This is a genomic window from Aurantibrevibacter litoralis, assembly GCF_034651555.1.
In the GTDB taxonomy this organism is placed as follows: domain Bacteria; phylum Bacteroidota; class Bacteroidia; order Flavobacteriales; family Flavobacteriaceae; genus Aurantibrevibacter; species Aurantibrevibacter litoralis.
In genome coordinates, this window is sequence record NZ_JAYEEQ010000023.1 from 1 (window position 1) to 49,435 (window position 49,435).

Below are 49,435 nucleotides of genomic sequence, written 5' to 3' on the forward strand. Positions count from 1 at the left end.
ACATCAGCATACATTTGCTTGAGCCTAACGTTTTCTACTTCAAGTTCCTTTAAACGTTTTAACTGTTGCTGTTCCATTCCTCCATACTTCTTGCGCCAATAATAGATGGTGCTCTTGTCGATTCCCAATTCCCTTGATACTTCTGGAACCCCACGTCCCTGTTCGATTTCCTTTAGAGCCTTCACGATCTGGCTCTCACTAAACTTGCTGCTTTTCATTGTGACAATTTGAATTTAAAGTTAATAAATTCGAATTTTAAACTGTCCTATTTTTGGGGAAGGCTACAGTAAGCCTGCGCTGTCCTTTCCTTTTTTCAAGGATTTGCTTTTTACCAAAATCCCGTTTTTGCCCCTCTATACCAACGTGGGAAAGACCCTTACCAAGGGTATTTGCTATAGCCTAGTAGAAAGCCAGTCCCCCATGGAAAAAAAAGGGGTTTTTCTGGTTTATGATGTACCCACCTATTATAATTTGGAGAACAGCACAAAAGGGGCTGGCCTTGGCAAATACCAGGTAACACAATACCCTGGATATCTATGTGAACTGAATGGCTATACCGACCTAAACCATTTTATGAGGGATACTTTCGGCAAAAGGACAAACGGAAAATTCAACCGGTACAGAAGCCGACTGGCAACCTGTTTTGACATAAGGCACCGTATGTTTTACGGGGAAATGGCCGCAACCGAATATGATTTTATCTTTGGCCACTTTAAGCGGCTGTTGGACAAACGTTTTGCGGACAAAAAGATAGCCAATAACCATCTGAATCCTACGGAATGGGGCTTTTATGGCGAAGTGGTCCTTCCGATGCTTCGAAAGAAGGAGGCCGCCCTGTTCGTAATCTACAATGGGGAGACTCCCATAGCCGTAACCCTGCTCTATATAATGGATACCGTGGTGATCGATGCCATCCCTGTTTTTGATATCGATTTTAAAAAGTTCAATTTGGGCACCGTTGCCCTTATGGAATTGGTGGCGTGGTGCATTGACAACGATTTTAAAGCCTTGGACCTCTCCAAAGGCTTTTACGAATACAAGACCCGATGGGCAAAAAAACGGTACGATTTTGAATACCATATAATTTTCAGCAAGGGACATTTTATAGCTGAGGTACTTGCCGTACTAATGAAAGCGTATTTTAAGTTAAAACACTATCTGAGGACAAAAAAACTGAATGAAAGATTTCATAGGGTCGCCTTTTTCCTGAAAAGACCCGGTACGGATGCTGGTTGCATACCAATTCAATTTGAATTTGACAGTGGCAACGTGGAACATTCGGATGGGAATGTTGAAAAAATCGCAATCCATGGGGAAAACCAATCGCATTGGCATCCCATGGTATATGAATTTGCCTACCTATGCTCGGAAAAGTTCAACGACATCGACCTGTACAGGATAAGAGGCTCCGCTACGGAATTCTGGCTGAGAGGCAAACGGAGCCAAAAAAAAGTGATCCTAAAAAGCAGTTAAACAATTGGAAACATCCCATTCCCCAAATAAAATGAAGTACGGAACGGTTAAGGACAAAGTACATAAATCCATTTGGCAGCGGCTGAAACATTTGCTTTTGCCCACTTCTACATCCATGGTATTTGATTTGTTCCAAGAAGATAAGATTGCACATTTCTATACCGGTACCGTACAAAATACCCTAACCCATAACTATTTGGCCACGTCCAATGCCTTTGACCCGAAATTTGATGAGGGCCACGTTTTCTTGGTGAAGGACATACCGTCGTTTTTGCAATTAACCATAGACACCACCGCACATGGCAGGCAACATCGTTGCATTGAACAGTACAAGGGGTATTTGGTGGATATAAGCAATAGCAAAGACCTAAACGACTATTTGGATTCCCATCTGAGCAGTAGAAACCGGAAAAACCTGAGAGCCAAACAGCGAAAACTGGAGGAATCGGGGACTATTTCCTATACCTTTCATTTTGGTGAAATTGACAAATCAGAGTACGACCGCCTTTTCGATGCTTTTTATCGGCTTTTGGAAAAAAGGTTCCACGAAAAGAAAATGTACAACAAAAACCTGGTACAATGGCACTATTATCATGCATTGGCCTATCCTTTGATTTTGGCCAAAAAAGCGTCGCTCTTTGTGATCTATGATGGCGACAACCCCATAACCCTTACACTTAACTTTCACAAAGGAGACATTGTATTCAGTGCCATACAGACCTATGACATTGCTTATTCCGGCTATAATATGGGCGATATTAGCATGGTAAAGCATTTGGAATGGTGTAAAAGCCTTAATGTGGCTCTGTTTGATCTTTCCATGGGCGTTACGGATTACAAACTAAAATGGTGCAACCGTACGTACTCGTTCCATTATCAGCTATTTTATAGCAAAAGTTCCTTGCTGGCACACATTGTCTTGTACTATACGTTACTAAAATTGCGTTTAAAACAGTACCTAAGGGACAAACATATCATCGGAAAACGGTTTCAGTACGACACCTTTTTTTATAAAAAACAAGTAAAGAAGCTTAAAAATTACGATTGGAAGGCGTCCAATTGTACCGAAGTCCAAAATTAAAGAGTAGTATGTGGTACGATAAAAGGATTCCTATATCAAAACCCTTGAATTTTCTGAATCTGCTTTTGGAAGAAAGAAAGGTGGCCTTCCCTTATGTCAAGATTACCCATACCCTCTGCGATAGGGTCGTTTATGACAAACCCCGGATAGAACCACCGCCTTTGAACAGTACTATTTTAACCGTTTTAGATGTACCCAGCTATTTAAATCTGGAAACAGCAGCCTTATCGGGTTTGAAAATGCATAAAATACCCACCTACAAAGGAAGTCTGATCACATTGAAAAACTATAGGAATCTGGACGATTATCTTAAAAAGAATTTTAGTTACAGCCGAAGATCGAAATTGAGGATGTACCGAAAAAGACTGGAACAAACCTTCCCCATCACCTATAAAGCGTTTTACGGGGACATCGCCAAAACCGAATATGATGGGATTTTTGAGGCTTTGCACAACATGTTGGATCAACGTTTCGCACAAAAACAAACCACCAACGACGATCTGCAACGCTGGAATGTGTACTTGGAAAAGGCGTATGCCCTAATCCTTAAAAAAGAAGCTTGTCTCTTTGTTATCTACGATGGCGAAAAACCTATAAGTATTTGCCTTAATCTTATTTTCGACAAAACGATTTTTGGCTATATCCGTGCCTACGACATCGATTATAGCAAATTCGCTCTGGGTTTCACGGATTTACTGGTGCAATTAGAATGGTACTTTGCCAATGGTTTCGAGATTTTCGACCTCCTCAAAGGGGAATACGATTATAAGACCAAGCTCACCGATGGCTACTACTATTTTGAAAAATACCTCGTGTACGGGACTGGTAGTCCCATAACCGTGCTAAGGGGAACATGTAAATTGATAGGGGTAAAAACCTTTTATAGCCTTTACCGTCTTCTTAAAAAATGGAAGGTAAACACATACTACCATAAACTACGATCGGTATTCCACAAAAAACAGGTTTCCCAAATTGAAAAGTGCTTTGAGATTAGCGATATCGATCTTGTGGATTATGGCGATGTGAAGGCAAAAGAACCTGAGCTTACAGAACTAGATCTGTATTCGGACAACCTTGCGTTTTTAAGAAAACCGATTTATGATTTTCTGTACGCCAACCGGGAACACAGAAATGAAGTACACGTATGGGGCTGCCCCAAAAAAAAAGACCTATTTTATATTGTAGGAAAAACTAAAGTCCAACAATTGGTGTTTAACCTTCCCAAGGAAAATAGGATCTTGGAAAAAACAAACATGTACAATTAACAAACCCACAATATGGCATATTTACGGGACAATAAAAGCACCATAACTCGGTTTTTCCTGGAAAACTTTTTGAACAAAAGAGACCTTTACCCGTTTTATACCAAGGTAACCAATACGCTTTCAAAAAAGGTCATCTACGATCGTGAAATACCTAAAAATATGGAATTTCGGCATAAGACCTATGTCCTAAAAGACGTGCCCAATTATCTTTATGCCGAAATTCCGGAGATCTATGATGGCTTAAAAATAAATCGAATAGCTACTTATGAGGGATTTGCCATTGATTTAAAACAATACCAAAACCTTGAGGACTACCTAAAATTCCAATTGGGTAAAACCAGCAGATCCAAAATAAGACGTTACCAGAACCGGTTGGAAACTTGTTTTGACATCTCCTATACTTTTTATTATGGCGAAATAGCCCAAGCAACTTACGATGATCTGCTTGACCGGCTCAAGACCATGTTGGAACGGCGGTTTGAAGAAAAAAAGGAAGCCAATTACGAACTTCAACACTGGGAAAGTTTCCATTGTACCATGCGACCGCTCATCTTGGAAAAAAAGGCGTTTTTATTTGTAATTTACGATGGGGACAAAGCCATTGACATTACCTTAAACGTAGTCTATGACGATATGGTCTTCTCCAATATTAGTTCCTATGACGTGGATTACGCCGCTTTCAGTCTGGGAACCATAGATATGGTGAAACATATAGAATGGTGTTTTGACCAAAATTTCGGGATCATAGATCTTTTAAAAGGTTACCATTATTACAAAAAAAGGTGGATCAATTGCATTTACACCTACGAAAGGCATATCATCTACGATTCCAATTCGTTCGTTACAAGCTGCCGAGCCAAAATAAAGACCCTAAAAGTCTCCCTTTTTTACCATTTTTTCAGGTGGGTCAAGAAATGGAGACTAGATGAACCTATCCAAAAGTTTAAAACTTATCGGTACACAATTAAAACAAAGACAAGGCCATTGGCGTTGGAACCCGAGGTAATGATGGAACCCTATCCCCCAACGGTTCCGGAAGATCGTCTGGAGCTCATATCCATTAAAAGCGATACCTATCGTTTTTTGAGGAAATCCGTATATGGTTTGGCGTACGGTTCCTCCGAAAAGGCAGATACCATAAAGGTGTTTCGGTTTTTGGACCGGACAGATGCCTATTTGGTGGCAGGAAAACATAAGAAAGTAGTGCTAAAGGTCAGTAACGTTCAAAACAACAAATGAATAAAGTAAGCTTGGATTTTTTTGAGCAACTGTTTGAAAAGGAAGATGGCCTTCCTTCGATCATCCCCGAGATACGGTTTAAAGATGACGGAAGCCCTGTATATCATTCTGCCACAAGGGATACCGGGACCTTATTGCCCAAAAAACTGCATTCCATAAAATTTGTGCCCGATTACCTCCATCTTAAACTTCCCATGGATGGTTTTACCCTTGAAACGTTTGGGCAGGTCAAAGGATATTCGGTAAACGTAACAGGTTTTACGGATGTGGGGGCCTATTTGAAAAGTCAGTTTAAATCGAACGCCAAGACCATTAAAAGGTACGTTACCCGTCTGGAAGCCTGTTTTCCCATATCGTACCGTTTGTTCTACGGTGAAATATCGCAAACGGAATACGATCATATCCTGGATACCTTGGAGCAGATGCTGCGCAACAGGTTTATGCAGCGCAGGGACAGCGATGAAAGTCGGAAAAAATGGGATAGGGTAAGAAAGGAAACCTTCGATTTTATCCATGCAAAAAAAGCCTCCCTTTTTGTGATCTATGATGGGATCAAACCCATAGAAATATCTATAAATTACCATTTTAAGAACATACTGTTCAGTTCCATTTCCTCTTATGACATCTATTATTCTAAGTTTGGTTTAGGTCATGTAGAAATCTATAAACAACTTGAATGGTGCATGAACAATGGTTATAAAATATTTGAAATGGGAAGGGGCGATCTGGACTACAAACGAAGATGGAGCAATACTATATACACTTTTGAGCAGTTTGTCCTAACGCCAAAAAATAATCCCGGTGCCTACCTTCAATCTATTTTCTTAAGTAACTTTCTACGCTTGAAAGGGTATCTGAAATCGAAGAAGGTACACCTTTATGTAAAGAGATTAATAGAGGTAATTACAAGGAATGTTACAGCACATAGGGCGGAAGTGACCTATAAAATTGAGGAATTGCCGTCGCAATCAATAAAGTCCTGCCAACCCAAAATAGACCTTGACGATAGTGCCTATGAATTTCTGCGGAAACCCGTTTATGATATCTTATATCAGAAGACCATCCCTATTTCGAAGATTTCGCTCTATGAGGTTCAAAAGGAGAGACACTATATATTGGAAAGCCAGAAGGAACAATACGTCATTTTACTTAAACCCAACATTTAGATTTGAACCTATGAGCAAATCGCAGTTTGATTTTTATTTTGATCTTTTTGAGCGTGGCTCCATACCTCCCTTTTATAATAAGATTTTGTTTACAGAAGGTAAAGACGCACCAATAGACGACTTACAGCAGAAAAAAAAGAAACTAATGAGGGATAATGGCCTAGTTCCCGTTAGCAACGTTCCCTCATATCTAGACCCAATACTCAAGTCCGGCCTAAAATCCATAAAATTTTTCCAAGGAAAAGGATACGCCATCCTATTGAAAGACCATTCAACAATGGATATGCTATTTGCCCAGCATTACCGATCTAAATTTCGAATTGGGGTTAAGCGATCGATATCCCGTTTGGAAGCATGTTTTTCTATTTCGTACAAAATGTATCACGGGCATATTGAAAAAAGAGACTATGATTTTTTGATGTCCAGTTTGAGAAAAATGTTAGAGCGAAGATTCCAACAATTGGGTGAGAAAAATGATCGTTTACAAGAATGGACAAGATTTGAGGGATTGCTTTACCCATTGATAAACTCAAATAAAGCTTCAATTTTTGTCATCTTTGACGATAAGAAACCTATTGATATTGCATTCAACTACCATTTGCCCCCACTTTTTTTCAGTGCCGTATCGTCCTATGATATCGACTATTCCAAATTTGGACTGGGTAACATAGACCTATACAAGCAGGTAGATTGGTGCCTAAAAAATGGTTATGGGATTTTTGATATGGGTTTTGGAGATCTGGAATACAAATTGAAATGGGCCAACCATACGTATGATTTTGAACGTCACCTTGTATTCGGAAATGACGCTTTAAATAAGGTTAAAGTTTACTATATAAAAATGCTTTACCATTGTAAGGCCTATTTAAAATCAAAAAACATTGATGCACTTTACAAAGCTATTAAGATCGTTCTTAAAGGGGGAAAAAAAAAGCGCAAAACCCTAGCGAATACCGAAACCACATTTTCTGATTATAAAATAGTTCCGTTTGCAAAAACGGAAAAACATCAGGACTTGGTTCAACTTGATCCCAACGATGCTGGTTACACCTTTCTACGTAAACCCATTTATGATTTCCTGTATTCCCATACCGAACACATTTCAAATGTTGCGGTATTTGAACTGGAACCTTATAAAACCTATTGGATGAAAGGGAAGGAAAACAGCCAAACCATTACGTTCACCACTTAACCAAAAAGACCTATACGCCGAAATATGAAATTTGTGCAGAAAGAAGAAATGGAATTGTTCTCGAAAATTTTTGAGGAAAACCTGGTTCCCCAAATCTATTCGGGCATTTCTTATGCCAACGAATTTGTGGACAATCCTTTATTCCCCGCACATATAGTGGACGAACATGGTATTTACTCCTTGCGATTGGTCCCCGGTTACTTCACCTTGGCCCTTAACGATAAATTCCGGGCAAAAAAAATCACGCAATTCAATTGGAGCTACACCATTATTTTGGATTCGGTTTTACATGTGGATGCCTACGTAAAAAGCAGGTTTGGCCCTAAAGCCACAAATATCAGGAAGTCCGTAAACCGATTGGAAACCTGCTTCGATATCAAATATACCATGTATTGCGGTGAGATCGAACCTGAAACCTATCTCGCCCTAATGGATTCCATGAAAGACATGTTGGAACGAAGGTTCCTGCAAAGGGAAGAAAACCACAAAGAACTTATACGATGGAGCCACCTGTGCGAAACAACCCACTCCCGGATTTTGGAAAAAAAAGCCTCACTTTTTGTGATCTACAATAAGGATGCCCCTGTAGTCATCTCCTTGAACCATCATTTCGATAAAATCCTTTTTGGTGCCATTTCGGCCTATGACATCGACTATGCAAAATTCGGAATGGGACATATACTCATTTACAAACAACTGGAATGGTGCTTGGTGAACGGATTTAAAATCTTTGAAATGGGGGTGGGCGGCATGGATTATAAACGCCGATGGAGCAACGCTGTGGCCCATTTTGAGCACCATATCGTTTATCCCTGCGATTCCGCTTTCCTGAAATGCTATGCCTATTTGGAGTTTTTGAAAATAAGGGTGAAGGAATATCTTAAATCGAAGAACGTCAATACCCATTACAGCAAGTTCAAATCCCTTGTTTTAGGCCCCAAAAAAGGACAAAACAGATGTGATCCCCCAAAAATAACCTACCATGTTGAACCATTGTCGAAAATGCCCCTTATGACCGATGCCCATAAAGTAAACCTCTACGTCCAACCCTTTGCCTTTCTGCGCAAACCGGTATACGATTTTCTCTTCACGCATGCCGAACATGTAAATGATGTGGAGGTATTTGAGCTGGTTAAAGACAGTGTTTACCTTATCAAAGGCAAATCCACGTCCCAGAAAATACATTTGGGAAAACAACCATAAACATTTCCTAACCAACAGGTTTATTGGAAACCCGGGGTTTATTTTTATGATGGATTCAAAAATCGTTATCCCGATCGGGAGGGAGAAAAGTACATCGAGAATGGGTTTTTGAATCCAAAATACGTCAGTTCGAGTTAGTTTTCATTTTCCAAAGCGCAGCGGAGAAAAATAAAAAACAGTATCGAGAACGGCTCAGGGACACTGCCGAACAAACCCGGTCTTAATACATCCCGCAAAAGCGGGACACTCTACCTTACAACGAGGATTTTATCGAAAACCAGCATTTTGAATCCAAAAAAACAATAGCATAACGAACCATAAGGAGGGGGAAGGCACCTGAATACTCCCTACACAACGGTACAGGTCGAAAACCATGTTTGTTTTGCCAAATGGTATGGGCTTACAAAATTGAATGCAAAACCTTGTAAGCGTTTCACCTGTCCAAAAGTTATCGAGACTATGTGTCAAGGAACATTTTATTTCCTAATAATTCGAAAGCTCTGTAGATGCCGCAACTTGTTTGGCCGCTTGTTCATGCCCATAACACGTCCAATGATGATCATCGGCAAATGACCAGCTTTTGGTACTGTTTTTTTTCAAAAGTAAGTTCTTAATACCATGATCGGATACCAGTTCTACCAATTCAGAGCTGGTTTCCGGCCTAAAGACAAGTATAAGGTTATCCGTCCTATAATTTTCCTTAACATACTTCAGAAGCTCGTGGTACAATTCAAACGAATTTGATGTTTGTGAGGTGGTGGTTTGTTCGGATTTCTTTACAAATATATTCCTGAAGTTCAGTTTAATTGGAAATCTGTTGTACAGGTAATATGCAAATTTCCAATTGTATAGAATTAACTTCAGTTTAGGAGATTTCATTTTTCCGGGAATTAATTTGCCATCCGCTACGTTCCATTGGGTAATATCCGATTTCGCTTTTATATCAGAGATACTTTCCTCAAAATCATTATCGCTTACATACAAAATTTGAAATTTAGGATTAAGATATTGGTTCTGTTCGCTAATTTCCATAGCCCCTATAAAAGAAACGCCCGACCGTGCGGTTTCAAAAAAGTTCATATTTGGCAATTGATCCTTTAATAAACTGCCTTGATGGCAACTATCCGGGTTCATTAGGTTTTCTATAAAAGAATCTCCTATCACCGTAACCAAAGGATCCCATTTGCCGGGTAATGGCCCTGGCCATCCTTTTTTATTAATTTGCCATTGATGTTTGCCTCCCTTCCAATAACCTGTTTGGGAAGGAATGTATTTTTGTATGCCATCTTCACCAATTTGACGTCTAGGGATATCTGATGTGACAAAGAAGAGTCGTGATACAATTTCGGCTACCACTAGTCCTATAAAAAAATATAACATTCCTTTTAAAATAAACTTCTTCATTAGAACTGAAAATAAATAAAAGATTGTTTAACATTGACATCATAAAAAACAAATAGAGCACCAATGATTACAAGGTAAAGTGTAGCTCGTACTGCTCTATTTTTAAAATTAAACGGATTTCTCTCATCTTTTCGAATGATATATTCGTAGATGACAAAGACTAAAATAAGAATAAAATATTGGGTCATATCTTTACCATAGGGATGTACATAATTTTCAAAATGCCTTTCCGTGAAAATTCTGTTTATGAACGAAAATGAATCCCCAAGCGAATCGGAACGAAAAAAAATACGTGAAAATGTTACTAGAGCAAATGTTGTTAACACTTGTATTATTTCGATCACGGAAGGAAATATAGAATTTTGACCAATTACACTGTTTTTATACATTGTATTTCTTCCCATTAAAAAAACAGGAATATAAGCTAAAGCATGAATGCCTCCCCAAAATATAAAGGTCCAATTGGCTCCATGCCAAAAACCGCTTACTAAAAATATGATACAGATATTTCTAACCGAAAGAATTTTAGAAACTCTTGAACCTCCCAAAGGCACATATAAATAGTGCCTAAACCATGTAGATAAGGACACATGCCAGCGCTGCCAATATTCCGCGACGTTTCTTGAAAAATTTGGAAATTTAAAATTAGACATTAATTCTATACCAAAAAGCTTGGCCGTACCTATAGCAATATCCGAATAACCACTAAAATCACCATATACTTGAAAACTAAAAAAAATGACACCCATAATTAAGGTGGACGAAGAATATATTTCCTGATTGACAAAAATATCATCCACAATTGGGGCTAAACTATCCGCAATTACCACCTTTTTAAACAAACCCCAAAGTATTAATTTTAACCCTTCCGTATTTTGATTGTAATCGAACCTTTTGTCTTTTGTTAGTTGAGACAATAGATTAGAGGCTCTTTCTATAGGGCCGGCAACGAGTTGGGGGAAAAAAGAAACAAATGTTGCAAAAGACAGAAAATCTCTGGTAGGTTTAATACGATCGTAATAGATGTCTAAAGAATAAGACATAGTTTGAAATGTATAAAAAGAAATCCCAACAGGTAAAATAATATGAAGTGTCCATGAACTAGTGGCTGTATAACCAAAAAGTTGAAAGAAATCTAATAAAGATTCAGTAAAAAAATTAAAATATTTAAAAAAACCAAGTAAACTTAGGTTGAATAATACGCTGACCCATAGCCATATTATCTGAATATTTTTTTTATTGCGACTATTATGTATTTTGATGCCCACAAAATAATCTACCACAGTACTGGCCAGAATTAGGCTCAAAAATCGCCAGTCCCATAGCGCATAAAAGAAATAGCTGGCAAGGAGAAGTAAAATATTCTGCGCCTGTAACCTACCTTTCAATAAAATCCAATACATAAACCAGATTGTGGGTAAAAACAGTGCAAATTGAAATGAATTAAATAACATAAAACTTGGTCTAAGATGAGACTTAAAAAAAACGGAGGCTAGAACCTCCGCCTTTTGAATTTCTATTTTGTAAATCTACTTTTTTATCTCCAATCTCAATAAAATCCTAAAACCCAATAATCTCAAACTCGGACCTTCGGTTTACGGCATGCTTTTGTTCCGTGCAACGGGTATGATCGTCACATTCATTAAGGAGTTGGGTTTCGCCGAACGCTTCTTTACTTATGCGATTTTCGGGTAGGCCTTTGGCCAATAAATAATCCACTGTTCTATTAACCCTACGCTCTGACAACCACATATTATAGGTTTCCGGACCTCTGGAATCGGTATGCGAGGTAACTTTAATATGCAGTGCCGGATTATTTTCCATAAGTACGGTTAATTTATCCAATAGTTCCTTATACGGTTTGTTGAGATACGAGGAATTGAAATCGAAATACACATTGCCTAAATTTCGGATCTCGTTCTGGAGCTGTTCCTTTCGTCTTTCGGCATCGGCTTTTTCCTTTTCCAAAGCCGCCAGGCGTGCCTTTTCCTTTTCGTGTGCCAAACGCTCTGCTAAAAGTCGGGCTTCTTCCTCGGCCTTGTGCGCTGCATCAATAGAATCTTGAACCCTTTGATTTTCTTCAAGCAAAGCTAACTTTTCCAGTCCCTTTTTAGAAATTTCTTTCTCCACGCCGAAACGGTATACCACGCCTGCGGTATGTTGCAATTGTTTGGTAGATTTTTGATCTTCGCCCAAGCCCCATTTCCCCATTGTATGAAAATTGAGTCCCCAGCGATCATTGAACCATGTATTGAATCCAAAACCGGCATTCGCTGTTGTTCTTCCAATAGATCCTATAGATGTGTACCCGGCACCTATCTGAATAAAAGGATCGAACCAACCAGTTTCTCCGATAATTTTATTGAGATCATAGCTAAGCATCCCGTCAATGGCAACGTAATCCCTTTCGGTCTCATTTATGCGCCCATCGATCTTTTTCCCTACCCGGTATTCTGTATAAGACCCGATAACGGTGGCGCGGAGCCCATTTTTAAAGGCTCTTCCTACACTTACCGACGAGGGGTACGGCACCATGTTCCAGGTATCATCTATATTCAAGAAATCGCGTCCAAAAGGAGTGGCAGAATCGTCTACGATATTAATACCTAGCCCAAAGAACCAATAACTGGTAACGATGCTGTCTTTGGCTGTTAAGGTCAATTCTTGTGCTTGATTGTAGTTTGGGAAAAATCCCACTAAAATAATAAGCAGTAAAAGGGTGTACTTTTTCATCATGAATACAGATTTGGGGCTGATCAGAATCAAAATTAGTACGAAAGCACTAAGGCAAAAACAAAATTCCTTGAAGTGTAGGAATATTCGATAGCTGGTATTGGGAAATAGGCATACCGATAATAGCGGTACTTTATCGATATGTATGTGGACTGATCTTCTCAATAGCGCAAGGTTTAAACCATGGGCTATAATATAAATGAGGTTCGCTAAAACTCATGGTCTTGCCGTATTTCGGAACATACTCAGGGGTGTTCCCTAAAAACAATGCTTTTTTCGGTAATGGGATGTGTGTACACCCTAAAAAATCCACCAGAAGCCGCAGTTGTATTGTTGCTTTTCTCCCGATACGGCTGTTCGCCAAAAACAAGGTGATTCTCGGTTTCAGCAAGGGGTATCATTTCTGTGGTTTCTCCGGCGGCACTCATCAATCCAAAATAAACCAATACCATATTTCGTTCAAAATCTACCTCGGGTACCGCTAAGCCAGGTTTTCGGGTTTGATTAATTTTCGAAAAGAATTTTTTAAGGGCGCCTGCGTTCCTAAAAATAAGTATTTTTTCTGGATAATCTCCGATGTAGAAATCGCTTAAAAGAAGGTGCAATCCTTCGGGATTTTGTATATCTTGGCTGGTTTGCTTTTGACTTTTACAGGAAATTACGCCTAGCAACAAGGATAAAAAAAGGATTTTAAAGTTGGGGTGTCGCATTGTTAAATCGTTGGTTATACGCCTTGGTATACACGGCCTCATACAAAGGCAAGACTTTTGAAATATCAAATTTCTGAGCTGTTTTGGCGGCATTTTTCTTGAATTTTTCCAATATGGCATCATCACTAAGAATGCGCAGGGCATTTTCGGCCATGTCGTCGATATCACCTACATTGCTTAGGTATCCGGAAACACCGTGCATATTCACTTCCGGAATACCTCCTGTATTGCTCGATATTACAGGAACTTCATTCACCATAGCTTCCAAAGCTGCCAAACCAAAACTTTCTGATTTTGAGGGTAACAAAAACAAATCGGAAAAACACAAAATACGATCTATTTCATTGCTATTTCCTAAAAAGATTACTTTTTTGGCAATACCCAATTGTTCGCATAAATTTTCGGCATCCTGCTTTTCAGGCCCTTCTCCTACCATAATTAATTTTGCCGGTATGCGCTGTTGTATCTTATTGAAAACGTGAATAATATCCGGAATGCGTTTTACTTTTCTAAAGTTGCTGATATGGGTTACAATGCGTTCGTGATCTTCGGCCATTAGAGAGCGCTGACAATCGGTGAAATGCGTGCTGTACTTGGTAGTGTCTATAAAGTTGGGTATTACTTCTATAGGTTTCGTAATATCAAATATTTCCATCGTACTTTTTCGAAGATCTTCGGAAACCGCGGTGACTACATCCGATTTATTGATGCTAAACGTTACTGCCGGTTTGTATACCGGATGCTTTCCTACCAAGGTAATATCTGTACCGTGCAAGGTGGTAATCATGGGGATAAGAATTCCTTCTTCCTCTAATATCTTTTTTGCCATATAGCCGGCATACGCATGCGGTATAGCGTAATGTACATGCAGCACTTCAATACCGTAGAGCTTTATCGTATCTACCAGTTTGCTGGACAACGCCAACTCATAGGGTTGGTAATGAAATAAAGGATATTCCGGCACATGCACCTCATGGAAATGGATATTCGCACTTAGAAGCCCCAGTCTCACGGGCTGTTTATAGGTTATAAAATGAATTTCGTGACCTCTATTGGCTAATGCAATGCCCAATTCGGTGGCCACCACGCCGCTACCTCCAAAGGTAGGGTAACACACTATTGCTATTTTCATTTGTTCCTTTTTCTCACTGTTTAGGTATGCCATCTTAGGTAAATACCCCTCACTGTTTTTACAAAACTACGGTTTAATTTAAAATGGCATCGTAAATTGCCTTTTGAATGCGCACCCGTAATCCGGATTTCGCCAACAGCGTGTTCGTGGCTGAAGGGTAGGTTCTGTTAGACAAAAACACATAGACCAATTCTTCATCCGGATCGGCCCAGGTGTAGGTTCCAGTGAAACCACTGTGTCCGAAGCTTTTCCGTGAAACACAGCTACAGGCTGCACCATTACCGTGCAAATCGGGTTTATCAAAACCAACGCCCCTACGCACCTGTTGGTCACAAAAATAGCACGTATTGAATTTTTTAATCGTCCGGGCATCCAAAAAACGTTCACCTCCATAAAACCCATCTTGCAGGTACATTTGCATTATTTTGGCTACGTCGTTGGCATTGCTAAAAAGTCCGGCATGTCCTCCTACCCCACCCAACATGGCGGCACCCATATCGTGTACATAGCCCTGAACTTTTTGATACCGATAGTAATTATCTTCTTCCGAAGGTACAATTTGATTTAGCGGAAATTTTTCTAAGGGGTTAAAAGCGGTACGAAACGCCCCTAAGGGCTTATAGAATTGTTTATGGACTACCTCATCCAAGCCTTCTTTGTAATAATCTTCTATGTACTTCTTAAAAACAAAATAGGCAATATCACTATAACGGTACCGGTTCGATTTTAGTTCTTGTCGCCCAATTCTATTGTAAATAGAGTCTTTGTAGGTGTCGGCGAGGTACAGCTTGTCTGTTACTTTTATCGAAAATCCATTGAGGGGCGCATTGCGATAAAACTCGCCAGAGGGTTTTCGACTTTTGTCTAACGTATCCAAATAAAAGGCGATCCAGGCCGGTAATCGCCCATAATGCGACATCGCTTTTAGTACCGTCACATTTTTTAGTTCTGAATCGGCATACGTCGGCACCATTTCCTGAAATGTCGTGTTTAGAGAGATTTTCCCTTCCTCTTCCATTTTCATAATTACCGGTAATGTGGCCAAAATTTTGGTAAGTGATGCCAAATCGTATATGCTTTCTGTAGTAATCTTGTCATCGGAGGTATAGGTCGGTTTTCCGAAGCCTTTTTCATACACTACTTTACCCCTACGCGCTACTAGCACTTGTGCTCCTGGATACATTAAGGAATCGATCCCATTTTGAACCAGCTTGTCTATAGTAGCCAACTTCGCTGTACTAAGTCCCACCCGCTCCGGAAAACTGTACCCTAAGCGCATTAAAGACGAGACCTCTATCCCGGTGCCTGCCGGGAAAACAGGATGTGCTGTTACGGGTAATTTTCCTTTGGCCGGCAGTGAACCAAAAATAAATTCGGCCGCCTTCTGCTGTGCTATGGCGCTGTTCTGATAGGCTACAACTAGGGCATCGACAGTATCAAAGGAGGTTACTTCTAATAGGGCATACGGTTTTACAAACAACGTTAGGATAAGATTAGAACTGCGCTCCTGAGCTATTTCCTGCAACCAAGTCAGTTCCTTATTACTAAACTTATACGGCTTCCATGGACTTTCATTGCTACGGTGGAGACCCACAACAATAAGATTATAATCGGCCAATTTACTTTTTAATGAAGCGAGGTCCCCGGCATTGATTTGCGTTACGGTAGTGTACTTGTTCATGGTCTCTAAAAAAGTATCGCTATCGGCATCACCGAACTTTACGTAGGCTATTTTTTTATTGTCCAATTTTTTAATCGGCAACAGGGAAAAGTCATTTTTTAATACGGTTACGGCATTTTCTATGGCTTCTTCATAGGCAAGATCGTCTTCTAAGGTATTTAAATCCTGATGTAGATTTTTTAGTTCTATAGGTTGATACTGATGCAGCCCGGCTTTGTATTTAGACATCAAAATTTTCTTTACGGAGTGTGCCAATCGCTCCTCTGTAATACGACCCTTGGTGTAGGCCTCTAAAAATTTTGCTTTTGCTTTTGCAAAATCTACCGGCATTAATAAAATATCATTACCGGCCAAAAAAGCAGCGACGGCAACCTGGCCTTCGTCTGCATAATTGGCAACCCCTTTCATGTTTAAGGCATCGGTACAAATTAGCCCTTGAAAATTTAATCTTTCTTTGAGTTCATAGGATATAATTTGTTCCGATAAGGATGAGGGCAAACCTTCCTTTAGTTCTAAGCCGGGCACATTCAAATGTGCTACCATTACACCACTAAGTCCTTCATTAATCAATCGCTTAAACGGATACAATTCTACGCTGTCTAGTCGCGCGGCATTAAAAGGAATCACCGGCAATGCCAAATGAGAATCTACCGCTGTATCTCCGTGACCGGGAAAATGTTTGCCCATGGCGAGTACTCCGGCACTTTCCATCCCTTTCATAAAAGCAATGCCTTTTTCTGATACATTATCCCTCTGTTCTCCAAAAGATCGATTTCCGATAATGGGATTGGCCGGATTGGTATTGATATCGATATCGGGCGCAAAATTGATATGTACACCCATCCGTTTGGCATGAAGCCCTATCCTCCGCCCTATTTTTTCTACTATGGTAGTATCTGTTATAGCACCCAAGGTCATGTTCCACGGAAAGGCATAGGTAGAGTCTAGCCGCATAGCCAATCCCCATTCTGCATCCATACCAATGAGCAAGGGAATCTTGGAAACAGATTGAAGTTCGTTGGTAAGTTTCCCTTGACGTACAGGGCCTCCTTTTGAAAAAATAACCCCACCTAAATGATGGTTCTGAACCAGCGTTTTAATTTTATCCGTTTGGGCCTTCTCCTGTTCCGAAGCAACCATCACCATAAAAAGCTGTCCTATTTTTTCATCTAAAGACAAAGAGGCGTAGGTATCGTCTACCCATATTTGTTGGGCTAACGTATCCTTTGTGATAAGCGGATTTTGTTGCCCTTTTACTAAAAGAAAAGAAAAGAGGAAAATAAAAATAAATAAGTTTACACGCATAATTTAAGGTAATCTGTAGTAAAAGCCTTAGCAGTGCATCATTGATGCATTTCATCGATTAAGGTACTAAAAATAGGGGATTAATGGTGCGCTATTTAACCCATTTGTAACATAATGTTATGTTATAAAATGAGATTGAATGTTTGATGCTGCTGCCTTTCCATATCGTATTTCAGAAGTTTCTTACAATCCTTTTACATGAAACGACTGTGCCAACTTTCTTCGGCAGGTACTTCCCAATGATTTAGGTATTCGTATTTATCCACCACTAAATTATTAAACACAATAGTGTGCTTGGAGACCGCCTTTTCCTTGGCCATTTTTTTAAACTCGTTTAAGGGTTTATAAGCCACGTACTCGCCTTGCTTAAAGGAAACGTTCATTTTGTCTAATAATTGCACCTCAAATTTCTTTTCCAGGTGTTGTATAAAGTGTACCGACGCATCAATAGAACAACCTGAAGCAGCAGTTTGAGACTGGTCTAAAGCCAAGGTAATAAAACGATTATATTTTATGTCGTATCCGGCCTTAAGAGCGCTCCCATGGGCTGTCCATTCCTGAATAAATTCGTCTAAACTTTGCCGAATATCAGCTAGCTCATTGGCGGTAAAACTACGGTTTGCCTGATAAACCCACACTCTGGATTCATCGGGTAGTGTTTCAAAATCTACTAACATAGCTACATTTTATAAATCTGCCGCAGTGGCAATTAATTCAGCGATATCCATAATCTTTATTGTCGCTTCTTTTTCTTTGTTTTTAACGCCGTCGGTCATCATGGTATTGCAAAAAGGACAGGCGGCAGCGATAATTTCGGGATTGGTTTCTAAAGCCTGTTCTGTACGTTCAATATTCACATCTTTTGTACCTTTCTCGGGCTCTTTAAACATTTGAGCACCTCCAGCACCGCAGCACAACCCCTTCTTTTTACAATTTTTCATTTCTACCAGCTCGGCATCCAGTTTTCGAATCAATTCCCGAGGTGCTTCATAAACGTTATTCGCCCGTCCCAAATAACAGGGATCGTGAAACGTAATGCGTTTTCCTTTGAACTGACCGCCTTCCAAAGCTATTTTACCTTCTTGAAGCAGTTGTTGCAAAAACTGGGTATGATGTACTACCTCGTAAGTACCACCAAGTTCGGGATATTCATTTTTGAGGGTATTAAAACAATGCGGACAGGCCGTAACCACTTTTTTTACCTCATAGGCATTCATGACTTCGATGTTGGTGATCGCTTGCATTTGAAACAAAAATTCGTTTCCCGCCCTTTTAGCCGGATCCCCGGAGCAGCTTTCCTCTGTACCCAATACCGCAAAACGCACTTTGGCCTTATGTAAAATCTTTACAAAGGCCTTGGTTATTTTTTTTGCTCTATCATCAAAACTACCGGCGCAACCTACCCAAAACAATACCTCCGGTTGTTCACCTTTAGCCAAAAATTGCGCCATAGTAGGCACTTTTAGTTCTTCTGACATAGTTTTCGTTATTCGTTGATCGTTGTTCGTTGATCGTTGATGGTTTTACTTCGTAATTCGTACTTCTACATTCGTTGATGGTTTTCAGAATTTTACGTCCTGAAATGTTTTACCAAAAGACCTCCCCTAGCCCCTCCCAAGGAGGGGGATAAAAAGATTTGAAAACGCAACTTGTTGTTCATTCTATATTGATGGTTGTTCGTAAAATTGTTTCATTGATACATTGATACATTTTCAAATTTTCAAATCGTTGTCGGTTGTTCGTAAAATTGTTTCATTGATACATTGGTACATTTTCAAATTGCTACATTTTCAAATTTTCAAATCGTTGATGGTTGTCCGTTGTTGGTTGACAGTTGATGGTTGTTCGTTGTCCGCATTAATTCCCTCTTCGTATTTCGTATTTCTAACTTCATACTTTGTACTTTGTACTTTGTACTTCTATCTTCGTATTTCTTCTCTTTCGTATTTAAGATTCTTGTACCCAATTAAGGCGGTCCATTTGATTAAAAGGCCACGGGGCACCGTTATTTTCAATATTAGACATCATTGTATTAAGATCTGAAGGAGCGGCAGACTGTTCCATCACTAAATAGCGTCTCATATCTATAATAATAGACAAAGGATCGATGCTTACCGGGCATGCTTCCACGCAGGCATTACATGACGTACAAGCCCATAGTTCCTCGGCTGTAATATAATCCCCTAAAAGCTGTTTGCCGTCTGCCACAAAGGTACCTTTGTTCTTTTCGATGTTTTTACCTACCTCTTCCAAGCGATCCCGAGTATCCATCATAATCTTACGGGGCGATAATTTCTTTCCGGTACTATTGGCCGGACATTCACTTGTACAACGTCCACACTCGGTACAGGTATATGCATTCAATAACTGCACCCAATTGAGATCTGCCACATCCGAAGCTCCAAATTTTTCAGGGATGGGGGCATCCTGAGCCGGGGCAGCAAAAGGATCTGCCGAAGGATCTAGCATTAGCTTTACTTCTCTGGTCACCGATTCCAAATTGGTTAACTGCCCCTTAGGATAGAGCTTGCCGTAATAGGTATTGGGAAAAGCCAATAAAATATGTAAATGCTTGGAATAATAGAGATAATTCAGAAAAAATAAGATGCCCACAATATGAAGCCACCAGGCAGTCCGCTCTATAAAAATTAGTGTAGCAATGGAACTTTGGTCGAACAAGGGTAGCAAGTACTGACTTACGGGAAATGCACCTGCCTTTGTGTAATGGGCTACATCTAGAATTTGCAATTGCTGATCGGCTGCATTCATCGTTAAAAAAAGGGTCATAAGAACCAACTCGATATACAAGATAAGATTGGCGTCGTTCTTAGGCCAACCTTGCATTTCGGGCTTTATAAAGCGTTTTAGCCGAATGATATTTCTTCGTATCCAAAACAAAATAACGGCTACGATAACACCAAGCGCTAACAGCTCAAAAGAACCTATGAGCACATCGTAAAGAACACCTAAAGAAGCAAAAAGACGATGCGTACCCAATAGGCCATCTAACACAATTTCTAACACCTCCAAGTTAATGATAATAAAGCCCAAATAGACTACAATATGCAATATTCCGGCCACCGGACGCACCACCATTTTGGTTTGCCCTAAGGCAATTTTTACCATATTTTTCCATCGCCGAGGTTTATGATCGTCTACCGTAATGGATTTGCCTAGGTTGATATTGCGGTAGAGCCGCTTCACATTCTTCACGAAAAATCCTATTCCAAAAGCTAGAACGAGGGCAAATAGAACATTGGGCAGATAATTCATCGTTAATCCTTTATGTTTTCAGCAGGGTCGTTTTCGGGTAGGGTATATTCTTTTTGCTTTTTGCCAAACACCGAAACATTTACATACCGCTTTGGATTTAATCGGAAATCCTGAAGCAATAAATCCAATTCCTTGGATGCACTGGATAGGTTGTTGTACAACGCTTCATCCTTCATTAACTTCCCCATGCTACCTTCGCCTTTTTCTAATTTCCCTAAAAGCAGTTCCATATGTTGCATGGTGGCTTGCAAACTTTCCATGGTTTGCGGTAAACCCGCTTGCGCAATGGAATCGGAAAGTTTCGAAAAATTTGTGGTTATGGTATTCATATTCACAATGGAATTTTCCAACTGATCTTTATTGTTTTCTAGCAATTGGTGTAGTGCTACTGTAGCACCTTGAAGGCTATTAATGAGCTGGTTTAACCCCGAAATACTTTCCTTCAAATCTTTTTTAGTGCCATTATCCAGCACCTCATTAAAATTAATCAGCAGCGAATCGGCATTAGAAATAGCACCTTCGACCTTTAATTGTAACGGATTGAGTTTTTGCTGCACAATTTCTGTAAGTCCGGGTCTAATGTCGGAAACCAACGTATCCCCGGATTTGGCAATTTCGGCACCGTCTAAAGCCACTTTTATCTGAATACCCTTTCCTCCGATAATTCCGGTATCGTACAACTCGGCCTTGCTGTTCTTAGAAAATGTAAACCCGTTATCTACCGAAAAAGTAACCAGCAAACTGCCTGTTTTGTCTTTAAACTTTATATCGATAACCTTGCCTACATTAAATCCGTTAATGGTAACGGACGTGCCGGTTTGCAAGCCACCTATATTTTGGTATACCGCATAAAATATCTTATTGTTTTCGAAAAGCGGCGTGGATTTCAGGTAGCTAAACCCCAAAATGAATAACAGAATACCGCCAATGACAATAATACCTGTTTTAATTTCCCTGGTTATCTTCAAAAGGATCGTTTTAGTATGTAAACAAAATTAGAAATATTTTTTAGAAGACAGGCCATTATTCCGATACGTATTTCAAGGCCTCTTGCAAAGGTATGCGCACCCCATCTTTATAGGCCACAATATACGAGGTGGTATAGCCTTTGGCATCCGCATTGGTCTTTAATAGTTTGGCTTCGGTGTAGGACGAGGTGTTACCGTACATATATCTAAATAAATCGTTAATCGGTTCCTTGGACAATTTATTCAGTCCCTTAAAGTCTTCTGAGCGTAACGGCAAATCTTTGGAACTCGCCATAAGTTGTACTTTGAATACGACATTTTCTTTTACTGCCGGCACATTTTTTTCAACAACTGCCGGCATCGGATCTTTCTTTTCGCTACTTGCGATCACGGCAACCTCCTTTTTGTCCTCTACAACCGGTGTTTTTAGTTCCTCTTTTTTTGTAACCTCCGGCGTTGTACCCTGAGTAACTGTTTCCGTTTTGTCTTTTTTAGGAAATTCCCCTTCTGGCACCGACTTTTTGGGCACCTCCTGCGTAATAGCTGGTGTCACTGCCCTGGAAGTTCCAGTACCTGCGCCCGTTGAAGCAGCAACTTCCTTTTCGGCAACAGGAACATCTTGTTTCGGTGTTGTAGTTGTGGCTGTATTTCCTACAAGATCTGCTTTGTATTTTAGCACCGCCTTGGCTATAGCCTCTCCCATTTCGGCTTGTCCTTTTTTAGAATTTAAATACGCTCCTTCCTCCTTGTTGGTTAAAAAGCCTGTTTCTACCAACACACTAGGCATAAACGTTTGATGTAGCACTATAAAGCCCGCTTGCTTCACTTTTCGGTCGTTGCGTTTTAATTCCGCTGCAAAATTATCTTGCATCATTTTGGCCAATAATATACTTTGATCCAAAAATTCTTCCTGCATTATGGTGAGACCAATAACGGATTCGGGCGAATTAATGTCATAGGCCGCATAGCGCGTATCATAATTATCTTCTAAATAAATTACGGAGTTCTCTTTTTTAGCTATCTCAAAATTTTGTTTGTTGGCATGCAATCCTAATACAAAGGTTCCTGCGCCGTGGGCATCAGAATTATGAGAATCACAATGTACGGATATAAATAAATCGGCATTGGCCTTATTAGCAATTTCACCCCGCTTGTACAAGTCAACGAAGGTATCGTCCTTTCGGGTATAAACCACTTGAATATCGGGGTTCTTGCTTAAAATTTCACCTACTTTTAGTACAATATTGAGGGCAATATTTTTTTCTAAATAGCCATTGCCCAAATTCCCGGGATCATGTCCTCCGTGCCCCGCGTCTAAAACGACCACGAACTTATCATCGTTCCCAACATCTTTTTTTACAGCACTAAAAGAAGGCAGTAAAAATAAGAGCAATGTCAGCATAGGAAGCATTAGGTATTTCACCTTTATATTAATCCCAACTTCTTCAATGATTTTCATTTATTGTACGTATTTATTTTTAAACCATTATCCTTTGATAGCACTCTGAAAAGGAACGAAATTCAACCAAAATCTACAAAGCCTGTATTGACTTTATGTTGTAGTGCATTTCAATTCTATAAAAAATCATAAGCCATTGATATGGCTTAGTTTATATTCTTGAGTACGATCTATTTTTTTTAAACACCTGCCACGGGCTCTCCCAAGGTTAAATTTATCGTAATTCGCTACAGGCAGAATAAAAAATATATGTAAGTTTGGGCTTCTTTAGAGGACCCAAATTGTTACAAAAATAGGATTTATAGCCTTGCAATCAAACAAACATCATTTACTTTTTATTGGGCTGCTTTGGCTGGGTTGCATTTCTGTGTTCGGACAGGAAATTCCGATAACGCCATTGCCCATTAAAGCTATACAAGATACTATCATTCCCCCGGCATTTACACTCACGGTACCCCAAGATAAGGCTGTAACCGACTCTATACAAGCAGATTCTATTAAAAAAAATAAACCCATACTGCTCGACAAAATTAATTACAAGGCAAAGGATTACGCACGACTTAGCCAAAAAGATCAAAAAATATATTTGTACAACGAAGCCGAAATTTACTACCAAGATACGGAGTTAAAAGCAGGTATTATTATCATGGACTATGTAAAAAATGAAGTTTATGCCGGTAGAATTAAAGATTCTTTGGGTAATTACAGCCAACTTCCCTATTTTAAGCAAGGATCCAATGTGGTTATTCCGGATTCTATTCGGTTTAATTTTGATACCCAAAAAGCCCTCATTTGGAATTCCCGAACCGAACAGCAAGCCGGATTAGGTCAATTGGGAAGCGATGCCATGAAAGTCTATGCCGATATCACAAAAAAAGAAAACGATTCTGTCTATTTCTTGAATGAAGGTAAACTTACCACCTCCAAAGATACCATAGACCCGGATTACTATATTCGCGTAAAAAAGGCCAAATTTGTACCGAAAAAAAAAGTAATAGCTGGATTTAGTAACTTGTACATCGCCGATGTCCCCACGCCCATTGCCCTGCCGTTTGCCTATTTTCCGTTAAGTGTAGGACGTACTGGCGGACTTATTTTTCCGGCCATTGGCAACGATCCTAATAGAGGCTATTTTCTGCAAAATTTAGGTTATTATTTTCCGATAGGAGACTATTTGGATCTTAATGTGAGTGGCGATCTCTACACAAATGGGAGTTACGGCTTCCGCACAGAATCGGCCTATGTAAAACGCTATAAATACAGGGGTAACGTCAATTTTAATTTTGAAAACCTCATCATTAGCCAAAAAGGATTTAGTGACTTTAGCAGAACCACCATTTACAATATACGAATATCCCATTCTCAGGATCAAAAGGCCAACCCCAATTCCAGATTTTCGGCCTCTGTAAACCTCGGAAGTAGTCAGTTTTTTCGGAATTCGCTTCAACAACGAAACATCCCGAATACACAGATCAATAACTTGTCGTCTTCCATATCCTATTCTAAAACGTTTCCCGAGTATCCATCGGTAAATGTAAGCCTTACCGCTACCCATAACCAGAACACCAACACCGAGGTTATTGATATGACGTTGCCTACCTTGCAAGCAAGTATGGAACGTATTTTCCCTTTCGCCAAAAGGGACGGGATCAAAAAAGGGATTATTCAGAATATCAATTTTCAATATAACCTTAATGCCCGCAATGTAATACGCACCACAGACGAGGATTTTTTAACGGCAAAAATGTTCGATAATGCCAGAGTGGGCGCCAAGCATACCATCCCCATAAGTACCAATTTTAAAGTGGCCAAATTTTTTAGCGTTACCGTAGGCGGTAATTATGAAGATGTATGGACCTTAGAAACTTTTAATCGACGGTTTGACGAGGACACGCAGGCTGTAGTTAGAGATACCATTAAGGGTTTTGATCGTTTTAATCAGTACAACTTAAGTGTGGGTGTGGGCACCACATTATACGGAATGTTCAATTTTGGAGAAGGTAAAAAAATACAAGCCATACGGCATGTAATGCGGCCATCGATCAGTTATGGGTATGCCCCATCTTTTGATCAATTTTACGAAGATTTTTTAGACGGCAATGGCAATGTCGTGCAATTTAGTAGGTTTGAAGGCACTTTAAACGGTGCGCCGCGTTTGGGAAAATCGAATGCGATGAGTTTTTCGCTGGCCAATACCTTTGAGGCCAAAGTAAAAGATAAGGATTCTACGGCCACAGAACCAAAAAAAATAAATATCCTGAATAGTCTTAATTTTTCTACCGCCTATAATTTTGAGGCAGATAGCCTTAAATTGAGTCCCGTGAGTTTTAACGGAGGTACTACCATCCTCAATAATAAAATGTCGGTTAATTTCTCGGGAAGTTTAGATCCGTTTGCGATAGATAACAACGGAAGACGTATAAACACCTATAATATAGATAATGGTGGTAGTCTATTTCGGTTGACGCGCGCCAACGTGAACCTAGGGTATTCGCTGGACAGCAAAACATTTGGAAAAAAAGGAAAAGGGACGGATGATGAAGACGAAACAGGCGACAATTATGTGCAGTCTAGTGGTGGCCGCGATGACGACCTGTTTGGCCGTGCCGATAATTTTAACAATGCAGATTATATTAATAAGGGTAAAGATCCCGATGATGTAGAAAACCCCATCTATGGCACTACCATACCCTGGGATGTGCGCTTGGCCTATTCTGCCAACTACAGCAACTCTAATCGCCAAAATGAGTTTACCAGCCATTCGCTAATGTTCTCCGGAAACCTTTCGCTTTCGCCCCGATGGAAAGTAGGAGTATCTTCGGGTTATGATATTAAAAATCAAGGGTTTACATTGACTCAATTTCGTTTTGAACGCGATTTAAAAAGTTTCTTTATGAATTTTAGTTGGACGCCTTTTGGGGAGTTCGAGCGATGGTTCTTTAGAATTGGCATAAAGAGTTCAATTCTTCAGGATCTGAAATGGGACAACAGAAGCCAGCCCCCTAGACGATAGTCTACTGCGCATCTTATCTCCCGAATTATTACAAAAAGTTAATATTCGTACTTATATCTCATACAAAACCAATGAAAAAAATTATACACACCCCAAAAGCCCCAGCACCCATAGGCCCCTACAGTCAAGCTGTTTTGTCCGGAGACACCTTATACATTTCCGGTCAAATTCCTCTAAATCCTGAAACCGGTCTCTTGGTAGAAAATGATATCCAAGCGGAAACAAGGCAAGTAATGGAAAATATAAAGGCCATTCTGGACGCTGCCGGAATGACCTTTGAACATGTGGTAAAAGCATCGATTTTTGTAACCGATATGCACCAATTTTTTGCAATAAATACGGTCTATGGTGCCTATTTTAATTCGGAAACCGCACCTGCTCGAGAAACAGTGGAAGTAGCTCACCTCCCGAAATTTGTTAGGATAGAAATATCGATGATCGCAGTTACATAGTATCTGTATGAAACTTCATTAAACCTTCTATAGGTCGCTGGTGAATGACACCCACCCTAAGATCGTTGCGTTCTAATGCCCAAACCAATTCTTCCCGTAAATAATGCGCAATACTGCCTACAAAACTTATCGGAACCTTGGTGGCCAAATCAAACTGCATAATGTGGTTATTAATAAATTGCTGAAACCCCTTTTCTATAACCCCTTTACAATACGGATGGTCTTTATTTTCTACCAAAAATCGGGCAAACGTTGCCAAAAAGGTATTTGGATTGGGTTGCTTATACAAATTATTTTTAATTACATCGGCATCTAGATTGTATTCTGAGGCAAACTTTTCGGACAAATCCGTGGGTATTTTATGAAAGTAATAATCTCTAAGAATCTTTCTTCCAAAAAAATTGCCGCTACCGTCATCCATTAAAATATATCCTAAAGACGTTACTTTCTGTATCACCTTGGTACCATCATAATAACTACAATTAGATCCGGTTCCCAGAATACAAACAATACTTTGGTCTCCCTCCTTTGTAGTGGCGTAAATCGCGGCATACGTATCTTCCTTTACTTCTGTTGTAGCATTGGGAAAAAAATCCTTAAATATGCCACCCAAAAATTTGCGCATGCGTTCAGTGCCGCATCCGGCACCGTAAAAGTGAAGGCGTGTAATTTTCTCTCTATTCTTAGAGAGCTCGAAATTGTTCGCCAAACGATCTTCTATAATCGGACGAGTTAGCACTTCCGGACTCAATCCTAAGGTTTGTGTCCTAAAAAGTTGATTACCCTTCGCATCAAGTGCAATCCAATCTGATTTGGTTGCCCCACTATCAACTATCAATATCATATATCCATATTTAAAAAGAATCCTGAAAATACCACCATTAAGGCCATTTTCAGGATATCTTCTATCGTTAAAAACTTCTTAGAGTGTAGCGATATGTTGGATAAGATCTACCATTTTATTGGAGAAGCCCGCCTCATTGTCGTACCAAGAAACCACTTTGAAAAATTTAGAATTAAGTTCTATTCCGGCACCGGCATCGAAAATGCTGGTTCTAGTGTCGCTAATAAAATCTTGAGACACTACAGCTTCTTCGGTATAGCCCAAAATTCCCTTTAATTCACCTTCCGACGCTTTTTTAAAGGCTTTTTTAATTTCCTCATAAGAGGTTTCTTTTGCCAAACGCACGGTTAAATCTACTACCGAAACATCGGCTGTGGGTACCCTAAAGGCCATGCCTGTAAGTTTTCCTTTAAGTTCCGGAATTACCTTGGTTACGGCCACAGCAGCACCGGTAGAGGCCGGAATAATATTCAACAAGGCACTTCTACCACCGCGCCAATCTTTTTTAGAAGGCCCGTCTACGGTCATTTGTGTGGCCGTAGTAGCATGTACCGTAGTCATTAAAGCTTCTTCTATTCCAAAATTATCATTTAAAACCTTGGCCAAAGGCGCCAAACAGTTCGTAGTACAAGATGCATTAGAAACAATGACATCTGATGCTTTTACGTCTTTATGATTTACGCCCATTACAAACATGGGGGCATCTTTGGAAGGAGCAGAAATAACTACTTTCTTAGCACCACCATCGATATGGTATTGTGCAGAATCCAAAGTGGTAAAAATACCGGTACACTCTGCTACTATGGCGGCACCAACAGCATCCCATTTAATGTTTTTTGGATCGCGTTCTGCCGTAATGCGCACTGTTTTGCCGTTTACTACCAAATGGCCGTCTTTTACTTCTACCGTGCCATCGAACTGTCCGTGTACAGAATCGTATTTCAACAAATAAGCCAAATGCTCAACGTCTAGCAAGTCATTAATAGCCACCACATCTACATCACCTCTTTTTACTGTGGCTCTGAAGACTAATCTTCCTATTCTTCCAAATCCGTTTATTCCAATTTTTAAATTTGACATTTTTTCTGATTTTAAATATAATTAGTACTAAGTTGTCATTATTTCTGAAACTCTTAAAAGTTCCTTATCTATTTTAGTATGGCCTTTTATGGCTTTGCTTATAGGTGTTAATGTTATTGTATTGTCTTGGATCCCTACCATAAGATTCGTTTTTCCTTCCATGAGTGCTTCTACCGCTTTTACCCCCATTCTGCTAGCCAATACCCTATCAAAACACGAGGGAGAACCACCGCGCTGCAGATGCCCCAATACAGATACGCGAACGTCGTAAATAGGCAAATGTTCTTCTACGTAATCTTTTAGCTCGAACACGTTTTTTCCGGTCTTATCGCCTTCTGCAACGACCACAATACTGGACGATTTTCCGGAATTTTTGCTTCGTTTTAAGGATTCTAATAAGCGCTCTAAACCTAAATTTTCTTCGGGTATCAGGATTTCTTCGGCTCCGGCACCTACGCCGGCATTTAAGGCAATATGCCCTACATCTCTACCCATCACTTCTACAAAAAACAGTCGGTTGTGCGAACTGGCCGTATCTCGTATTTTGTCTATGACATCAACCACGGTATTTAATGCCGTATCGAATCCCAGAGTGTAGGTTGTTCCAAAGATGTCATTGTCTATAGTACCGGGAATCCCGATCACCGGAAAGTTGAATTCTTTATTAAAGAGCAAGGCTCCGGTAAAACTTCCATCGCCACCGATCACAATAAAAGCATCAATGCCGGCGGCAACCAATCGGTCATGCGCCATTTTTCGACCTTCTTTAGTTCTGAATTCCTTAGAGCGTGCCGATTTCAGAATTGTTCCTCCTTTGTTGATGATGTTATTAACACTTCGGGCGTCCATGGGCTTAAAATCGCCTTCTATCATCCCTTCGTATCCTCTGTATATGCCCACACATTCTATTTTCATATAAGCGCAGGTGCGCACCACTGAGCGTATTGCGGCATTCATCCCCGGAGAATCCCCTCCTGAGGTAAATACCCCTATTTTTCGTATTTTAGAAACCATTTAAAATTTTCAAACCGTAAAATTAACAAACTTATTTTACATTGTTGACCGCAAAGATGGTTAAATTTAGGTTATGCCAAATACGAGAACGTTTTCGTTCTTATTTTTTTGCTGGTATTTTCGAAAATAAAACAAATAGAAGGTGAACTGTGGTATTATCGACTTTTTATGGCCTTTGCCCTAATTTGTATCAGGCTGTCTTTTCCCATGATATTTGTAGGGGCGGCTATTTCGGGGATTATTTGGCCCTCCTGATTTTTATTTTTGTTGAAAATTTTCCGAATCAACTCACTAAAACTATTAAAATCGACTTCATAAGACAACCCAATACCTTGGGTATACCCTTGCCTGTCTGTTAAAAATTGTTGAATTTCATTCTGCCTGTTAAAAATCTTAGCGCTTAAAGTACCTTCTTCATTGAGAAGAATTTGCATTTCTACATCACCGGCAACTACAGTCTCACTTACGCCACCTACCGGAACACCCACTCTCCCATTGATTAAAATACGTTCGTTTATTTTTGTGGAAACCGTTACACCTAATCTATTTTCGGTCTGAATATCTGCGTTTCGATCTTGTAATCCCTGCTCATAAGACACCCCTAGATCGAACTTATCATTACTACCGCCCAACACTTGATTAAGCAAGCCGGAAGCGGTTTGAATTAAATTCCCCGTTACGGCCTGTTGATTGATACCGCTGCTCTCGTTTACAAAGGTGCCTTGAGCCAACAGAAAAAAAGCATTGCGCTCTTCTACGGTAGGATCTTGTAACCGATACTCCAGTTCGGATTTTACAATAGAGCTTGTACCCGGAAATTCGATATTAAAATTAATGGTAGGCCTTTCTAATTGATCTGTAAGACGGATGACTACCTCTGTGGGAATTCGTCGCGTATAGCCCGGATTATCTAGTAAGGGAGCCGGATTGGCGTTTAGAGAATACGCCGCTTCCATATTGAGCTGTGCTCCCAAAGGATCGCCCTCCCAGAGTATAGTACCGCCGGGTTTTACTTTGAATTTTTTATCGATAACCCCGCCAAATTTATAGTTAAAATCCCCGGTAACGGTAACGAATTCGCCGTACATTTCAAACCGGTCATTGGTATTAATTCGGATGAGTAAAATACCTTCTCCTGTGCCTTTCAGCGCACTTCCAGTTTTAGGATCTAGCACAATCTCTACTTCAGCATCAGGAGTCACGGCCAAATCAAAGTTAAGTTCCACTCCTTCGTATTGTTTTAATGCCATCCTTTCCTTTTCCAAGGTCGTTGCATTTCGTTCAATAAAGTTGATGAACGAATAATTGCCTACACTGGCCACGTCACTAATCGGTATTTTTAAGGAGGTGCCCTTTGCCGTAGCACCATCTACATCAATGGTAAGGGCACTAGTTGGCCCGTGAATTCTGCCTGTGCCATTAAAATAACCGCTGCCGTAATATAGCACCTCTTCTTCAAAAGCTGTGTTTAAAATAAGAAACCTTTCGTTTTTGGTATTCACATCCAAATCTAATCGCCAATTCGTAAAGAATTCATGCGAAATGGTTCCATTAAGGGTAGCCTTGGTTTTCATGGCGACATCGGAAAGCCCTACATTTTGAAAATTAAATGTCTGATTGGTAAGGCTTACGCCTGCATTGGGACTAAACGCGTAATCTACGTTTAAATACGGTATGGCAATACCGGCATTATTGAGGTTGAGCAACCCAAACATATCCGGATTATCGATATTACCCCTTATTTGTACACTTCCATTGAGTTTCCCTCTAATGTTGCTAATTACGCCTTGACCCAAAGGCGCAAAGGGTTCTAGATCAAAATCTCCAAATGAAGCCAAAAGATTGGCCTGTGGTATTTTTTCTCGATTGGTAATATTTCCTATGATGCTTAATTTTTCTTTACCCCTATCTGTAATTTGAGAATTTACGACAAAGTCGGTTAAATCCTTATTGCCAACAATACCCAATGTTAAATCGCCCAGGCGGATATCGTTTACCGATAAATCGGCAATACTAAGACTGGAAGAAGGTAAATACACCTTGTCCTTTTGCAAAATTTGCAAAATGCCATTCACCTCTCCCTGCAATTTTAGACTGTCTATAACCGGTGTGATTTTGTTTAGGGATACCAGCTTAAACTGTAATTCTAGATCCTTATAGGTAGAGTCTGCCAACTGCCCACGTAGCCGTATCTGTTCTTTGTTTTCATTGTTCATAACGATTTCTGAAATGAAAATGCTGTCTAATTTTTGAGATAGGGTTACTTTGTTCTCCGCATTGTTTTCTTGGTTTAGGATCCATTTGTTGCCTTTAAAACTCACATCCGAGGTTTTTAAACCAATCACCGATTTGTTGCCTTTGGTAAAAGTGTGATAAAAATTTAAGTTAAAGACATCGCTATTTTTGTTGCCGCCCCGAAACTCTGTTCTAAAAAACAAGGTGTCTTTTAAGGTGGTATTGATTAAGTTAAAATCTTTAACGTCATAATAGGGTGTAGACACATCAGCAACAGATAGGAAGGTATTGAATAGCGGGTTTTTATTATCGATCTTTAATTCTATATCATCCAATTCATTACCATAAGCGGAAATACTGGGCGACTTAAACGTGAGCTTAAAATCGCCTTCATCTGCAATGATAGTACCGCGGATAAAGGTGTTGGGATCAAATTGTACTTCGGGAAAAAATACATCTACAATTTTATTGTATATCCTGAAATTAAAAGCCAACCGCTGTCCTTCAGTGATCTGAAACGGTTTATAATTGGTATACACACTACCTATAGAATTTTGAAGCAATTTCCCTAACTCGTTTACCTTAAAAGTGCCTTTAACATAACCGGTAATTATATCGGGAGAATTTATGGCGATGACTCGCGTAGTATCATTTTCAAAGGCGGCATTAATTTTAAAGTCATCAAAATAATAGGTGTCATTTTTGTTTTGAAAAACCGTATTCGTAAAAGCCACGTCACCTGTAATATTATCTAGTGTGGTGCCTGTTATAGCCATAGCGATATCGCCCTTAAAAATAGATACACTGTCATTAATAAAATTGGTCTTTTTTAAATCGGCATAGGCCACCGAGGCTTTAAAATTAAACTGATTATTGGCGTCTTTAAAATCGGCCAGCCCGTTGAAGTTAAATTTCATGTGCTCATCGTTGCTGGTAAGGCTACCATCAAAAAGCTGATCTTTTACAATTCCGGAAACCTTTATATCCTGATACTCATAATTGTTAAAATTGATGGTGTAGATTTGGCCAATAACTTCCGTATTTAAGGTTTGCTGCACAAAACCAATGCCTTCCACGTTAAAATCAAACGTAGTTTTGCCCAGTTGCTTATCTCCCAGAAATCGGCCAAGATCAAAATCGATCAAGGATACAAATCCTTTATAGGAAGCATTGTCTATATTTTTAATATTGGTTAAGGCAATGTCGGCATAACTACTACCAATGCCCGTATTGATGTTTACCTTGGCATTAATTTCCTGTTCCGCAATTACAGTAGTACCCCTAATGGTAAATGAACCCAATTTCTGAAAGCTACTTGGAAGGGATTTTCCTAAGATATTTGGCAACAAAGCCCTTAGCTGGTAATAACTGGTAGAAAGGTTTCGAATATCGGCATTGAGAGTGAACGCTTCCTGGGAGAATAATTCTTTAAAATTAAAATCGCCCCGAATACCTGTTTCATCAGAGAACAAGAAGAGGTTTGTTGCGGTAAGATCATTTAAAACGCCGCTAATAGTTGAGGAAAGGGTCACCTTTTTGCCCGTGCCAAATTCGTTATAAAACAGATTTATCTCATCCAGTGCTATTTCCGAATCAATAAATTCTGAGCTTACTTGTACCTTATTTAAAAAATCGGCAAAATCAGATCGATCGTAATCAAAAATTAAAAAGCCATTGAGATTCGATTCCGGTGTTTTAAGGTGTAACCCATCAAAACGCATTTGTGTTTTGGTGTATGTAAAATCTGTAGCCATTTGGGTTACCGATATACCTTGCGGAGTCGCAAATGCCATCCCCTTTATGGAAGCCCTGACCTCAGGACCTAGAATTTGAAAGTCATCTGCCGAAATTTGTAAGTTGTTGAAGTTTAAAATTTCAGATTGAGCTACATTTTCATCAATCAATTTAAAATGACTGTCTTGAATATCGATTTTGGAAGCAGAAAAGAAAAAAGGGGGTGTTCCGGGAGCCCTTGGTTTCTTATCATCTAGCTTATCTACAAAAATTTCGAGATTAGTAGTGCGTTCCCCCTCATAAGTCTTAAGTTTAAAAAGAAGTTCCTCTACCTCAATATCTCCGAATTCTAATTTTCCGCGGATCAAATTCTTTATGTTTAAGATAGACGTGGTCAGTTCCTTTATATAAAAAAGGGTGTCTTTTTTGTAATCTTCTACATAAACGCCTTTTAAGGAGGTGTTAAATGTGATGAGGGAAATCTGTAATCGATTTAATTGGATATTGGTGCCAAACTCTTCATTGAGGGTCTCTGTGGCATAGCGGGCAAAATTGGTTTGCACTACCGGTAGCGAAAGAAAAAGAGTACCCATGAGTAGCAGTAAGGCAAGAACCAGAAAGGATCGGAGCAGTATTTTTCTTAGTTTTTTGATAGGACTTTATGTTTTACCTTTGTGTATTCAATTATTATTCCAAATTTAGGTGAAAAACCAACCCATCTACATCTTAGCTATAGAATCTTCTTGCGATGACACCGCTGCCGCTGTTTTATGCAATGCGAAAACACGAAGCAATGTCGTTGCCACCCAAAAGATACATGAGGAATTCGGGGGTGTTGTACCCGAACTGGCCTCTAGAGCGCATCAACAAAATATCGTCCCCGTGGTGCATCAGGCCTTAGCCAAGGCAAATATCGATAAAAAACAGTTATCCGCCATAGCTTTTACTCGTGGCCCAGGTCTTTTAGGGTCTTTATTGGTGGGTACTTCGTTTGCGAAATCGTTGGCCTTGGGTCTTGCGATACCGTTAATTGAAGTAAACCATATGCAAGCTCATATTTTGGCTCATTTTATTGAGGAAGAAAACAGTAAAAAACCACAATTTCCTTTTCTTGCATTAACCATAAGTGGCGGTCATACACAAATTGTGCTGGTGCGCGATTATTTCGACATGGAAATTTTAGGAGAAACTTTAGATGATGCGGTTGGGGAAGCTTTTGATAAAAGCGCTAAAATTTTAGGACTGCCCTACCCGGGAGGGCCTTTGGTAGATAGGTATGCCCAAATGGGCAACCCCAAAGCCTTTGTATTTCCCAAGCCAAAAGTAGCCGCACTCAATTTCAGTTTTAGCGGGTTAAAAACAAGTATTTTATATTTTATCGAAAAAAAGACCAAAGAAAACCCAAATTTCATCTCTGAAAACAGGAATGACATTTGTGCCTCTATACAATATACCATTATTGCTATATTGATGGAGAAATTAAAAAAAGCGGCGCTGCAAACCGGAATAAAACAAATCGCTATTGGCGGCGGTGTTTCGGCAAACTCTGGTATCCGGGCCGCTTTGTTGCATGCCGAGACCACCCATAATTGGGAGACATTTATTCCTAAATTTGAGTATTGCACAGACAATGCCGCCATGATCGGTATTGTGGGTTATTTAAAATTTATAGCTGGAGATTTTGTAGATCAGCGTGTTACAGCAAAAGCCAGATACATTCTCTCTTGAATGAAAAATTCAATAAAAAATTTCTTGAAACTGACTATCCCCAAGGCAAGCCATAGGGGTATACTTCTGCTGCGCTCAGTAAAGGTTTCGCCAGTTTCATTTTGGCCTTTGGGCCAAAAACCGAAATTTTGTATTTCACCTCACCTGGAACTGCAAAAAGACAGTTCCGACCTCTCCAAAGGAGCGATAAATAGGAAATTGAAACCATTAAAAAACATACTCCCTTTTTTTGTAAGCCTGTTGCTAACCCTTTTCAGCTTAGGGTTGCATATGTCGCCTTTTTCGGATAGCATGCTCAATCAGAATAACACTAGGGTTTCTAACGGTTATCTCACCTATACAGTAAACTACCACAAAGAATTACCGGCATTTTCAAGAAGACCACTTACCACCTTTTTAATTGAAAGCACCTCGGAATTCACTGGTTTACCCATAGGAAAATCCTTTATTCTAGTAAACTACCTCTTGTTTTTTGGTAGTGGGATACTCTTGTTTATACTGTCTATGACGGTAACAAGGCACTATTGGCATAGCGTGCTTAATATTGTGGGATATTTTTTAGGTTTCTCTATCCTTTTTGCCTTTTTTTCGCCCATTTACACCTATGACGAACCCTTGCAATACACCCTCATATTTCTGGGGATGTGGGCTTATTTTAAAAAGAAATGGACGCTTTACGTAGTATCCTTTACATTTGCGGCTGTGGCCAGAGAAACTAGTTTACTGCTGCTCCCGGCACTGCTGCTTTTCTTTAATAACGGCGGCATGTATGCGAGAAATCCCGCTGCCCTAAACACCTTCAAAAGGTACCTCATCATTTTAATGCCTTTTGCATTTTATGCCTTGTATCTAGGGTACTTTGTTAGCACTTCTTCGGATATTTTCATAGAACAAGGAGAGTTATTAAGTCGGTTTTCCTGTTTTCAAGAAAATTTTGGGACCACCAAAAATGCGGTAGAATCCCTCATTTCTTTGGTGCTGGGTTTGGGTCTCTATCTCTATCTATTGTGGTTTGTGCTAAAAGACAATAGGTTGTCTGTTTTGCACGTAAAATTTATACATTCCTTTTTGTTTGTATTCGTCATTAATTCCTTAGTGGTCATGGTACTTACTTTTGCACGTGAAACGCGCCTTTTTGCACTTCCCTTGTTCTTTTTATGGCCCCTAGCCAGCACGTTGTTTCTGAAAGAGCTGGGTATTCTCTTGTCATATAAACTCTATTATCCATGCTTCAAAAAATGGCCTTATTTCTTTTTATTTTTGTTCTTAACTTTTATTAATTATATTCTTTCTTTTAAAATTTATCAATCGTATTACGATTCCAATGGCGATTCGCATTTTTTTAACGAATACTTGTTTGTGTTGCTTTTAGGAATAAGTGTACATTTTTTGTTACGTCATTTTCTTTACAAGAATCCGTCTTATACCCCATTGATAACGCAACTAAATATATCGGAATGCAACTCTTTTACGACCCGCACATAAACGGTAACGCAACCGAATTTACGTTTTCTCCGCAAGAGAGCAAACACATGATAAGGGTCTTGCGTAAACGCGTAGATGATCTTATCTATATAACCAATGGTAATGGCTATTTGTTTACCACTAAAATTCTCGAGGCTGATGCAAAAAAATGTCGGGTGGGCATCGTTTCTGCCCTCCAAAGCGAAAGAAAACCGTACCGGCTTCATATGGCCGTTGCCCCTACCAAAATGAATGATCGTTTCGAGTGGTTTTTAGAAAAGGCCACGGAAATTGGGGTCACCGAGATTACACCCCTTATTTGTGAAAACTCTGAACGCAAAACAGTGAAGCCCGAACGCTTGGAAAAAGTGGTTCAGGCAGCCATGAAACAGTCACTACAAACCTACTTGCCTCGCATCAATATAAGCACTTCCTTTACTGATTTTATGCGCAATCCGTTATCCCATTTCTCGGGAATTGCTCACTGTGAAGATGGCGCAAAAACCCTGTTTCATAACATGGTAGCACCCCAAAAAGACGTTACGGTACTGATTGGTCCCGAAGGTGACTTTTCTGCCAAAGAAATTGATTTGGCCCTTAAAAAAGGATATGCCCCGGTGTCCTTAGGCAACAACAGACTTCGTACAGAAACCGCAGCTGTATTTGCGTGTATGGCGGTGGCGATTGTGAATTCGTAACCTTACCAGCCCAAAAAACCGCACTACATCGAAAACTATCCCTTAAAAAATGACTTTTTTGGTAGTGATTATGCTTAAATTTGACTTTTAGGATACACCTATCCTCATAAACATTGAATATAAGCATCCCATAAACTGACCGTTCCTCCCTGCCTGAAGCTCGGAAATATAGATGGTACACACCCGAAATAACCGATGGTTTAAAATAGTTGATTCCATGAAATTACCAATGTTGATCTTCATTATGACCTGCTTTTCACTTTGGCGAATGGCTGCCCAAGACATTGCCATACTAAAATACGGAGGCGGTGGCGATTGGTATGCCAACCCTACGGCACTTCCCAATCTTATTTCCTTCGTAAATACTAACATAGGCACAGCCCTGAACCCAAAACCCGCTACCGTAACGCCGGGTGATACCGGTATTTTTCAATATCCCTTTTTGCACATGACCGGACATGGAAATGTGTTTTTTTCTTCGGCGGAGGCGGAAAATCTCAGGATGTATTTGCTCTCAGGCGGTTTTTTACATATCGATGACAATTACGGTATGGAACCTTATCTAAGAAAAGAATTGCTAAAGGTGTTTCCGGAAAAGGAATGGGTAGAGTTGGGTACAGATCACCCGATTTTTAATCAAAACTATGTATTTCCTCAAGGGCTTCCTAAAATTCATGAACACGACGGTAAACGTCCTCAGGCGTTTGGGATCACCCATGAGGGGCGTCTCTTAGTATTGTTTACGTACGAATCCGATTTGGGTGACGGTTGGGAAGACAAAGAAGTACATAACGACCCAGATGATGTGCGTTTAAAAGCGTTACAAATGGGAGCGAATATTGTAGCCTATGTTTTTAAAAACTGATAGATGACATCAAAAACGATTACTCAGGGCATACTGCGTGCTGTAGCCATTATTGTGGGTGTTGTTGTATTGCTCTATTTTTTATACAAAATACAGTCGGTTATCGCTTATATAGTCATAGCCTCGGTGATTGCACTTATCGGGAATCCGATTGTGCAATTCTTGCGCTTGCGATTTAAGTTTCCCAATACGGTAGCCGTTATTAGCACCATACTACTATTTATAGCAGCTATTGCAGGTCTTATTGCGCTGTTTGTGCCCTTGCTCATGAAGCAAGGTCGTAACCTCTCACTGTTAAATTTAGAGGGACTTCAAAAAAATCTGAATGCACTTTACATGCAAATTACGGAGTATTTTAATGCTACGCCATCTGCTGTGAGCAACCTACTTCAGGATTCCGCCATTGAAAAAAATATTTTAGAACACCTCAATGTAGGTTTTATTCCAGAGTTTTTCAATTCGTTTTTAAACGTGCTTAGCGGTGCCAGTATTGGTCTGTTTTCCGTGCTGTTTATTTCCTTTTTCTTTTTAAAAGATCGCCGATTACTACAAAATGGTATCCTGCTTTTTGTGCCTCAAGGAAAAGAGACCAAAATGATGCATTCCATTGAAAAATTAAACCTGTTATTATCGCGCTATTTCTTAGGCTTGTTGCTTCAAATTTTTATTTTATTTGTAATTTATACCGTGGCTTTACTGCTTATCGGAATCGAAAATGCGGTGGTAATCGCCTTCCTTTGTGCCCTCTTCAATATTATTCCATACGTAGGTCCAATCATCGGTGGTATTATCATGATTACCTTGGGCATGACCAGCAATTTAGGAGCCGATTTCAGCAGTGTTATTTTACCCAAAACCGGTTTTGTATTCCTCGGTTTAGTAGTGGGTCAATTGGTCGATAATTTCTTTTCGCAACCCTTCATATTTTCGAATAGTGTAAAATCGCATCCCTTAGAAATTTTCCTGATCATTATAATTTTTGGATTGCTCTTTGGTGTTGTAGGAATGATTGTTGCAGTACCCGGATATACAGCAATTAAAGTCATTTTGAAGGAATTTTTGTCGGAAAATAAGATTGTTAAAACACTGACCAAAAACTTATAGTAAAACTTTGAATAAAAATATATTAAAAACTGGTCCACAACAGTTTATAAATGAAAATTTAAATACTGACATCGTGTCAGTTGCACTAAAAAAAACAACATTTGAAGGCATATCCACTGCGGAGCTCACCCAACAGATTGCTTCTAAAAAAAAGTGCGCCACAAAGCTTCCCACCTATTACCGTACTCCTAAAATATACTATCCCCATCCGCTTCAACTAGCGCAAACATCCTCTGAAATTACAGCGCACTATAAGGCCTCATTGGTTCGTGGAAAATCGCTGCTAGATCTCAGCGGAGGTTTGGGGGTAGACAGCTATTATTTTGCAAAGAAAGTAGGATGTGTATGGCACTGTGAAATTGATGAAATCCTTTCGCAAATAGCCCATTATAATTTTGTGCAATTAGGTGCCGACAACATCCGAACATATACCGGTAACGGACTGGATTTTTTGAAGCAAACGAAAGAAAAATTCGATTGGATTTACATAGACCCTTCCCGAAGAAACGAACAAAAAAACAGGGTATTTATGTTGGCCGATTGCACCCCAAACATTCTGGAACACTTAGATTCTATTTTTGAAAAAACAGCCTGTATTTTAGTAAAAACAGCACCACTTTTAGATCTCTCTCAAGGCATTTCAGAACTTCGGTTTGTGTCCTGCATTCATGTTGTTGCCGTACAAAATGATGTAAAAGAATTGCTTTGGATATTGAAAAAAGATGCTTCAGCGTCCGTGCGCATAAAAACGATTAACCATACCAGCACGGAGGTATCCACCTTTGACTTTTTACGATCCGACGAATTCGTAGCCGTACCTGACTTTGCCTTGCCCATGCAATTTTTGTACGAACCCAATGCAGCCATCTTAAAATCGGGTGCGTTTAAAACCATTGGCGTACATTTTCACCTCAAAAAACTACATGAACACAGTCATTTGTACACTGCCGACCACCAAATCTCCTTTCCGGGTAGGGTATTTCACATTCGCGAGGTTATTCCCTACTCCAAAAAGAATCTGCTTAAATTTAAAGGAAAGCAGGCTCATATTACGGTACGAAACTTTCCGGAAAGTGTGGCCGTACTTCGCAAAAAACTTAGTATTTCGGATGGTGGTACTACGTATCTCTTTTTTACAAAAAATTGTGAAGGTAAGCGTATCGTTTTAGTGTGTTCCAAAACAAAAGTACAAGACTAGTCGGTACAAGGCCAATTAAAATTAGCCACCGCATCGGAACTAGCGGCGGAAAGATTATAATGCCACCATTCGGACCGTACCGACCAAAATCCGTGCTTTTCCATGGTCTCTTTTAATAATTTTCTATGGATGAGTACGTCCTCCGGAAGATCAAAATTATCGTGGTAGGCCTTTCTTCCGAAGTAATCAAAATCGGTGCCCATATCCAGTTCTTTGCCGTCCAAAGTAACCAACGTAATATCTACAGCACCGCCCCTATTGTGTATAGAACCTTTTTTAGGATCGGCCACATACTGCGGATTAGAAACGATGGCCCACATTTTATACTGCACCGAACGCGGCCTATAGCAATCAAAGAATTTAATTTTATATCCTTTGGCCATGAATTCGGCATTGGCTTGCAACAGTGCCTTTGCGGTTTTCACTCTGGTATAACACTCGGCACAGGCGTACACTTTTTCGTTAAGGAAGTTCTGGGTCGTAGCATAGCGCATATCGTACACAAAATCGACACTAAAATCGGCCAAACGCACAAAGGTGGTATCGGCAATTCCTTCCAGCGATTTTGGTTTCCAAACGAGTGCCGTTTCCACTTCTTGAACGGTATCTGCATGAATACTCTTAGTTTCTTCCGGTGTTCCTGTTTCCTTGTGCATCGGCTTTTCCTTACACCCTAAAACAATAAAGCCTATACAACAGCATATTCCTCCAAAAAACAGTATCTTACCCCTCATAATTATCACGGTTTGTTGCTATTCGTCAAAGATACTAATGACCTGTAGAACTAGACCTTTATCCACGAATTAATTTTAGGACATTCATGAACATCACTAAAGCATTGGGTATCGTTTTAATCCTTCTTGTTTTTAATCCCACATCTAACGCACAGGAAAAATGGCTTTTAGGTTTTGAAAAACCGGCACAAAACCCGATCATGCGGGCAGACTCCACCTATGTTTTTCAAGACCCCATTACGAAAAAGGCGGTGCAATGGCAAAAAGCCGACGTGTTTAATCCTGCGGCTATCGTCCGAAATGATACCGTATTTATGTTATTCCGAGCGGAAGACGACCCATCGGCTATTTTAGGCGGACGAACGTCCAGAGTTGGTTTGGCTTATAGCACAGACGGGATACATTTTACCAAATACCCCGATCCCGTACTGTACCCTTCGGTAGATGAATTTCAAATTTGGGACTTTCCCGGTGGCATTGAAGATCCCCGTGTGGTAGAAACGCCGGAGGGTGGCTATATTATGCTCTACACGAGTTGGAATAAGGAAACCGCACGCTTATCGGCTGCGAGCTCTCCGGACTTAAAGTCATGGACAAAACACGGTCCTGTTTTTGAAGAAGCGTACGAAGGAAAATTTTTAGACATCTGGAGTAAATCCGGTTCCGTGGTCACCGAACTTCAAAACGGCACCTTACAGGCTAAAAAAATAAAGGGGAAATATGTAATGTACTGGGGTGAACTTTTTGTGAATGTAGCACAATCTGACAATTTGATAGATTGGGTGCCTATGGTAGATGCTTCCGGTGAACTTCTGCATGTTTTTGAACCCACCTTGGGCGATTTTGACAGTCATTTAACCGAACCAGGCCCTCCTGCGCTCTATACCGAGCATGGCATTCTTTTGCTGTATAATGGAAAAAATCTGAAGGGCGATGGGGCAAGCGACAAAGTACCACAAGGCACATATTGCGGTGGACAGGCACTTTTTGACAAGAACGACCCCACCCAACTATTAGAACGGTTGGCCACCCCGTTTATTTGTCCGGATCTTCCTCATGAAGTTTCCGGTCAATATGCGGCAGGCACCACTTTTATAGAAGGATTGGTTTTTTATAAAGGCAAATGGTTTTTGTATTACGGTACGGCCGATTCTATGGTAGGATTGGCTATAAAATCGGATTAATGCCCATGTACCCCGAGTGCGATAAATCGCTATTCGTAAGCGCTTTTTTACCCTCTAAAAAGGACATAAAACTGCTGAATAGCGTTATTTTAACCGTATCCATTTTCTCATTCCGACAATTAGGATTTCCTTAAAAGGCTACATACCGTGCATAACACCTATCTAAGGCTTCGTGCTATCTCTAACATCCTTTTTTAAATGTTCGCTATCCCAAGAATGATCGCTGCCTTCGTTTTGAGCATACAAATCGCGGCGCAATAACTCTTCTTGCAAGGCAACCTCTTCCTGCACCGTTACCATATAGGCCATTTTATCGTGCCTTTTTGTAGCCAAACGCAACGTCGTGTCCTGATCGTACTTTATAAACTGTTGGCCTTGCCTCGTAGCTGTATATTTTCGAAAACCAAGCTGCACCAAGGCATCGACACCCATATGTACTGCAGTGTAAAGCGTTTCTCTGTAAAAATTAGCCACTCCGTGATCTATTAATTCAAACGCATCATTTCGGTTTCTTGCCCTTGCCAAAATCTTGAGATGGGGAAAATGTTTCCGCAAAAGCACTATCAATTGTAAATTAATTTCCGGGTTATCAATGGCGGCTATAAATAACTTGGCTTCTTCGGCACCGGCCGCTTTCAGCAGCGAAAGCCTAGTGGCATCTCCGTAATAGACATTAAATCCCATTTTACGCAAGGTTTCTACCCGTTCTGCATCGTGATCCAATACGGTAACTTCAATTTTATTGGCCCGCAACATTCTGCCTATGGTGCTTCCAAAATGTCCAAAGCCTGCAATAATCACAGCATTCGTTTCTTCTATGGTAACATCGTCCTTAGAAACGGTTTCTTTTGTGCCAACAAACGGCAATATATAGTTCTCATTTAGGGCTGTCAAAAATGGGGTTAATAACATGGACAAAGCTATGATGGCTAAAATTTGATTGGCAAGTGCGGTAGGAACAATACCCAATCCCATGGCAAATCCCATAATTACAAATCCAAACTCACCGGCCTGACTGAGTCCTAAAGAGAATTGTAAATTTTGATCCACATTTTTACCATAGACCTTTCCAATACCAAAAAGAACCAGAAACTTAAGGCTGGTGAGGGCTACCACAAAGGCAAAAATAAAAATAGGGTTATTGATAATAAGGTCAAAATCGATAGACGCCCCAACACCAATAAAAAAAAGACCTAATAACAATCCCTTAAAAGGAGCTATGTCTCCTTCTAACTCGTGTTTAAATTCTGAATTAGCCAAAACCACTCCGGCCATAAACGCCCCTAAAGCCGGACTAAGACCTACTAACTGCATAAGATACGATACGGCAAAAACCACAAGGAGCGCAGAAGCCGTAAACAATTCCTGAAGTCTGGTTTTGGCAACCATTCGCAACAAGGGCACAATCACAAATCTGCCGGAAAAATAAATAGCCGTTATGGCAGTAGTTACGACCAACGTTTGAATCCATGCCGGAAAATCTGAAATTAAAGAAGGCGCAATTTGGTTGATGTTCATGTCCGATGCTTCGGAAACCATTAAGGGAATTATAGCTAAAATAGGAATCACAGCAATATCCTGATATAGCAATACGGCAAAAGACGACCGACCCATGGAAGTGTTGTTCAGTCCCTTTTCTTTTAGGGTTTGTAACACAATTGCCGTAGAGGACAGCGATAATGCAAGTGCTATGGTTAGGGATATTTGCCAGTTCCAACCCAAAATTAATTGTAATCCAAAAAATAAGAGAATGGCCGTGCCTATCACCTGTAAAGAGCCCATGCCTGCAATAAACTTTCGCATTCGCCAAAATTTATACGGATCTAATTCCAGGCCTATCAAAAACAACATCATCACCACTCCAAATTCGGCAAAATGCATGATATCGCTCCCTTTTTGCCCTATAAGCTCAAAAACGGATGGGCCAATAGCAATGCCTGCAAACAAGTAGCCCAAAATAGAGCTAAGACCTATCTTCTTAGCAATGGGCACAAAAACTACTGCCGCAAGCAAATAAATAATGGCTTCGAGAAAAAAATTAGATTCCATGGGCTGTATTTAGAGATGTATACCAGTCGTTCATATACACATGATTTTTAAAATCCGCTTCGCTAAATCCCGTTGTAAGGATATGGTTTAAGAGTGATCCATAGGCCTTACCCGCTTGCACATAGTCTCTAATTTCCATATCAAAGGTGCCGTGTACCACATAGGGTGGTAAATACTTCATTTTGCACACCTGTGCCGTTTGGTTAAAAGGTTCTAACAATTCGTAAATGGTAAATCTATCCCTGCCAGTTTTACAATAATTTTCTTGATTACCCCCTGTAGTAACAACCTGAAACACATATTTTCCTTCCAAGGCATTCCCCTCGGACCCATAGGCCCATTTGTATTCTAGCACCAAATCAATCCACTGCTTTAGCAGCGGCGGGCAGCTGTACCAATAGAGTGGATGCTGCCAAATAATGATATCATGCTCTTTTAAAAGCGCTTGCTCCCGGTTTATGTCCACATTAAACTCCGGATAAAGCTCATATAAATCGTGAAACGTGATATTTTCTGTAACAGGTATATGTTTTATAAGCTCCTTGTGAGCCTGAGATTTTTCAAACAAAGGGTGTGCAAATAGAAGTAAGATTTTATGTGAGGCCATATGCACTTATTTTTATTGAAATTACAATTAATTTTAAAAAATTCAAGACAATCCCATCCATCGCCCATAAAAATAAGAACTTCTTTGGAAAGAAACTGCCCTAGTCATTGCATCTTAAACGAAACGGATCTATTTTGTACCCTACAAAAGTTGGGGTGCCTAAAGAAACAGAAAACCGTACCTGATCCGGAAATACCCCGATCGGATACGGCTTAGCAATCTGTTGTAATCAAGAACAAATTTTGGCATCCTAACCTTAACCTGCTACAATACTATGCGGAAAGTTATTCCTACTCTAAACCCTTTAAAAAGGCTAAGCTCTGGGGAACCTGCTCTACTACTCTAGAAGATTCATCTTCAATAAACATGTATTCTATGCCTAGTTTCTTAGCCTCGGCTACCACGCCTGCAATATCGATTTGGCCGGTACCGAGTACCACATTAGTTTCCACATCTTCATGGCCCGTATTGTTGCCCTTAACCCCATGTTCCATGTCTTTAAGATGAAGCAAAGTCATCTTGCCCGGATATTTTTTCATAAGGGCAAGAGGATCGGCACCACCATGCTGTGCCCAATATACATCGAGTTCAAAGGTGAAATCGGTGGCGTTTTTTGCCATATAATCAAATAAAGTGCCCTCTTCATAGGGACGAAATTCGTAGCCATGTGCATGATATGCCAAGGTTAAGCCATTCGCCTTTAACAGTTTTCCAGCCCTATTAAAAACCTCAGTAGCGTATTTTGTTTCTTCAATGGCAAAATCATTATTGTTATGGGGTATCCAGGCACACATTACGTATGTTGCTCCAAAAGCCTTAGCGTTGGCCACTACGTTCTTGGGGTTTTGCTCTAATTCTTCAAAACTTGCGCCCACACTCACCACGTCCAAATTATGTTTCGTCAATAGTGCTTTGAAATCTTCCATGGCATACCCATAGGTGCCTCCGCCTTCAAGTTTGGTAATACCCCAATCACTAATAGTTTTTAGCGATCCATCTACATCTGTTTTAAATTGATTCCTAAGACTGTATAATTGAATACCTATTTCCTGGCCATAGACCAACGTTCCACCCCACTGAGCGAGCAGTAGACTGGCGACCATAGTGATATACTTATTTTTTGTGCGCATCGTTTCCTTTTTTAAAATTATGTTAACAGGTTGCCCTGCTCGTCCCATTCCGCTATTATGTTTCGCTTGCTTTGATCAACGCATTTGGCGATCCACTCGGGGTCATAGGCTACGCCATGTTGATCCAGCACATCTTGGGGCACACCATCCCAAACATTGGGTTGATTGCCTTTATAGCCCAAATCCGCTATGCCCTCCTTTGACGTATAGTAACCGGTTACCGTTAACCCACGCATCATATAAAAAAATTGAATTTCTAAAGGTTGTTCCTTCAAAGGCATATCCAAATCATGCCAGCAAATTTCGTCACAAATTTGTTTTTTTTGCGCTAAGGTTGCCGATTTAAACTCGGTACCAAATTCACTGTTGCTTTTATGATCCAACCACATAAGACCTCCCAAAAGTGTGGGTGCCATTTCGGGTATATCTTTCCCCATAAATTCTACCAATTCCGGTACACCGGCCTCAATAGGGCCACCGTGAGGTTCTTTAGGGGGAAGTATAACCACACTTAGGGCCGCGATGGTTTCCATTTCATGTTCGTTAAAAAGCTGTTCGGCTTGCAGTTTTTCCAAACGCTCTAACTCTGCCGGTGTACGTCCAAAGTATTTTTCGCTACTTTCTGCAATAGCCTGGTCTATTGTTTCCGTTGTATCCGTTTTACAGGCGTTGAAAACCAAACCGGAACTCGCAGCGGCGCCTCCAAGGATGAGGGTCTGTAAACTTTTTCTTCTATCCATCTTCTTAAATATTTTGTTGCTTCAATTGTTCAATGATATAATCGGATGCCCTCCACGACAACGCCATAATGGTCCAGGTACAGTTCTTGTCGGCTTGGGAAACAAAAGGCCCTGCATCTACAATAAACACATTATCCGCATCATGTAATTGTTGGTATTTGTTTGTTACCGATGTTTTGGGGTCGTTCCCCATTCTGGTCGTCCCTACTTCATGTATGATCTGTCCTGGGGCAAGCAATCCATAGTTCTGTTCTTTACCCGGTTTTTCACCCAAGGGAATACCGCCCATGTTATGAATTAGTTCTTCAAAGGTATCCTGCATATGCTTGGCCTGGTTTATTTCATATTGCGAATGCTTGTAGTTGAACTTTAAGACCGGGATACCGTATTTGTCTACCGTAGTAGGGTCTATTTCGCATCTATTTTCTTTAAATGCAATGGCCTCTCCACGGCCACCAAAACCGATCACCGAACCATAATACTTTTTAACGTCATCTCTAAGGCTATCGCCATAGCCCCCCACTTTGAGTCCAAAAAACTTATTCATGCCATTAGGGTCAAATCCAAAACCGTAGTTGGGTTGGCCCATACCGCCCCAAACTTCAATATGGTATCCTCTTGGGAAGTTTAGTTTAGAGTGGTCCCCCCACCATGGCGAATACACATGCATACCCCCTACACCATCCTCGTTATAGGAAACTTTTCTATTCATAAGATCTGGAATAACACCAGAAGCGCTGGCACCCGTAGAATCATGGAGGTACCTACCCACGACATCGCTACTATTGCCCAAACCATTGGGATGTTGTTTGCTCTTAGAATTTAAAAGTATTCGTGCCGAACTACAGGCCGATGCCGCCAATACCACTACTTTGGCCTTTAGTTTATATTCTTTCCTATCCTCTTTGTTGATATAGGAAACTCCGGTGGCTCTGCCCTCTTCGTTGGTAGTAACTTCACGTACCATGCTATTGACAAATAACTTTACTTTTCCACCACTTTTCTGAGCAGGAAAAATAAGGCAGCTACCTGCGGAGAAATCGGCATATACTTGACAAGAACGGCCACATTGACCACAATAGAAACACACTCCCCGTTCGTTATTGATTCGCTTGGTTAACATGGAAAGCCTTCCGGGAATTACCGGAATGCCCGATTTTTTTGCTCCTTTAATATAAAACAATTCGTGCAATCTTGGTTTTGGAGGAGGAAGAAAAAAACCGTCGGGATCATCCTCTCTACCTTCTTTAGTGCCAAAAACACCGATTAATTTATCTAACTTATCGTAATAGGGTTTTACATCTTCATACCCTATAGGCCAATCATCTCCCAGTCCGTCTCGTGATTTTCCTTTAAAATCCTTGGGGCCAAACCGCAACGAAATACGTCCCCAGTGGTTGGTACGGCCGCCCAACATTCTTGCCCTCCACCATTTAAATTCAGTGCCTTTTTCGTGGGTATAGGGTTCGCCCTCCACTTCCCAGTCTCCCCAGGACATATCCCATTCTCCAAACGCCCTGTCTGTACCTGCTCCTCTTCTAGGAGAGTCATAGGGCCATTTTAATTGGGTCATTGTTTTAGGGTCTGCGGGGTCAAAAAACGGCCCTGCTTCTACAACGGCTATGTTTAATCCGGCATCGGCTAACTGTTTGGTAGCCACACCACCACCAGCCCCGGAACCTACAATAATAACATCAAAGATTTCGGAGGATTCTTTTATCTGCATAATTTGGTTTTTAATTTATCGCCTCCAATTTAACACATAAAAAAGTAAGAATCACATTTTTTTATACGAACGACAAAGGAACGGGTCTAATAGGACATTAAATGATAGGTAAAAGACAAAATAATATCATCTTGCGCCAACGTTCACTACAGTTAATCGTAGTCGCTTAAAAAATGTGGCGCTTTTCTTTGTTTTAAAATGATAGCATCCTATTTCTTAGTAGGAATAGTCTTTTTGTTTTGTGTGTGCAAAGGCCTATGCCTATAAACCTAGTATTTTTGATTGGTGTACGAATAGCAACCGTTCGGATTGTTGACAAACGCAAATCACCCAAACTCTTATAAACTCAAAAAAATATATATTCAGTAAACCAACCAAAAATAATCTTTAGGTAAAAAAACTGCCTCTTACGCGGTATAAAAAATTTCTTGAAACTGACTATCCCCGAGGCAAGCCATAGGGGTATACTTCTACCGCGCTCAGTACGGGTTTCGCCAGTTTCATTTTGGCCTTTGGGCCAAAATCCGAAATTTTGTATTTAACCTCACCCGG

Annotated in this window: 38 protein-coding genes; 16 read left to right on the forward strand and 22 right to left on the reverse strand. The window is 40.2% G+C overall.

The genetic code is table 11. The annotated features are described in order from the left end of the window. On the reverse strand, nt 1-218 hold a 218-nt coding region (locus U1E44_RS14840), incomplete at its 3' end, for a transposase (RefSeq protein ID WP_322931891.1). A 202-nt stretch (nt 219-420) separates the two neighbouring features. Here U1E44_RS14840 and U1E44_RS14845 point away from each other — a divergent pair. The 7 genes from U1E44_RS14845 to U1E44_RS14875 are packed head-to-tail and all read left to right on the forward strand — an operon-like array spanning nt 421 to nt 8,619. Continuing rightward, the gene (locus tag U1E44_RS14845) at nt 421-1,473 is read left to right on the forward strand and encodes a GNAT family N-acetyltransferase (RefSeq protein ID WP_322931892.1); all 1,053 of its coding nucleotides are present in this window, start codon (nt 421-423) and stop codon (nt 1,471-1,473) included. Nucleotides 1,474-1,504: 31 nt separating this feature from the next. Further along, nucleotides 1,505-2,554 carry a GNAT family N-acetyltransferase gene (locus U1E44_RS14850; RefSeq protein ID WP_322931893.1) on the forward strand — a complete coding sequence of 350 codons (1,050 nt, stop codon included), beginning with the start codon at nt 1,505-1,507 and terminating at the stop codon, nt 2,552-2,554. 8 nt (nt 2,555-2,562) lie between these two features. After that, nucleotides 2,563-3,819, forward strand: coding sequence for a GNAT family N-acetyltransferase (locus tag U1E44_RS14855; RefSeq protein ID WP_322931894.1), 1,257 nt, complete (start codon nt 2,563-2,565; stop codon nt 3,817-3,819). A 12-nt stretch (nt 3,820-3,831) separates the two neighbouring features. After that, on the forward strand, nt 3,832-5,058 hold the full coding sequence (locus U1E44_RS14860) for a GNAT family N-acetyltransferase (protein WP_322931895.1): 1,227 nt from the start codon (nt 3,832-3,834) through the stop codon (nt 5,056-5,058). Then, nucleotides 5,055-6,224, forward strand: a complete 1,170-nt coding sequence (locus U1E44_RS14865) for a GNAT family N-acetyltransferase (RefSeq protein WP_322931896.1) — start codon at nt 5,055-5,057, stop codon at nt 6,222-6,224. Before U1E44_RS14860 ends, U1E44_RS14865 begins: the two co-directional genes overlap by 4 nt. A gap of 10 nt (nt 6,225-6,234) precedes the next feature. After that, entirely contained in the window at nt 6,235-7,416 is a 1,182-nt protein-coding gene (locus tag U1E44_RS14870) for a GNAT family N-acetyltransferase (RefSeq protein ID WP_322931897.1), read from the forward strand. 24 nt (nt 7,417-7,440) lie between these two features. After that, nucleotides 7,441-8,619, forward strand: coding sequence for a GNAT family N-acetyltransferase (locus U1E44_RS14875; protein WP_322931898.1), 1,179 nt, complete (start codon nt 7,441-7,443; stop codon nt 8,617-8,619). A gap of 483 nt (nt 8,620-9,102) precedes the next feature. Here the strand turns inward: U1E44_RS14875 and U1E44_RS14880 are convergent, their stop codons facing one another. From U1E44_RS14880 to U1E44_RS14930, 11 genes are all read right to left on the reverse strand, one after another. Continuing rightward, on the reverse strand, nt 9,103-10,023 hold the full coding sequence (locus tag U1E44_RS14880; protein WP_322931899.1) for a hypothetical protein: 921 nt from the start codon (nt 10,021-10,023) through the stop codon (nt 9,103-9,105). After that, nucleotides 10,023-11,426 carry an MBOAT family O-acyltransferase gene (locus U1E44_RS14885; RefSeq protein ID WP_322931900.1) on the reverse strand — a complete coding sequence of 468 codons (1,404 nt, stop codon included), beginning with the start codon at nt 11,424-11,426 and terminating at the stop codon, nt 10,023-10,025. The genes U1E44_RS14880 and U1E44_RS14885 overlap by 1 nt, the downstream gene beginning before the upstream one ends. Before the next feature lie 157 nt (nt 11,427-11,583). Continuing rightward, entirely contained in the window at nt 11,584-12,759 is a 1,176-nt protein-coding gene (locus tag U1E44_RS14890) for an OmpA family protein (RefSeq protein WP_322931901.1), read from the reverse strand. 242 nt (nt 12,760-13,001) lie between these two features. After that, entirely contained in the window at nt 13,002-13,466 is a 465-nt protein-coding gene (locus U1E44_RS14895) for a hypothetical protein (RefSeq protein ID WP_322931902.1), read from the reverse strand. Further along, the gene (gene bshA, locus U1E44_RS14900; RefSeq protein WP_322931903.1) at nt 13,447-14,598 is read right to left on the reverse strand and encodes an N-acetyl-alpha-D-glucosaminyl L-malate synthase BshA; all 1,152 of its coding nucleotides are present in this window, start codon (nt 14,596-14,598) and stop codon (nt 13,447-13,449) included. The genes U1E44_RS14895 and bshA overlap by 20 nt, the downstream gene beginning before the upstream one ends. A 73-nt stretch (nt 14,599-14,671) precedes the next feature. Next, entirely contained in the window at nt 14,672-17,584 is a 2,913-nt protein-coding gene (locus U1E44_RS14905; protein ID WP_322931904.1) for a glycoside hydrolase family 3 N-terminal domain-containing protein, read from the reverse strand. Between the two features lie 194 nt (nt 17,585-17,778). Beyond that, nucleotides 17,779-18,261, reverse strand: a complete 483-nt coding sequence (locus U1E44_RS14910; RefSeq protein WP_322931905.1) for a hypothetical protein — start codon at nt 18,259-18,261, stop codon at nt 17,779-17,781. Nucleotides 18,262-18,270: 9 nt separating this feature from the next. Further along, nucleotides 18,271-19,062, reverse strand: coding sequence for a (Fe-S)-binding protein (locus tag U1E44_RS14915; protein WP_322931906.1), 792 nt, complete (start codon nt 19,060-19,062; stop codon nt 18,271-18,273). Nucleotides 19,063-19,531: 469 nt separating this feature from the next. Beyond that, a complete protein-coding gene (locus tag U1E44_RS14920; protein WP_322931907.1) occupies nt 19,532-20,857 on the reverse strand; it encodes a (Fe-S)-binding protein in 1,326 nt (441 codons plus the stop codon). 2 nt (nt 20,858-20,859) lie between these two features. Then, nucleotides 20,860-21,825 carry an MlaD family protein gene (locus tag U1E44_RS14925; RefSeq protein ID WP_322931908.1) on the reverse strand — a complete coding sequence of 322 codons (966 nt, stop codon included), beginning with the start codon at nt 21,823-21,825 and terminating at the stop codon, nt 20,860-20,862. A gap of 55 nt (nt 21,826-21,880) precedes the next feature. After that, nucleotides 21,881-23,284: an N-acetylmuramoyl-L-alanine amidase family protein gene (locus U1E44_RS14930; RefSeq protein ID WP_322931909.1), complete on the reverse strand. Its 1,404-nt coding sequence runs from the start codon at nt 23,282-23,284 to the stop codon at nt 21,881-21,883. Nucleotides 23,285-23,591: 307 nt separating this feature from the next. Between U1E44_RS14930 and U1E44_RS14935 the strand changes: the two genes are divergently transcribed. Both U1E44_RS14935 and U1E44_RS14940 read left to right on the forward strand, forming a co-directional pair. Next, on the forward strand, nt 23,592-26,297 hold the full coding sequence (locus U1E44_RS14935; RefSeq protein WP_322931910.1) for a putative LPS assembly protein LptD: 2,706 nt from the start codon (nt 23,592-23,594) through the stop codon (nt 26,295-26,297). A gap of 71 nt (nt 26,298-26,368) precedes the next feature. Next, nucleotides 26,369-26,749 (forward strand): RidA family protein, encoded by a 381-nt coding sequence (locus U1E44_RS14940; protein WP_322931911.1) that lies wholly within the window; start codon nt 26,369-26,371, stop codon nt 26,747-26,749. Here U1E44_RS14940 and U1E44_RS14945 read toward each other — a convergent pair. The 4 genes from U1E44_RS14945 to U1E44_RS14960 all read right to left on the reverse strand — a co-directional run bounded on the left by U1E44_RS14945 (nt 26,742) and on the right by U1E44_RS14960 (nt 34,249). Continuing rightward, entirely contained in the window at nt 26,742-27,593 is an 852-nt protein-coding gene (locus tag U1E44_RS14945; RefSeq protein WP_322931912.1) for a hypothetical protein, read from the reverse strand. The genes U1E44_RS14940 and U1E44_RS14945 overlap by 8 nt on opposite strands. Nucleotides 27,594-27,671: 78 nt before the next feature. Next, nucleotides 27,672-28,673 (reverse strand): type I glyceraldehyde-3-phosphate dehydrogenase, encoded by a 1,002-nt coding sequence (gene gap / locus U1E44_RS14950; RefSeq protein ID WP_322931913.1) that lies wholly within the window; start codon nt 28,671-28,673, stop codon nt 27,672-27,674. Nucleotides 28,674-28,700: 27 nt separating this feature from the next. Further along, entirely contained in the window at nt 28,701-29,687 is a 987-nt protein-coding gene (gene pfkA / locus U1E44_RS14955; protein ID WP_322931914.1) for a 6-phosphofructokinase, read from the reverse strand. A 155-nt stretch (nt 29,688-29,842) separates the two neighbouring features. Further along, entirely contained in the window at nt 29,843-34,249 is a 4,407-nt protein-coding gene (locus tag U1E44_RS14960) for a translocation/assembly module TamB domain-containing protein (protein ID WP_322931915.1), read from the reverse strand. A 109-nt stretch (nt 34,250-34,358) separates the two neighbouring features. On the opposite strand from U1E44_RS14960, the gene tsaD reads away from it, so the two are divergent. The 6 genes from tsaD (at nt 34,359) to U1E44_RS14990 (ending at nt 40,713) form a co-directional block, all read left to right on the forward strand. Continuing rightward, nucleotides 34,359-35,384: a tRNA (adenosine(37)-N6)-threonylcarbamoyltransferase complex transferase subunit TsaD gene (gene tsaD, locus U1E44_RS14965; RefSeq protein ID WP_322931916.1), complete on the forward strand. Its 1,026-nt coding sequence runs from the start codon at nt 34,359-34,361 to the stop codon at nt 35,382-35,384. A gap of 24 nt (nt 35,385-35,408) precedes the next feature. Then, nucleotides 35,409-36,869: a hypothetical protein gene (locus tag U1E44_RS14970; RefSeq protein ID WP_322931917.1), complete on the forward strand. Its 1,461-nt coding sequence runs from the start codon at nt 35,409-35,411 to the stop codon at nt 36,867-36,869. Continuing rightward, entirely contained in the window at nt 36,842-37,546 is a 705-nt protein-coding gene (locus tag U1E44_RS14975; protein ID WP_322931918.1) for a 16S rRNA (uracil(1498)-N(3))-methyltransferase, read from the forward strand. Before U1E44_RS14970 ends, U1E44_RS14975 begins: the two co-directional genes overlap by 28 nt. 217 nt (nt 37,547-37,763) lie before the next feature. Continuing rightward, nucleotides 37,764-38,411 (forward strand): DUF4159 domain-containing protein, encoded by a 648-nt coding sequence (locus U1E44_RS14980; protein WP_322931919.1) that lies wholly within the window; start codon nt 37,764-37,766, stop codon nt 38,409-38,411. 3 nt (nt 38,412-38,414) lie between these two features. Then, nucleotides 38,415-39,515 carry an AI-2E family transporter gene (locus U1E44_RS14985; protein ID WP_322931920.1) on the forward strand — a complete coding sequence of 367 codons (1,101 nt, stop codon included), beginning with the start codon at nt 38,415-38,417 and terminating at the stop codon, nt 39,513-39,515. Between the two features lie 73 nt (nt 39,516-39,588). After that, complete coding sequence (locus tag U1E44_RS14990; protein WP_322931921.1) at nt 39,589-40,713, forward strand: class I SAM-dependent methyltransferase; 1,125 nt, start codon at nt 39,589-39,591, stop codon at nt 40,711-40,713. Here the strand turns inward: U1E44_RS14990 and U1E44_RS14995 are convergent. After that, a complete protein-coding gene (locus U1E44_RS14995; RefSeq protein ID WP_322931922.1) occupies nt 40,710-41,447 on the reverse strand; it encodes a M15 family metallopeptidase in 738 nt (245 codons plus the stop codon). The two genes, U1E44_RS14990 and U1E44_RS14995, sit on opposite strands and share 4 nt — an antisense overlap. A gap of 86 nt (nt 41,448-41,533) precedes the next feature. On the opposite strand from U1E44_RS14995, the gene U1E44_RS15000 reads away from it, so the two are divergent. Next, nucleotides 41,534-42,631, forward strand: a complete 1,098-nt coding sequence (locus U1E44_RS15000; RefSeq protein WP_322931923.1) for a glycoside hydrolase family 130 protein — start codon at nt 41,534-41,536, stop codon at nt 42,629-42,631. Between the two features lie 162 nt (nt 42,632-42,793). On the opposite strand, the gene U1E44_RS15005 is transcribed toward U1E44_RS15000, so the two are convergent. From U1E44_RS15005 to U1E44_RS15025, 5 genes are all read right to left on the reverse strand, one after another. After that, entirely contained in the window at nt 42,794-44,680 is a 1,887-nt protein-coding gene (locus U1E44_RS15005; protein ID WP_322931924.1) for a monovalent cation:proton antiporter-2 (CPA2) family protein, read from the reverse strand. After that, nucleotides 44,670-45,287, reverse strand: a complete 618-nt coding sequence (locus U1E44_RS15010) for an NAD(P)H-dependent oxidoreductase (RefSeq protein WP_322931925.1) — start codon at nt 45,285-45,287, stop codon at nt 44,670-44,672. Before U1E44_RS15010 ends, U1E44_RS15005 begins: the two co-directional genes overlap by 11 nt. A gap of 290 nt (nt 45,288-45,577) precedes the next feature. Then, nucleotides 45,578-46,417, reverse strand: coding sequence for a sugar phosphate isomerase/epimerase family protein (locus tag U1E44_RS15015; protein ID WP_322931926.1), 840 nt, complete (start codon nt 46,415-46,417; stop codon nt 45,578-45,580). A 17-nt stretch (nt 46,418-46,434) separates the two neighbouring features. Continuing rightward, the gene (locus U1E44_RS15020) at nt 46,435-47,157 is read right to left on the reverse strand and encodes a gluconate 2-dehydrogenase subunit 3 family protein (RefSeq protein ID WP_322931927.1); all 723 of its coding nucleotides are present in this window, start codon (nt 47,155-47,157) and stop codon (nt 46,435-46,437) included. Nucleotides 47,158-47,161: 4 nt separating this feature from the next. Beyond that, nucleotides 47,162-48,883 carry a GMC family oxidoreductase gene (locus U1E44_RS15025; RefSeq protein WP_322931928.1) on the reverse strand — a complete coding sequence of 574 codons (1,722 nt, stop codon included), beginning with the start codon at nt 48,881-48,883 and terminating at the stop codon, nt 47,162-47,164. Nucleotides 48,884-49,435: the final 552 nt, after the last annotated feature.

Bases quoted from the DNA above. Each gene is read 5' to 3' on its own strand.
- U1E44_RS14845 (WP_322931892.1), top strand. From the start codon at position 421: ATGGAAAAAAAAGGGGTTTTTCTGGTTTATGATGTACCCACCTATTAT.
- U1E44_RS14850 (WP_322931893.1), top strand. From the start codon at position 1,505: ATGAAGTACGGAACGGTTAAGGACAAAGTACATAAATCCATTTGGCAG.
- U1E44_RS14855 (WP_322931894.1), top strand. From the start codon at position 2,563: ATGTGGTACGATAAAAGGATTCCTATATCAAAACCCTTGAATTTTCTG.
- U1E44_RS14860 (WP_322931895.1), top strand. From the start codon at position 3,832: ATGGCATATTTACGGGACAATAAAAGCACCATAACTCGGTTTTTCCTG.
- U1E44_RS14865 (WP_322931896.1), top strand. From the start codon at position 5,055: ATGAATAAAGTAAGCTTGGATTTTTTTGAGCAACTGTTTGAAAAGGAA.
- U1E44_RS14870 (WP_322931897.1), top strand. From the start codon at position 6,235: ATGAGCAAATCGCAGTTTGATTTTTATTTTGATCTTTTTGAGCGTGGC.
- U1E44_RS14875 (WP_322931898.1), top strand. From the start codon at position 7,441: ATGAAATTTGTGCAGAAAGAAGAAATGGAATTGTTCTCGAAAATTTTT.
- U1E44_RS14880 (WP_322931899.1), bottom strand. From the start codon at position 10,023: ATGAAGAAGTTTATTTTAAAAGGAATGTTATATTTTTTTATAGGACTA.
- U1E44_RS14885 (WP_322931900.1), bottom strand. From the start codon at position 11,426: ATGTATTGGATTTTATTGAAAGGTAGGTTACAGGCGCAGAATATTTTA.
- U1E44_RS14890 (WP_322931901.1), bottom strand. From the start codon at position 12,759: ATGATGAAAAAGTACACCCTTTTACTGCTTATTATTTTAGTGGGATTT.
- U1E44_RS14895 (WP_322931902.1), bottom strand. From the start codon at position 13,466: ATGCGACACCCCAACTTTAAAATCCTTTTTTTATCCTTGTTGCTAGGC.
- bshA (WP_322931903.1), bottom strand. From the start codon at position 14,598: ATGAAAATAGCAATAGTGTGTTACCCTACCTTTGGAGGTAGCGGCGTG.
- U1E44_RS14905 (WP_322931904.1), bottom strand. From the start codon at position 17,584: ATGCGTGTAAACTTATTTATTTTTATTTTCCTCTTTTCTTTTCTTTTA.
- U1E44_RS14910 (WP_322931905.1), bottom strand. From the start codon at position 18,261: ATGTTAGTAGATTTTGAAACACTACCCGATGAATCCAGAGTGTGGGTT.
- U1E44_RS14915 (WP_322931906.1), bottom strand. From the start codon at position 19,062: ATGTCAGAAGAACTAAAAGTGCCTACTATGGCGCAATTTTTGGCTAAA.
- U1E44_RS14920 (WP_322931907.1), bottom strand. From the start codon at position 20,857: ATGAATTATCTGCCCAATGTTCTATTTGCCCTCGTTCTAGCTTTTGGA.
- U1E44_RS14930 (WP_322931909.1), bottom strand. From the start codon at position 23,284: ATGAAAATCATTGAAGAAGTTGGGATTAATATAAAGGTGAAATACCTA.
- U1E44_RS14940 (WP_322931911.1), top strand. From the start codon at position 26,369: ATGAAAAAAATTATACACACCCCAAAAGCCCCAGCACCCATAGGCCCC.
- U1E44_RS14945 (WP_322931912.1), bottom strand. From the start codon at position 27,593: ATGATATTGATAGTTGATAGTGGGGCAACCAAATCAGATTGGATTGCA.
- gap (WP_322931913.1), bottom strand. From the start codon at position 28,673: ATGTCAAATTTAAAAATTGGAATAAACGGATTTGGAAGAATAGGAAGA.
- pfkA (WP_322931914.1), bottom strand. From the start codon at position 29,687: ATGGTTTCTAAAATACGAAAAATAGGGGTATTTACCTCAGGAGGGGAT.
- U1E44_RS14960 (WP_322931915.1), bottom strand. From the start codon at position 34,249: ATGGGTACTCTTTTTCTTTCGCTACCGGTAGTGCAAACCAATTTTGCC.
- U1E44_RS14975 (WP_322931918.1), top strand. From the start codon at position 36,842: ATGCAACTCTTTTACGACCCGCACATAAACGGTAACGCAACCGAATTT.
- U1E44_RS14980 (WP_322931919.1), top strand. From the start codon at position 37,764: ATGAAATTACCAATGTTGATCTTCATTATGACCTGCTTTTCACTTTGG.
- U1E44_RS14985 (WP_322931920.1), top strand. From the start codon at position 38,415: ATGACATCAAAAACGATTACTCAGGGCATACTGCGTGCTGTAGCCATT.
- U1E44_RS14995 (WP_322931922.1), bottom strand. From the start codon at position 41,447: ATGAGGGGTAAGATACTGTTTTTTGGAGGAATATGCTGTTGTATAGGC.
- U1E44_RS15000 (WP_322931923.1), top strand. From the start codon at position 41,534: ATGAACATCACTAAAGCATTGGGTATCGTTTTAATCCTTCTTGTTTTT.
- U1E44_RS15005 (WP_322931924.1), bottom strand. From the start codon at position 44,680: ATGGAATCTAATTTTTTTCTCGAAGCCATTATTTATTTGCTTGCGGCA.
- U1E44_RS15010 (WP_322931925.1), bottom strand. From the start codon at position 45,287: ATGGCCTCACATAAAATCTTACTTCTATTTGCACACCCTTTGTTTGAA.
- U1E44_RS15015 (WP_322931926.1), bottom strand. From the start codon at position 46,417: ATGCGCACAAAAAATAAGTATATCACTATGGTCGCCAGTCTACTGCTC.
- U1E44_RS15020 (WP_322931927.1), bottom strand. From the start codon at position 47,157: ATGGATAGAAGAAAAAGTTTACAGACCCTCATCCTTGGAGGCGCCGCT.
- U1E44_RS15025 (WP_322931928.1), bottom strand. From the start codon at position 48,883: ATGCAGATAAAAGAATCCTCCGAAATCTTTGATGTTATTATTGTAGGT.